This window comes from Fonticella tunisiensis (assembly GCF_004364155.1).
Taxonomy (GTDB): domain Bacteria; phylum Bacillota; class Clostridia; order Clostridiales; family Caloramatoraceae; genus Fonticella; species Fonticella tunisiensis.
This window is the reverse complement of record NZ_SOAZ01000004.1, coordinates 1-57,671: the sequence shown is the minus strand read 5'-3', so window position 1 is coordinate 57,671 and position 57,671 is coordinate 1. Positions and strand designations below refer to the sequence as shown.

Below are 57,671 nucleotides of genomic sequence, written 5' to 3'. Positions count from 1 at the left end.
TTGGCATGTTCTTTATATTATCAGGAATTTCAGCTTCTACAACTGATTTTACTATATCCATGTTTATTTTGTAGAATACCTTTGCCGAGCAGCCAACGATTATCTTTATATCCACTTCCTTCTGGGACACCTTATCATGGGATGCATGTTCTATATTGACATCAACCTCACTTATCATGTCTATTCTCGTCCCAGGAATTTCAACCGTTGACTTAAAGGGCAGCTCCTCCTCGAAACTTGTCATACCCCTATCATCGGTTACAGTATACATGAGGGAACAGTTTACAACTCCCTCAACAATTACCTTGTCCTCAACTATTTTTACATCGGTGATGATTGGATTTGTAACCATGTACTTTACGACATCTATAGGCTCCTGATCCTCTGGAAGCACTATTCTTTCCTTTATCGTCTGACTGTCTGAATTTTCTCCAAAGAGGCTTGTAACTTTGATGTTTTCCTTCTCAATCTCATACCTTGCCTGAGATGAATACGCATCTATTATGTTCTCCATCTCTCTTGTCATAAATACCTTTACACCTATACTCACTCCTGCCTCTATTTCTATTGCCCTCTTTTCCCCTGCTTCATTTTCTACTGGAGTGCATATAACGTCGTCTATTCTAAAATTTTCATCACATTTCATCCCCGGCTTTACTTCCGGCATTTCTATCTCATGTGTGAAGGCGACATCCTGCTCGCCATGTTTTATATCATTACTCCTGGTGTCGTATACAACTTCCATTAGGGCACAGGCATTAACAACAATCTTTCCTTCGTAGACGGAGACATCCTTTTTATGAATATGGACATTATATTTAAGTATGTCCTTAACCTCCTCCATATCCTCTGGTATTTCAATTTTTCCCTTTATTATTGTCTGCTGGCTGTTATCCCCAACATATTCATCAACCCGAACTTTGTCCTTCAATATCTGAACGTCCTCACCCTTAATGTCAACTATTGTCTCCGCAGCTTCCTTTTCATATACCATGCCCTTTATGTTTACCACTGCATTAACCTTTATCTTTTTGGTTGGTGCATTTATTGGCTCGTAATCCTTATGTTCTATATTTGTTGCTATTTTGCAGGACATTCTGGGAAGAGCTCCTGGAACCTGTATGTTATGCGTGAAGTTCGATGTGGCGCTTACCTTGTATATGCCCCTATTGTCATCTGAAGATGAATAGAGGATATCAAAGTCCATCTTACCCTCGATGATTATCCTGTCCTCGACTACTTCGCTGCTTAATATGGAAACCCTGGTATCCATATTAAGTACCTTTGCAATCTCGGGATTCCTCTCAGGAATTACTATATCGCCATTTACCATTGTTTGGCTTATGCCTTCTCCAATCAGTTTTTCATAGTTTATCATATCTCTTATAAGTTCTACAGACATTATATCCCTCCCACCCTAAATTACCTAATATAATATATAGTTCCTTCTATGAAATTATGCCTTTTGAAGGATTAATATGATAAAAACGTATAATTATTCGAATATTTTATCTTAACTTAATTTTGCTTCTTTTTTCTAACCAGTTGACACAATACGACATATGCTTTAATATATAGAATTGTTGATGACCATATAACCTCTCATAAATTCTCAATACCCTATAAAGATCTTAATCTTTTATCCCCCTATTTAAAAGATTAAGCTTAAGTTTAACTTTTAAAGTTAAGCTGCCAAACCCATAACCCCATACGAAAAACCGCCCAGGGCGGTTTTTCGTATTTTTTGCATAAAAAAAGATAAACCTAAAATCAGGTTTATCATATTGCTACATTGTTGTTTTTAAATACCAGCTGTACCGTTTGTGTCAATATGTCTGAATAGCTATAGGAAATCGTTCTCGATGTTCTGTCATTTCCTTCAACTCTTATAACGAATATGTTAGGGTATGTCTTTTCAAGGATGCCTTCTCTAACCATAACTTTTCTTCTTCCGCTGTTAGCCTTAAGAAGAACTTTTTCACCTACGTGCTCATCTATATCTTTTTTGATAGCACTTAAAATTTCCTTTCCCTTCATGTACAACACCCTCTTTCCACATTTAATATTTTACATCAAAAAAATATTTTCGTCAATAAAAATATAATATTTTATCAGCATTTTATTATCATGTCAACATAAAAACAATATATTCTTTCACTAACTGTTGATGTAGAAAATATTTATATGAGCTTAATTTTGTTTTTTCACTGATTAAAACTTTATTTGAGAGTTGATTTTATGCAAAATACAGTTTTCGACATCAATATAAAATATCCCCTAAGGATATCCTTAAGGGATAACACCATAATAAAGGCATATTGCATCAAAAATGGCCTGAGCTATCGCCTTATAATTTTCCTCCGTATATTTCATTATATCCCTGTTGCCGCTCATATACATGCACTCCAATATTATTCCACTTACCTTGCATTCTCTAAGCAAATAATAGTCTCCTACCCTGACACCTCTGTCTTTAACTTCTATTCTTTCACTGATCTTCCTGCAAATTAACTCTCCCAATTTTATAGCCTCATTATCCTTTTCATAGCAGTAAGACTCAACTCCGTTTACCCCGGAATGGAAAAAACTGTTTTGATGTATGCTTATGAAAAAATCCGGCCTCGTAGAGTTTATAAGCTCCACTCTTTCACCAAGGGTTTTGTATTCATCACAGGTTCTTGTCAAAACAACCGTTAAGCCAGTCTTTTCAAGGAGTTTCTGAAGGCTTAATGCTATATAAAGATTAACATCCTTTTCAACAACACCCTCCTTTACGTTTCCTGAATCCTTCCCACCATGTCCAGGGTCTATTACTATTCTCCTGTTAATAAGGGGTTTATCATTATATTCATTTGACACATTTTTAAACTCTATTCCCGTATAATAATGTTTAATTATATCCTTATATCCTACACCCTGGGATGCAAGGCTATTTGCTCCATCAATACATATTCCAAGTCCAAGCCCCTCACCTATTACCTTGAACCTTAAGCTGTCTTCCACAAAAAAAACCCTTGTGCTTTCCAGGTTGAAAAGATTAATAAATTCTTCCCCGGAAAGAATCCTTCCCATTACGTTAATTTCAATTATTCTTCCGGTCTCATCCCTTTTAATGTTTTTTAAAATATTGTCAATATCGTTTTTATACTCTGTGCCCTTTATACTCAATTTATCCTTTATTTCCTGAAGGCTTATAACTTTTTCTTTATACGAATTGCTGCAGTGTCTGCAAAGCACCCTTCTAAGATAGTTAACCCTATATCCCAGTATCTCCTCTGAATTTGACGTGCCTCCTCCACAACACTTGGTATAATAAAATTCAACCAGATTATCCCCGCTTATAGCGACAATCCCCTCCGTTTCATCCATAGCTCTTTTGATAATTTCTTTTTGTTCATATTCCAGGGAATTAAAAATGTCCTCCTGTATAACTATATAATTGTCACCAGGAAGATAATATTTTGAACCTTTAATATTCTTATACAAACTGCTTCTTAAAAGCACAACTATTGCCTTTATAACTTCAATATTGAGCTTATGAAATTCCATCTCAGCCAATTTACAGGCTATAACAAAGTTTATATCCTCTTTAACTATTCTCCCATCCTTTGAAAAAACCTCTACTAACACCTTTTCCATGAAATCACTCCTATTCGTAGGGAGATTTTGGTGTTCCCTCCCTGAACTTTCCCCTTGTTTGAAGGCCACCAATCCCCCTTGTTCCCGTTATGGTATTTTCAAGTATCTCCTGAGGAGTAAAAAATTTAGATATGCTCCCAAAGGCTATTTTTTCACATATGAATACGGGATCAAGGGCGTGAATGAGAATTCTATGGGGTGAACTGGCAAAATTGGCACCTGCATCGATAAGAGCCTCAAAATGGGATTGGCATGCTCCTGCAAATATTACAAGATCGTCATAGGATGGCTCAAATTCCCTTGCTATTTTCACTGCTTTTACAAAATATTTTGAATTTCTATAGCTGTCCAGACTTCTAAAGTTTACACTTCCCTTAAGCATGCCGTCATGCCCTGTAATTACCAGTATGTCAGGCCTGTATTCTTTAAGTAAGTCCATTATTACTTCTGGCTGCTGGAGTTCGGGGACTGGTCTTCCGATTGCTTCAACTCCGAGCTGCTTGTATCCCCGAAGACATACATTTAGATATTCTTCATCGCCATCTAAATGCATCACCTTTCCTGCCTTTCCAAAGGTTATACCATCTTCTGTCCTTTGTATTACTCCACCCCTGAATCTTGTGGTCTGGTTTCTCCTTGCAAGAAGTATTTTCTTCATAATGGTGTTTACCTTTTTGTTATATGTTTCATCGTTCAGGCTTATTCTGTTAAGTGAAGGCTTTTCAAGATCCTCCCCTGGAGCATCGGCCATTATCCTCAGGTTTGTACCCTTTAATATATAAAAATTCCTTCCGTCCTGCTTTTTAACAATCTGAACTATTTTAAAATATATATCGCCTCCATAGGATTTTCGAATAACGATATCTCCAACCTTTAGTTCATCCATGGAACCACTCTCCTTCAAAAGGTATATTATATAATATGAAATATCGACAATTTTTGTTAACGACAATTTGAGAGATGTGGAGAGTGGTTCTTATGATATATGTAATTATCCCCTGCTATAATGAAGGCAGGTTTATTAAAGAGATATTAAAGGAAGTAAGCAAAAGCGATGCTGATAAAATACTCGTTGTAGATAACGGGAGCACAGACAATACGCTTGATATTTTAAAAAGTTTTGAATCCCATAAAATAAATATACTATACTGCAATACACCCTTAGGTCACGACGTTCCAAGGGCTGTAGGGCTCTCCTATGCCCTTTCCGATGGAGGTGAATACTTTATATTTATAGATGGAGACATGCTTGGAATTACAAAGGATGATATAAATACCCTTATAAAATCATTAAAACTGGGAGTTGACCTATCCCTTACCGACTGCTATTACGATAATGAACTTCCATCGGGGCTTGCCTACTATGTCCTTGAATTTAGAAAGATGCTGAATATGGAGCTTAACCTTTTCGACAAGATAAAATACTCAACGCCCTCCCACGGGCCACATGGAATTTCAAAACGCCTTGCTGAATCCATCCCCATTCATTATATATCCATTCCTCCCCTGCTTTTGTGCTGGGCAGTTAAGATGGGATTTACGGTGGATGTTGGGCTAAACAAACTCCACAGATTTTTAAGCCTTATGTCCAGGACGGAAAAACATGCTTTAAAAATGGCGGAAACAATAATAGGCGACTGCATATGCGGAATCAACTACGTCAAAAACAATACCTTGAGCAGAGTATATGAAGATATTGAATATACGGGATACCATAAGGACAGGCGCTTTGATCTTCTTGATATAATGTTAAATGATGCTGCCCTAAAAGCTTAGAGCAGCATCATTTATTTAAAAATCTCATCCACATTTCCTATGAAATTCAAATATTTTTCCTTTTCTTCGATTATCTCCCTCATCTTTTTGATGAACACCCCTTCGCTCCAGCCTGATTCTCTATAATAGAACCTGTTTGCAAGCCTCCAGAACCTCTGGGGGAATATAAGGAGCGTTTTAAGCATATTTTCCTCCTCACTGCTAATTTGTCTTACCCTATTATATGCACCTACAATAGCCCTTGCATATTCAACGTTCCAGTCAAGCCTCTTGAGGGCTTTTATTATAAGCGTTGAAACATCATATATCTGAAGCTCTGATTTACAGTAATCAAAATCTACTATGTGAGCGTTTTCATCCTTATCGAACAGTATATTATGGTATGTGTAATCGTGATGGCATAGAACCCTGTCAAAATAGGACCTTTCACAAAGCCTTATATACCCCTCCATATCAAGTGTCTTAACTGCCTGCTTTGCAAGGTCCAGGTAGGAATCAACATTGGATAGGTACATAATATCAAACTCAGTTTTTCTCCTGTTCTTTCTTGCTATGTCCCTCATTTTATTAAGTGTTGACATCCTCTTTTCCATGGTCTGAGGGAGCTTTCCTATATCATCCCTGACTTTAACGCTCTCATCGGGAATAAAGCCCCGTGCACTTAAGTGAAATACTGCAAGGGTTTCCGATGCCTTCATCAATTCGTCAATTTTTTTAAAATCACATTCCCTCCCCTCAATCCAATCTGTTATAACGTATATGTCGTCATTTACAAGGGCATAGGGGGTTCCTTCAAGGGATAGATTATACCTGTCAATATTTTTAAAACCGTTTCTTATTATATGTTCCTTTGCTTGATATAAATACATCAACTTTTGAATTCCGTAATTTATCTTTTTTAAACATTTGTTTCCTTTATTAGTTTTTAGAAGATACACTCCTCTCATTGGTATAAATTCGTATATTTTAAATCCAAACTGTGTTGATATTTCAGTTTCTCTTACCATATAATCACCCCCTAACTATTTTTATGTCGTAGAAAGCATTTGTATGATAAATAAGAAACAATAAAGATTTGCCATTTCTGTTGTAGGGGAGAACATCGTTTCTTCGCACAGTAATGGCTATTTTGCCGGTAGCACTGTTCGCCTCTACAAGGTATCAGCAATTTTAAAGCAATAGATATTTTTCTTTCAACACATACTAATATTGCCGCAAGTTGAATTGTTCTGAAAATAGAGGTATTATTAAATAAAACCGTCAGGAGGGATAATATGGATAATATGAGATGGAGCCTTGATACTCTTTACACTTCCTTTGATTCGGAGGAATTCAGGGAGGATCTTAAAAGGTGCGATGAATACATTAAGAATATTAAAGAGTGGGTCAAGAACAATCTTTCAACAAAGGATGATCCTGTAGAAAAAATTGAAGAGTTTATAAAGATTCAAAACGAATTTTATTCACTTTTTTCAAAGCTCTCAGCATATACGGAGCTTACACTGAGCGTTGAGGCTAAAAATGAGAAGGCTCTTCGCACTTCAGACATACTCTATGGAAAAATACCTGAACTTACCGAACCGACATCCACATTTAAAAAGTGGGTTGGTTCACTTGAAGATATTGATAACATAATAGAAGCCTCTGAGCTTTTAAAGGAGCACAGGTTCTATTTAAAGGAAATAGTGAGAAGAAGCAAATACTTATTAAGCGATAAGGAAGAAGTCATAATAGCTAAAATGAAAAACACAGGCTCAAACGCATGGTCAAAGCTTCAAAATCTTCTATCCTCCACGCTTCTTGTTGATATAACTATAGACGGTGAAGAAAAACATCTGCCCCTGCCAGTTGTAAGGAATATGGCCTACGATAAAAACCCTGAAGTTAGAAAAAGCGCATACTATGCAGAGCTTAAGGCATATGAGAAAATCGAAGAGTCCTCTGCAGCATGCTTAAACGGAATTAAGGGGGAGGTTATTACAATATCAAAGCTTCGAGGATATAATTCAGTACTTGAGAAAACCCTTATGGATTCAAGAATGGATAAGGAAACCCTCGATGCAATGTTATCCGCTATGAGGGAAAGCCTTCCATATTTCCACAGGTACTACAGAAAAAAGGCTGAGATACTTGGACATAAAAACGGGCTTCCATTCTACGACCTCTTTGCCCCTGTTGGAGAGGCTGACATGAGATTTACATTTGAGGAGGCCAGGGATTTTATAGTTAATAGCTTCAAAGGCTTTAGCAAAAGGCTTTCCGATTATGTTAAAAATGCATTCGATAAGAGATGGATAGATGCAGAGCCAAGGGAAGGAAAAAGAGGAGGGGCTTTCTGCTATAATCTTCATCCAATAAAGGAAAGCAGAATACTTTCAAACTTTACAGGAAGCTTTAACGATGTCAGCACTTTAGCCCATGAACTTGGACATGGATATCACGGAGCCTGCCTTGTTAATGAAAGCTTTTTAAACAGCGATTATCCAATGCCCCTTGCAGAAACTGCATCGATATTTAATGAAACCATAATAAAAAACGCTGCCCTTAAGGAGGCAGGAAAGGAAGAGGCCCTTACAATCCTTGAGAGCGATATATCGTCCTCAGGTCAGGTTATAGTCGATATTTACAGCAGATTTCTATTTGAAAGCGAGCTCTTTAGAAGAAGGGAAGAGGGAGCTCTCTCTGTAAATGAACTTAAGGAAATGATGCTTAACGCCCAGAAGGAAGCCTATGGAGATGGGCTTGATCATAATTACCTCCATCCATATATGTGGATAAACAAACCCCATTACTACTATGCTGAAGCGAACTTCTACAACTTTCCCTATGCCTTTGGCCTTCTCTTTGCAAAGGGATTATATGCTGAGTACCTTAAGCGCGGAGAGGAGTTCGTAGAATCTTACGATAATCTCCTTGCAGCGACAGGGAAAAACAGCATAGCCGATGTGGCTGCAATGATGAACATAGACGTTCACTCAATAGATTTCTGGAGAAGTTCCCTTAAGGTTATTGAAGAGGATATAGAGAAGTTCATATCATTAACATAAGGTAACATATATAAAATATTTTACCTTATGTCTTCTTCACAATGTATTGGCTCTCACACAATCAAACCGCAATCCATATTATGGTATAGTAGAAATTAAATTGTGAGGTTGCCATGAATATAGGAATTGATGCACGGGCGGCAAGATGGTATAGGGGAACAGGAATTGGAACCTATACCTACCAGTTGATATACAATATAAATCTCATTGATAAACTAAACAGGTATCTTCTTTTTCTTCCTGATGAAAATATATCCGATCTTAACCCCGGGGATAATATAGATATCAGGCTGATATCCGAGGACAGAAGGGAAAATTTTTGGGAGGAAATAGATATTCCAAATATACTAACAAATACAGGAATGGATATATACCATGTCCCTCAAAACGGTATAGGCCTTCCCAGGGAGAAAACTTCCCCCTTTGTCATAACCCTTCATGATGTTATTCCCTTCAGAATGCCCGAGACTGTAGGGCCCCAGTATCTAAAAATATATACGAAGGAAATACCTGAAATCATACCCCTCTGCGACGGAATAATAACGGTGTCGGAATTTTCAAAACAGGATATAATAAAATCCATGGGCTTCCCTGAGGATAAAATCTTCGTTACCCATCTTGCAGCAGAGGATATATACTATCCTCAGAATAAAACGTTGTGCAAAAACTTTGTAAAGGAAAACTATAAAATTGAAGAAAATTTCATACTCTATGTAGGAGGCTTCAGTCCCAGGAAAAACATAACGGGACTCATTCAGGCCTTCAGCAAAATAAAGCCAAAGCTTAAGAAAAAATATAAACTCGTTATACTTGGCAAAAAGGGACGTTCCTACTATGACTACAGGGATCTTGCCTATGAACTCGGCCTTAAGGAAGATGTAATTTTTACAGGATATGTCCCCGTTGAAGAGCTTCCCGTATTCTATAATGCAGCAAGCGTGTTCTGCTACCCTTCATTCTACGAAGGCTTTGGACTTCCTCCCCTTGAGGCAATGGCCTGTGGAACTCCCACCATAGCTTCAAACGTCACCTCCATCCCTGAAATATTGGGAGATGACGCCCTTTATATAAAGCCTGAAAACATAGACGATATAGCGGAAAAGCTCCTTATGCTCATAGAAGATGAGAAGTTAAGAATTGAAATGTCCTTTAAGGGCCTTAGAAGAAGTGCAATGTACAACTGGAAGAAAACGGCTGTTGAAACTATAAATGCCTACAGGCAAATAGCAGGTAAATAAACCTGCTATTTTATGTTGTTCTCATACAAAAATTCATCATCTGAAATTATCCTGCCGTATTCGTCATCCCTTATTATTGTGTGCTCCTTTGAAAATACCACTGCCCTTTTAAAAACGCCATCGACATACTCAAAGTCATGGGTTGAACATATTATCGTTTTTCCGTGGGAGTTTAGCTTTATGAGAAGATCCCTGAGAAATCTCTTCGTTTTTGGATCAAGCCCATTCATAGGCTCATCAAGGACAAGCACATCGGGATTATGAGCAAGTACAGAGGCCACTGCAACCTTTCTCTTCTCTCCACCGCTAAGGTGGTATGGTACCCTGCACCTAAGCTCTTCTATTTGAAGAAGCTTTAAAAGGTCTGAAACTCTCCTCTCTATCTCTCCCTCGGAAAGCCCCATTTGCCTCGGTGCAAAGGCTATTTCATCATATACCGTTGGATTAAAAAGCTGTGAGTCTGAGCTTTGAAAAACAAACCCTATCCTTTTATGAAATTTTTTAGAAAATGCATTGTCCTCCAGCCTTTTAGCAGTAATGCTTGTTCCATCAAAAAAATATTCCCCTCTTTGAGGAAACAGGATTCCGTTTATAATCTTTAAAAGGGTTGATTTTCCACTTCCATTGGGGCCTATGAGGGCTATTGACTCCCCTTTTGCTATGTATAAGTTTATATCTTTAAGTGCCGGGGCATCTTTATAGCTAAAGGATATGTTTCTAATTTCAATCAAGGCTGCCTCACCCTCCAGTTAAAAATATGCTGCAGTTAAAGCTAGTACAATTATAGCATAAACTGCATCTATCCTCGATATGTTAAAGGCTAATACCCTTTTATATTCTCCTGTAAAACCCCTGCATTCCATGGCCGAGTAAAGCTCCTCCCCCATTTCCTTCGATTTTAAAAATAAATTCCCCATAAGGGCTGATATTGAGGAGTATTTGTTGTTGTTTTTGCCTATAGATCTAATTTTAAGGGCAGTAAGCATATTTAATGATATCTCTCCAAGAAGATAAATATATTTTAAAGTTATTTCAAGCACCAGTATGAAAATATCCGGTATTAGAAGAAGTTTAAGCGAGGCTGACACATCAAACCATCCAGTGGATACCGATAAAATATTGGCCATTGAGACGGTGAGTAAAACCTTGTATACGATAATTAAGCTGTTTATTATGTTTCCCGTTGCCATGGATGGTATAAGCATAACAGCACTAAAGGAAGACGCTGTAATTCCAAGGGCTAAAACTCTTTTTCTGTCGCTTTTTTCAAGCATAATAAGGTTTATTAAAACAAATAATCCTGCAGAGAGAAGAAAGGTTGCGTCCCGTGAAGTTGACACACATACAACAGTTAAAATGGTTGAAATAAGCTTTAATGGTGGAGTTACACCATAAAGGATCCCTCTCCTTTGCCCACCCAATCTATCGATCTTTGATAATATTTTCAGTATAGACATCAGACTTTTGTCTATAAATTTTAAGCTGTCACTTCCAGGTTCGTACCTATCCTCTCTAAAAAGCCAATCCACACTTCCACCTACTTATCAGTTATTTTAACTTCCCTTTTTATAAATAGAGCTGCTGAAATGGCCATGAAAAGAAACACTATTATCAAAACGCCTATAATACCGGACAATATATATCCCATATGTTCCGAAAAGCCTGGAACGGTATAGTCAGGAAGGCTCGATTTGAAGTTAAAGCCCTTTTCCATTCCCTGGGGGACAAATCCTACAATGCTCTTTATTTCATCAGCCCCCCACTCGCCCCATGCGGTGCCCGATGCTAAAAGCCCTAGAGGTGAGAGAATGATCATAACGATAAGGGCTACATAGAGGGGTCTTATCTTTAAACCTCTTCCTTCATTTAGCCCTTCCCCTGAAACTTTTCTTATATATCCATAAACCCCTGCCGTTACGATTCCCTCTACAACCCCGGCAACAAGCAGGTGTGGTATCATCATGGCAGGAACCGAAATGCTCAGCCCATAGGGGTTATAAAGGGGCATTCCCGATGCATCCTTGAAAAGAACAGGCTGTATTCCAAGCTCTACCGCTGTAAAAAGTGCAGCAGCATTTAAGGATACATATCCTGCTAAAAATGCAGCTATGTAATTTCTTCTGTTTCCACCTCTGCCCATCATTATTTTGTAAATATAGTGTGCCGTAAAGGGCATGATAAAGGCAAGGTTAAAGGCGTTTGCACCAAGGGCTAATATTCCGCCATCTCCAAAGAAAAGGGCCTGAACTGCGAGGGCTATTGTAACCGATATTGAGGCAGCGTAGGGACCTAAAAGTATTGAAATAAGTGCTGCCCCAACGGCATGGCCCGTTGTTCCCCCCGGAAGAGGAAGGTTAAACATCATGATTAAAAATGAAAATGCTGCTCCCACTCCAAGCAGGGGCATCTTCTTCTTTGAAAATTCCCTTTTAACGTTTGCTGAAGCTCTTTTCCATACTGGAACCATTGCAGCACCTAACACTGCACAGGTTGACGGGCTTAAATAGTTCTCTGGAATATGCATAAAACACCTCCTCAAAAAATAAAGGCAGCACAAATAGTGCTACCTTCGTGGTAAGCTTTTCATTTAATATACGCATTGGGGGCTTCTTAAAACATATCAACCGGTGAAGGCCTTCGTGACCTTTCTTTTATAATTATAATACATTTAGGGACGGTTAACAACATCTAACTGTTACCTTCCCTTAGAAAATGTCAGCCAGTGGTAAGTAAGGATTACAAAAAGATTTTTCGAAATTAATATATTTTATTAAATATAATATTCGTATTGTAACGAAATTTAATCTTTATTTTAACAAAAATATTGATTTATTTGCAGTAAAATGATAATATACAAATATAAAATTAATCCGTTGTGCTAGATAAATTTACAGACTGACGCTGCGATAAAAAATATGTTCCATTCACGAGTACGCTTAGCAAAGAAGTTCTAAGGCTCGGGATTTGAAAAATCAAGAACTTTCGTTAAACTCGCTTCTCTCAAACAAACGAAAGTTCTAGGATTTTTCTGCATCCCTTCGCCTAGAACTTCTAATTGCCCGCTTTATGTGAATTTCATATATTTTTTATCTCCGCTTAGTTCTTGAATTAGCACAACGGATAAAATTAATATTCATTTATCCATATAATTCTGGAAATATGGTTCAGAAGTTTCTACCGAAAGACCGTAAATCTTTCGACTATGGGTAAATTCAACGATTAGACATTCTCTATATGTCAAGACGTATAGTATTTTGTCTTTATTCACTCTGAATTTACCCACAGGGTGAATTTTGTTCTTTTTGTTCAAACATTAAATTTTCATATCAGGAGGTCTTGCTATGAAGGCAGCTATCATTTTCGGAAGCAAATCAGATGTTAACGTAATGAAGGGCGCTGCAGAGTGCTTAAAAGAGTTTGGAGTTGAGTACAGGGCCTTTATATTATCTGCCCACAGGGTTCCGGAAAAGCTGATTGAAACCATTGAGCATCTTGAAAGAGAAGGCTGTGAATGTATAATCGCAGGGGCAGGCCTTGCAGCACACCTTCCAGGAGTAATAGCATCCCATACAACTATTCCTGTCATTGGAGTTCCCATAAACGCATCCCTCATGGGACTTGATTCACTTCTCTCAATAGTTCAAATGCCAAAATCAATTCCTGTTGCTGCAGTTGGTATAAACAACAGCTACAATGCCGGCATGCTGGCCGTCCAAATACTATCCATAAAATATCCTAAGCTCGGTAAGAAGTTAAAAAGCTTCAGATTAAACATAAAGGATAAATTTATAAAAGAAAATGATGAAGGAGTTGAACTTTAATGGAAAAGAAGGAGTTTCTTTATGAAGGAAAGGCTAAGAAGGTGTATTCCACCGACCATGATGACAGGGTAATAATTTATTACAAGGACGATGCAACGGCCTTTAATGGTGAAAAAAGGGACCAGATTGAGGATAAAGGAATTTTCAATAACAGTATAACATCCATGATTTTTGAGCTCCTTGAAAAACACGGTGTTAAAACCCACTTTATAAAAAAACTGAATGAAAGGGAGCAGCTCTGCAGAAAAGTTGAAATAATACCCCTTGAGGTCATAGTTAGAAACACGGCTGCCGGAAGCATGGCTAAAAGGCTTGGCATCGAAGAGGGAATGGAGCTTAAAACAACCGTCTTTGAAATAAGCTACAAAAACGATGATCTTGGAGACCCCCTTATAAACGATTATCACGCAGTAGCCATAGGACTTACAACCTTTGAGGAGCTTGAAACCATATACAAAACAGCAGAAAGGGTTAACAGCATTCTAAAGGATTTCTTCTTAAAGCAAAACATAAAGCTCATAGATTTTAAGCTTGAATTTGGAAGATATAATGGAGAAATACTCCTTGCAGATGAAATATCACCTGATACATGCAGATTCTGGGACGCTGCAACAGGTGAAAAGCTGGATAAGGACAGATTTAGAAGGGACCTTGGGAACGTGCGTGAAGCATATGCCGAGATACTTAAGAGAATAGGAGGAGTAGTCAATGCTTAAGGCATATATAGATGTAACCTTAAAAAAAAGTATTCTGGATCCTCAGGGAACGGCAGTAAAGGAAGGGCTTTCAAAACTCGGATTTGAGGTAGAAACCGTTAGAATAGGAAAACATATAGAAGTTACGCTAAACGATATGAATAGGGAAAATGCAGAGAAATTGATTGATGAAATGTGTCTAAAGCTTTTGATAAACCCTGAAATTGAGGTATATTCATACAGAATCGAGGAGGAATAAAATGAAGGCTGGTGTTGTTGTATTCCCTGGTTCCAACTGCGATAGCGATGTATACAGTGTGTTAAAGGAACTTGGAGCTGACGTCAAATATATATGGCACGGCGAAGATAAGATAGATGTTGATCTTTTAGTTCTGCCGGGTGGCTTTTCCTATGGGGATTATTTAAGGTGCGGTGCAATTGCAAGGTTTTCAAAAATACTTGAGGGGATATATGACTATGTTGAAAATGGTGGATATGTTATTGGAATATGCAACGGATTTCAAATACTTACGGAACTTAAACTCCTTCCAGGAGCCCTCCTTAAAAATATGGATCTAAAGTTTATATGCTCAGACTGCATACTTGAAGTTTCAAACGATAATACCTTTTTTTCAAGGCTTTATAAAAAGGGGGAAAGGGTGAACTTCCCCATAGCCCACGGTGAAGGAAACTATTATGCCGACGATGAAACCCTAAAGGAGCTTGAGAGGAATAATCAGATAGTCTTTAGATATGTAAATAACCCCAACGGCTCAAGAAATGACATAGCAGGGATTATAAACAAAAAAGGCAACGTACTTGGAATGATGCCGCACCCTGAGAGAAGAGCCTCCTCCCTGCTTGGGGGAACAGATGGAATAAGACTTTTTAAGGGAATGATAGAAAGCTTTAAATAGGAGGATGAAGGATGAAACCCTATAAAATGGTAGGACTTTTAGAGGAAGAATATAATAAAATAGTTGAAATACTAGGACGTGAACCAAACGAAACGGAACTTGCCATGTATGGCGTCATGTGGTCCGAACACTGCAGCTATAAAAACTCAAGGGCACTTCTCAAATTATTTAACACAAAGGGTTTAAGGGTTCTCCAGGGCCCTGGCGAAAATGCAGGCATAGTGGATATTGGAGATGGATTTGCCATTGCAATGAAAATAGAAAGTCACAACCACCCTTCAGCCGTTGAACCCTATCAGGGGGCTGCAACAGGAGTTGGAGGGATTTTAAGGGATATATTTACTATGGGAGCAAGACCCATAGCAAATTTGAACTCCATAAGATTTGGAGAATTAAAGGATGAAAAGACTAAAAAGCTCTTAAGGGGTATTGTAAGGGGAATTGGGGATTATGGAAACTGCGTTGGAATTCCAACCATTTCAGGAGAAACTGTTTTTAACAAATGTTATAACGACAATCCCCTTGTCAATGCCATGAGCGTTGGAATACTTGAAAAGAAGGATATCAAAAAGGGTACTGCAAGGGGTGTTGGAAACTCCGTTATGCTCGTTGGGCACACCACCGGAAGGGACGGCATAGGCGGAGCAAGCTTTGCCTCATGCGACCTTACAAGGGAGTCGGAGGAAAACCGCTCAGCAGTTCAGGTGGGAGATCCCTTTATGGAAAAGCTTCTTATGGAGGCCTGCCTTGAATTAATCAAAACGGACTGCGTCGTTGGCATTCAGGATTTAGGTGCTGCAGGGCTCACCTCGGCAAGCTGCGAAACTGCATCAAGGGGTGGAAGCGGAATAGAGATAGATGTAGCCAGGGTTATAACCAGGGAAAAGGGGATGACTCCAAGGGAAATAATGATATCCGAATCACAGGAAAGAATGCTTGTAATTGTTGAAAAGGGCAAGGAGGATAAGGTCTTTGAAATATTTAACAAATGGGGGCTGCATGCAGTAGTTATCGGAAGGGTTACAGATGATGGAATGCTAAGGGTCTTAGAGAATGGAAAGGTTGTTGCCGAGGTTCCTGCTTCATCCCTTGCAGATGGAAGCCCTGTAAACTATAGAAGCTATAGAAGGCCAAAATACATGGATAAATTATCAAATATGGATATAGCAAACCTCCCCTGCCCTGAGAACTTAAGTGAAACTTTAATTACAATGTTAAAATCCCCTAACATAGCCTCAAAGGAATGGGTATACAGCCAGTACGACTACATGGTAGGAACCGATACAGTTGTAGTACCTGGAGGGGATGCAGGGGTACTTAGAATAAAGGGCACGAAAAAAGGAATTGCCCTTACGGTTGACTGCAACAGCAGGTACTGCTACTTAAACCCATATGAGGGGGCTAAATCCTCAGTCTGTGAAGCTGCAAGAAATATAACCGCCTCAGGTGGAAGGCCCATTGCAATAACTGACTGCCTAAACTTCGCAAGCCCTGAGGATGAAGGGGTTTACTATCAGTTTAGAAATTCAATACTTGGCATTAACGAGGCATCCAGGATACTTGATACTCCGGTTATTAGCGGTAATGTAAGCTTTTATAACCAATCAGAAAAGATGGCAATCTACCCTACTCCAACCATAGGCATGGTTGGCATCGTTGAAAACATCGAAAATTCAATGGATATACACTTTAAGGATAAGGGAGATTCCATTATCCTGGTTGGAGAGACAAAGGCTGAAATAGGAGGAAGCGAATATCTTTCCGCTATTTACGGAATAGAAGCAGGAAGGGTTCCTGAGGTCCATGTGGAGATAGAGAAAAATACAAACGAAGGCGTTTTAAGTGCAATTGAAAAGGGACTTATAAAAAGCGCCCATGATATTTCAGATGGAGGCTTCATAGTTGCCCTTTCTGAATGCTGCTTCAAAAACGAATTGGGCGTTAACGTAAACATTGACACTGAATTAAGGGAAGATATATTCCTGTTTTCAGAGAGTCAGGGAAGATATATATTGACAGCTTCAAAGGACAATATAAAGGACATAATTGAAATATTTACAAAGCTTGGTGTTCAAGCAGAGGTTGTTGGAGAGGTTATAGACTCAGATTTTAAAGTCAATATAAACGGCCGGAATGTAATTAACCTGAATATAAAGGAAATGAAGTCTGCATGGAAAGGAAGTCTGCCATGTATTATGAATCAATAGATAAGTTCAAAGAAGAATGCGGCATTTTTGGAATATTTTCAAATAAGGAAATGGATGTAGCTTCAATAACCTATTATGGGCTCTATGCCCTTCAGCACAGGGGGCAGGAAAGCGCAGGAATAGTTGTCTCAAACGGTAAGGACATAATTTGCCATAAGGATGTTGGGCTTGTAAGCGATGTATTCAGTGAAAATATTTTAATGAATATGAAGGGCTTTTCAGCCATAGGCCATGTTAGATATTCAACGGCGGGGCTAAACACAAGGACAAACGCCCAGCCCCTCCTTGGCAAATATAAGCTTGGCTCAATGGCAATCGCCCACAATGGAAACCTTGTAAATGCAGACGTCATAAGGGAGCTCTTGGAGGATGGCGGAGTCATATTCCAAACATCCATAGATTCCGAAGTGATATTAAACCTTATTGCAAGGGGCGCAGGGAAAGGCATAGAAAGGGCTGTTGCTGATGCTATACAGGCAGTTAAAGGCTCCTATGCAATAGTAATATTAACTGAGGATAAGCTTATCGGAGTCAGGGACCCAAATGGAATAAGGCCCCTATGTATAGGTAAAATAGGGGAAAGCTATATACTGTGTTCTGAAAGCTGCGCCCTTGATGCGGTTGGTGCAGAATTTATAAGGGATGTAAAGCCTGGAGAAATAGTGATAATCGATAAAGATGGTATAAGATCAATAGACTTCGCAGAGAAAATAAAACCTGCAACCTGTGCCTTTGAATATATATACTTTGCCCGTCCTGACAGCACAATAGATGGTATAAACGTGTATTTAGCAAGGGAGCGCTCAGGTGAGATGCTCTACAGAGAATGCCCTGCCGATGCGGATATAGTAATTGGAGTGCCGGACTCTGGAATAGCGGCGGCTTCGGGGTATTCAATGGCCTCGGGGATACCATATGGAATTGGCCTTATAAAAAACAAATATGTTGGAAGGACCTTCATTTCACCATCCCAGGAGCTTAGAGAAAGGGCCGTTTCCGTTAAGCTAAACGCCCTTAGGGTAAACGTTAAGGGTAAAAGGGTAGTTCTTATAGATGACTCGATAGTGAGGGGAACCACAAGCAGGCGCCTTGTGGAAATTTTAAGAAGGGCCGGTGCAGCTGAGGTCCACTTCAGGGCAGCATCCCCCGTTGTAAAGTATCCCTGCTACTTCGGGATAGACACTCCCCACAGAAGGGAGCTTATAGGCTCAAAGCTTGATGTGGAAAGCATAAGGAAGGAAATTGGTGCCGACAGCCTGGGGTATTTAGGCATAGAGGGGCTTTTAAAGTCTCTGGGAGAAAACAGGGATTTTTGCCTTGGATGTTTTAACGGAATATATCCTGTTTCTGCCCCAATTGAGATGGACAAACTTCATCTGGAAAGGAAGTAATACTATGATAAGCTATAAAGACTCAGGAGTTAATATTGAAGAGGGATATAAGACAGTAAATCTTATAAAAAAGCACAGCAAAAAAACCTTCATTCCTGGAGTGATAAATGACATCGGAAGCTTTGCCGGAATGTTCGAACTTTCCGGCTATAAAAACCCAGTACTCGTTTCAGGCACCGACGGAGTTGGAACAAAGCTTGAAATAGCCTATAAAATGAAAAGATATGATACAGTTGGAATAGATTGCACTGCCATGTGCGTAAACGATATACTGTGCCATGGAGCAAAACCTCTTTTTTTCCTTGATTATATAGCCTGCGGAAAGCTGGATGCACAAATTGCAGAAAGCCTTGTAAGGGGTGTATCTGTGGGATGCCTTCAGGCAGGATGCGCCTTAATTGGTGGGGAAACCGCAGAGATGCCTGGATTTTACAGGGATGGAGAATACGATATAGCAGGTTTTGCAGTTGGCATAGTTGAAAAGGACAGTATTGTTGACGGAAGCACCATACAGGATGGGGATATTTTAATTGGAATAGAATCCTCAGGAATTCACAGCAACGGTTACTCTTTAGTTAGAAAGCTAATAAAAAACCTTGACATGGATTTTAACGGCAAAAAAATGGGCGATGTACTCCTAGAGCCTACTAAAATATATGTAAAAACTATTCTTTCACTCATGAAAAGGTTCAATATAAAGGGAATGGCCCATATAACCGGCGGAGGCTTTATTGAAAATATACCAAGAATGTTTAGGGATGAGTTTACCGCTATAATTCACAGGGACAGCTTCAAAGTACACGATATATTTAAATATATCATGTCCCTCGGCGTTAATGAGGATGAGATGTATAATACCTTCAATATGGGAATAGGCTTTGTGATATGTGTCGATCCCAAAATGGCCGATGAAATAGTTAACGAAATTGAAAGAATGGGTGACCGGGCATACAAAATAGGCTATGTGCAGGCTGGAGGTGCTGGAGTTTGCATAAAATAGCAGTTCTCATCTCCGGTGGAGGAAGCAACCTTCAGTCCATTATTGATAACATTGAAACAGGATACTTAAAATGCAGTATAGAAGCTGTAATAAGCGACAGGGAAGGTGCCTACGGCATTGAGCGTGCAAAGGCCTTCGGGATAAAAACATATGTACTTGATAGAAAATTATATGGAGAAAAGCTTTCAGATGAAATATATAAAATACTTAAGGATAAGGTTGATTTAATTGTCCTGGCAGGTTTTCTATCAATACTGAAGGGAGCACTCCTGAGGGAGTTTAAAAACAGAATAATAAATATACACCCTTCCCTTATTCCATCCTTTTGCGGCAAAGGAATGTATGGGATGAAAGTACACGAAAAGGCAATTGAGTATGGGGTTAAATTTTCAGGCTGCACAGTCCATTTCGTAGATGATGATACCGATACTGGTCCTATTATACTTCAAAGAGTTGTTCCTGTATACAGCTTTGATACTCCAAAGAGCCTTCAGGAAAGAGTGCTAAGGGAGGAGCACAGGGCTCTGCCGGATGCCATAAGGTACATTATTAAAGGTGCTGTAACGGTTAAGGGAAGAAATGTAATTATTAATGATATGCAGCCGGGTAAGGACACTGGAATATAAATTTTAATCAGGAGGGATTTTAATGATTAAAAGGGCCCTTATTAGTGTATATAACAAGGACAAGGTGTTGGATTTAGCCAAGTTTCTTTTAGACATGGAAGTTGAAATAATATCGACGGGGGGAACCTACAAGTATCTCAGGGAAAATGGTATAGATGTAATTGAGGTTTCAGAAGTTACAGGTTTTGAAGAGATACTTGACGGAAGGGTTAAAACCCTTCATCCATCCATTCATGCAGGAATCCTTGCAATAAGGGATAAGGAAGATCATATGGAAGTTATAAAAGGCAAGGGAATAAGACCAATTGATATGGTTGTTGTAAACCTGTATCCCTTCTTTGATAAGGTTAATGAAAAAATATCCTTTGAGGAAAAGGTTGAGTTTATAGATATTGGCGGTCCCACAATGATAAGGGCTGCTGCAAAGAACTTCAAGGATGTTGTGGTTTTAACAGATGTAAATGATTACGACAGAATAATTAGTGAGCTTAAAAAATCAGGGGATGTTGACTACAATACAAGAAAATATCTCGCTGGAAAGGTTTTTAATCTTATGTCAGCATACGATGCTGCCATAAGCAGCTTCCTTCTTGGAGGTGAATACCCTGATTATTTCACCATTTCATATAAGAAGATGATGGATTTAAGGTATGGTGAAAATCCTCACCAAAGGGCAGCCTATTATGTGTCCACATCAGAAAAGGGCTCTGTGAAGGATTTTGTTCAGCTAAATGGAAAGGAGCTTTCCTATAACAACATAAGGGATATGGACATTGCATGGAAGGTTGTAAATGAGTTTGAAGAAACCGCCTGCTGTGCCCTTAAGCACAATTCTCCCTGTGGTGCTGCCATAGGAGAAACTGTATATGAGGCATATGTAAAATCCTATGAATGTGACCCAATATCAATATTTGGTGGCATAGTTGCCTTTAACAGAAAAGTCGATAGGAAAACAGCGGAGGAAATGGTTAAGGTATTCCTGGAGATAGTAATAGCCCCTGAATTTGACGATGATGCACTTGAAGTGCTAAAGGCCAAGAAAAATTTAAGGATCATTAAATGCAGCGTAAAACCACAGGATAAGGTTGAGCTATTAACCGTTGACGGCGGCCTTCTAGTGCAGGATGCTGATAGAAAACTTCTTGACACTCTGAACGTTGTAACAAAATTACATCCAACGGAAAAGGAAATGAGGGACATGATATTTGGTATGAAGATTGTAAAATATGTAAAATCAAATGCCATAGTTGTTGTAAAAGATGGCCAGGCAAAGGGAATTGGAGGAGGACAGGTAAACAGAATATGGGCAGCATGCCAGGCCCTTGATAGAGCCGGGGACGGTTCAGTCCTTGTTTCTGATGCCTTTTTCCCATTTAGCGACGTTGTAGAAGAGGCTGCGAAATATAACATTAAGGCTATAATGCAGCCGGGAGGATCAATAAGGGATAAGGAATCAATAGAGGCCTGCGACAAGTATGGAATATCCATGGTTTTAACCGGGATGAGACATTTTAAACACTGATGGTGGTGATAATATGAAAATACTTATAATTGGAAACGGAGGCAGAGAGCATGCCATTGCCTGGAAGGTATCTCAAAGCCCCCTCGTTGAAAGTATATACTGTGCTCCAGGAAACGGCGGCACAAAGGATGAATACAAGTGCGTAAACCTAAATATAAAGGAAATAGATGATCTCGTCAGGTTTGCAAAGGATGAAAAAATAGACCTCACGATAGTTGGTCCTGAAGGGCCCCTGGTTGATGGCATAGTTGACAGATTCAAGCTTGAGGGCCTTAAGATATTTGGACCTTCAAGGCATGCTGCAAAGCTTGAGGGAAGCAAGATTTTTGCAAAGGAGTTCATGAAGAAATACGGCGTCAAAACTGCAGAATATGAAAGTTTTGGGGATTTGGAAGATGCTATAAATTATATAAATAAATGCAGCTACCCGGTTGTAATAAAGGCTGATGGCCTTGCAGCAGGAAAAGGTGTGGTAATATGCCAAAATCATAATGAGGCTAAAGATGTGTTAACGGCATTTATGGAGAAGGATATTTTTAACGGATCGGGTAAAAGAGTTGTTATAGAGGAATATCTTGAAGGGGTTGAGGCTTCCATTCTTTCCATAACCGACGGATTAACAATACTCCCCTTCATATCCTCAAAGGATTATAAAAACATATATGATGGAAATAGGGGACCAAACACCGGGGGAATGGGAGCCATTGCCCCAAATCCATACTTCAATGAAGAGGTTTCCATGCAATTTATAAGGAACATACTTGAACCCACCCTTAAGGGAATAAAATCAGAGGGCATGGATTATACGGGAATCATTTTCTTTGGAATAATGATAACTCAAAAAGGGGTATATCTACTTGAATACAACGTCAGGATGGGCGATCCGGAAACCCAGGCGGTTCTTCCCCTTATGAAAAGCGATTTTGTTGAGCTAATCCTAAGGGCCCTTGATAAGCGATTATCATGCTTTAATATTGAATGGAGGGATGAATTTTCCTGCTGTGTAGTTGGAGCTTCAAAGGGTTATCCTGGAAAATACGAAACGGGGTTTGAAATTAAAGGAATATGCAAGGCAGAAAATAAAATATTTATAGCAGGAGCATCCTATGAAAACAATAATTTGATAACAACCGGCGGACGGGTGCTCTGCTCTACGGCCACAGGTGAAACCTTAAAGGAAGCAACTTCCAGGGCATATGAAGATATAAACAAAATACATTTTGAAGGAATGTATTTCAGAAGGGACATAGGGACGGTTAATTAACTAACCGCCCCTCAATACCATAAACCATAAACAGGTGTTTGTGGATAAATATGTTAATAATGTGGATAAAATTAACAATAAAAACATTACGTATATAAAAAGGACTGGCCCCTTGATTACAGGGGCCAGCATCTAAAGTTTACACATATCTTTTGAGATCTCCATTTTAGACCAGATGTTAATCCACCCATTTCCTCTTAAATTCCTTTAAGAACCTCTCCCTGTCCTCCTTATACCCAGCCTTTCTCTTAAGTTTATCCACAAACTCATCCTCATCCCAGCTTCTTGTTCTCATGTAGTAGAAGGACGATATATCGTAGAAATCCTGGGGAAAGAGAAGGTATCCATATAGGACGCTTATTTCTTCCTTTGAAAGCCTCTTCTCAGACATGTATGCCTCCATTATTGAATCAGAAATTTCTATATTCCACCCATTATGCTTTATAGCCTTGGTGATAATGTTGGAAAGGTCGTGATACGGAAGATCTATCACTGAGTAGTCAAAGTCTATGAAGTAGACGTTGTCATCGTTTCCTATTAAGATATTATGGTGTGCAAGGTCGTGATGGCATAGAGTATGTGATGTCATGCAGAGCTCCCTGTAGGGCGATCTTTCAAGATGCTTTGAAGCATCCTTTATGCATCCTATATAATAGTCCGCATATTCAAGGTACAATCTGTCAAACTCGCTCTTGTTTATATGGATATTGGCAATATCCCTATATACCTCCATGGATTTTGCCTTTTCCCTGAACTTATCTATCATCTTGCCCAGTTGATTCCTTTTGCCGTTATATACCTCTATATTCTCCCCTGCAATATGAAGCTTTGCCAGGGCCTTTGATACCTTTAAAAGGTCTATGGGATTTTCAAATATACACTCCCTTCCCTCTATTATGTCAATTACAGTATAAATTCCTCCTTCATATTCCACATAGGGCTTTCCGAATATGGTTTCCTTGAAGTTTACCACATATGGGTATTTCCTTCTTATCTTATTCAGGGAATTGTATAAAAACATAACTTCCTCTGTTCCATAATCGACCTTCTTTAATATCTTCATACCCTTATCGGTTTTAAGAATATATATTGTACGTATTGGAGTTGCATCCTCGACTAAAAAATCGTAATTGTCAAAAAGATCCGTATCAAGAAAATATTTGGATAGATATGCCTTATCCCTGTATCTATATTCCACTGTTACACCTCCAATATATCCGTCTTATACTCGTTTTTCATATATTTTTTAAACTTATTAAGCAGTTCCTCCCCCCTATCCATATGATCCATATACTTTGAAATAGTTTTTATTGAATCAAAGGGGAAGGAAACGAGGGCCCTTATTATTCTCCTTGAATTTTCATCCACATTCCTTATCCTACAGTATGTGGATAATACATAATCATACACACCCTTATCCCCTGTTTCTTCAATAAGCTTTTTAATAAGCGCTGCAACGTCCTCTTCAACCATGTTGTATGCGATATCGAAAACCTTTGTTATTGTTAACCGTCCCCCTGAGAGTTTGGCGGTGTTGTTTGAAATTGCATTGATACACACTTCTTTCCTCTTCATGCTGCTTTCAAGGCCCTTTATATAGTCCATGGATTTTAGAATCTTCATGGAAGCCTTCGCCCTTCTTAAAAGTTCCTGAGCATATGGCTTTGCGTATGCTTCAAACTCACTTAAGTTTTTTTTATCACTGATATAATCAACAAACTTTTCAATCCTCATCGTCAAATTTCTGCACTTTTCCATTTTCTTTCCCCATCGTACCTTCATTTTTACTCCAGGGGGAGGAGTGAATCCCTCTGCAGCGTTATGAAAATGAGCAAGAACCTCCGCCATAGCAGTTCCATTTTCCCTGCTGTTCAGCTTAAACCTCAATTCCTCTGCATTATCGGTCAATATATAAAGGGTGTTTGACTCATTTATAAAGGGCTTACCTTCTCTATTTCTTCTTATAATGATTATGTTTGTAAATCCCTTTGAAACAAGACGATTTATAATCTCAGAAGCACATTGAATTTCCCACTCCTTATAGCTAACATGGCTCAGCACAAGCTTTACCTTTGAAAGCTGAAGAAGATATCCGTCATTAACTTTGATAATTCTTTTAGGATTCAAATTATATGATTCCTTTATATTCATTTCTATCCCCCCATCAGTGCCTTTTCTTCTTTTTTTCCCTTTTCTCTCTGTGCCTTACTTCCCTCAATCTGTTTTCATTTATTTCCCTTACAATTTCCTCCCTCTTCTCCTCCAGCTTTTCAAGCCTCTTCTGCTGCCTTTTTATTCTTTTAAGATTTTTTATATCGTTTTTAAGCCTCTCGATTTTTTCATCATATATATCGCAACTATCATTCGGTTCCCTGCCATTACCCTCTTCTTTATTATTTACATCATCCGTTTCTGCTTTTATATCATCTACACCAGCTTCAACATCCCCAAGTTTCTCTTTAAGCATTGCTACCCTCCATTAAACTTGCTCTAAATTTCTCAATAAAATCAATCCTATCCCTGCTGTCACCTACGATTCTATTAAGCTTTTTAATGAAGAAATCCTCTCCCCAGGGTTGTTTTTCAATGTAGTACTGGAGTCCCACCTGCCAGAAGTCCTGGGGAAACTCCATAAAGCAGAATATCAAATACTGCTCTTCGATGTTTACCGGAATAAACTCACTGTAGATATCAAGAATAAACTGAAGCCTTTCAAAGTCCCAGTTTCCATATTTTAAATTTCTGATTATTATACTTGAAAGGTCATGCAGGTGAGAATCGAATATGCAGTAGTCGAAGTCTATCATAAATGCTATAAAATCATCTGTAATTAAGAAATTGTGGTTTGCGGTATCATGGTGGCAGAATCCCCCCAGGGCTTGATGCCCCTTCATAATCTCAAGATAATTTGATTCCTCGAGGTCTTTAATTGCCTTAAGGGCCTGTTTATAATGGACATCGAAATATTTTAAATATATGTTGTCAAACTGAGACAGGCTATCCTTTGACTTTATAAGGGCCTTAAAATATAAAAGTTCATCACATCTTTTTTTAAACTTCCTTATCCATCTCCCGTAATAATTTCTCCCCTTTGCCCCCTCTGGAAAATCAAATCCCCTCGATGAAAGATGAAATTCTGCGAGGGTCTTTACACAAAGTTTAAGTTCTGCAGAATTTTTAAAATTTGCCTCCCTTGATTCTATCCAATCGGTTAAAAATCCATATCCTCCATCAAGCTTTATATATTTATCACCCTTTTGAGTTGAATAAGGGGGAAGAATATTTTTAAATCCCCTTCTTAAAAGATGATCTATGGCAGAAATAATAAAATTAAACTGGTTTATATCATACTTTGAAAACTTAAGGCATTTGTACCCATCCTCCGTTTTTATTTTGTAAACGTTCTTAATCTTTTCTATGCTCAGGATCTCTATGTTATAGCTGCTTTCCAGAAGCTTCTTAAGTTCTTCCATTTGATCATCTCCAAATATCGCTGCAAATTTTAAATTCTATTTTATAATATGAATGCACCCACTAAATGTGATAAACATTAGGGATATTATGCACAAAGAGTAAGTATAAATAATATTAATAATATATAGATTGAAAATTATGGGGTGTGAATAGATGAAGGTTGGAATAGACGCAAGAGGTGCTAACTGGTATTCAGGTACAGGTATTGGAACATATACTCAACAGATTTTGAAATATATATTAAAATATGACACTTCAAACGAGTATTTTATATACTGGTGGGGAACCAACTACAGGGAAATATCTAAAAATGGAAATATAAAGATAAGCATAGCCTCAAAAAAGCACCACAAATTTTTTGAGGAATATTTTATTCCCGAAAACCTGAAAAACAGGGGTATTGATATATATCATGTACCTCAAAACGGCATTGGCCTTTCGTCCCAGAAAAGCTGCATATACATTTCAACGATACATGACCTTATACCATATATCATGCCCGAGACCGTTGGAAGGGGATATTTAAAAAGGTTCATAGCTCAGATGCCCCAGATTATACAAAATTCGGATATGATAATAACGGTATCGGAATACTCGAAGAAGGATATTATGAGGATATTCGATGTGGAGGAGGAGAAAATAAAGGTTACTCCCCTTGCTGCAGATGATTATTTCAGGCCAATGGATAGGTCCAATGCAAAGGAATTTTTGAAGAAAAACTATAATATCGAAGATGACTTTATATTATACCTTGGAGGTTTCAGCCCTAGAAAGAACGTTAAATCAATACTTGTTGCCTTCTCTAGAATACACAAAAAACTTTCAACGAATTACAAGGTTGTAATAATAGGACCATCAAAGGATGATCATTCATACCTAATGGGACTCTGTGAAACCCTTGGAATTGATGATAAGGTGATTTTCACAGGGTATATTCCATATGAGCATCTACCCTATTTTTATAACAGCTGCACAGTCTTCGTTTATCCTTCACTTTATGAAGGCTTTGGCCTTCCACCCCTTGAGGCCATGTCCTGTAAAACCCCCGTTATATCCTCAAACGTTTCCTCAATACCTGAGGTAGTTGGTAACGGGGCAATCCTCATAAATCCCTTTGATACTGAGGAGCTTATAGATGCTCTTGAAAGGGTCCTTGAAGACGAAACCTTAAGAAACGATATAGCTGAAAGGGGATATGAAAGATCAAAGGATTTTGGATGGGATAAAACTGCTGCACAAACTTTAAACGTATATGAAGAAGCATATGCGAAATATAAATGAAGCAATTTAAAAGGGCAATAGTGATGGTCGGGCTAAAAGCCCGACCATCATATTTCATGACACAAACTTATAAACATTTCATTCGCCTTGTTTTCGACTTCACAATCATATTCCTTCACTATGCTGTAAGCCTCTCTGCATCTGCATTACGACAAGAAGTATTTTTAAAGGCATCGTTATAAATCTAGCCTATCATGTCCATCGCTCTGCCCATTTTTGAATTTCATCCATTGCTTTTTCAAGATCCTTACCCTTCTCCGTAAGCTCGTATTCTATACGTACGGGAATTTCGGGGTAAACTTTGCGAACTATAATACCATGCTCTTCCAATTCCTTAAACCTTTCTGCAAGCATACGTGCACTTAAATTAGGTATAATCTCCTGTATATCCGAAAATCTCTTGGCACCGGTCAGCAAAGACCTTATAATAAGTCCCGTCCATCTTTTACCCAATAGTTCAAAGGCCGCTTCAAACTTTGGACACATTTGAAACTTTTCCATATCAAATCAACCCCCAAAGTTATTTTATCATATTTACTTGACAAAGGTAAGTAGGTTGTTATATTATACTTACATAAAGTAACTACATAATATTTTTTAATAAAATAATTTATTAATATATAATATAGTATTTTTATTCAATTCAAATTTTATTCTTAATAAAAGAGCAGACGATAAAAATGATTTCATATTTAAAAACAAAAACAAAGGAGAGGATATAAAAATGTCAAAGGTACTATATGTCACAGCAAACCCAAAGTCTATAGAGGAATCCTATAGTTTATCAGTGGGAAATGCTTTTATAGAAAAATATAAAAGGGTTCATCCAGAGGATGAAGTAATAACCCTGGACCTTTATAAAATGGATATTCCCCTTATTGATGAGATTGTATTCAGCGCATGGGGAAAGCTGGCACAGGGGGCGTCCTTTGAAAGTCTCACTTCAGAAGAGCAGAAAAAGTTATCTACGATGAACAGCCTGCTTGAACAGTTTATGTCAGCTGACAAATATGTCTTCGTTACTCCACTTTGGAACTTCACAATACCTCCAAAGATGAAGGCTTATCTGGATGTTATGTGTGTCGCTGGCAAGACATTTAAGTATACAGAAGAAGGTCCCGTTGGACTTCTAAATGGAAAGAAAGCCCTCCACATCCAGGCAAGAGGAGGAGTATACTCCACCGGTCCCGCTGCTGACCTTGAGATGGGTGACAGATATATAAGTACAATTTTAAACTTTATCGGCGTTACAGATAAACAATCAATTATTGTGGAAGGTATGAACGCAACGCCTGATAAAGCTAATGAGATCAAGGCTGCTGCAGTTGAAAAGGCTGTAAGGTTGGCTGAAACCTTCTAACTATAAAATTAATACAGTTACAATTCGCCAGGTTAAAAATAAAGCTTCTTCACCGCAGCTATAATTACGGGACACTAAGCCAAATTTGCCTTGAGTTTTAAAATAGGTCTATAGTAGTTAATAATCATATTTCAAAATCAAAATGGTACTATCAAATTCAAACGCTTTGATAGTACCATTTTGATTTTCTAAACTGATTGCATTGTCCTATAAGCATCAATATAAGTTTTTGCTGAAATACCTGTCTCCTCTATCGGGAAAAATAACCACAATATTTCCTTTCTCAATCTTTTCAGCCAGCTTCAAAGCCCCAGCAAGGGCCGCGCCTGAGGAAGAGCCAACTATGAGTCCCTCCCTTTTGGCAAGCTCCTTTACAAGTGCAAAGGCCTCATCATCCCTTACCTTTATAAATCCATCCACCAGGCCCATATCAAGGGTCTTTGGAATAAAGTTATTTCCTATTCCCTCAATTGCATAGCAGCCTTCACACCCTCCGCCCATGGTAGAGCCTTCAGGGTCAGCTATTATAGCCTTCACATCCGGTTTTCTTTCCTTAAGATACTTGGCAACTCCTGTAAAAGTACCTCCGCTTCCTGCTCCCGCAACGAAGTAATCTATTTTACCATCAAGGGAGTCAAATATTTCCGGCCCTGTTGTTTCATAATGTGCAAGGGAGTTTGCAGGGTTTTCAAATTGCTTCAGGGATATGGAATTGTCTATTGTTCTTAAAAATTCCTCTGCCTTTTCAATGGCCCCCTGCATTCCAAGCTCCCTTGGGGTATTTATAATTTCAGCGCCCAGGGCTTTCATAAGAAGCTGCTTTTCAATTGAAAATTTTTCAGGGACAACAAATATAACTCTATATCCTTTATTTATTGCAGCAAGGGCAATTCCAAGCCCTGTATTTCCTGCAGTTGCCTCGACTATTGTTGAGCCCTTCCTTAAAATCCCCTGCCTTTCTGCCTCCCGGATCATATATACTCCAATCCTGTCCTTAACACTTCCTCCGGGATTCAAATACTCGAGCTTTGCAAATAGGTTTATTCCCTCTTTAATTCCCATATTGTTAAGCTTTAGAAGTGGAGTTTTTCCTATATACTCCCTTATATCGTTGATATAGTTCATGCTACTTCAGTCCTTCCAGTACCAGCTTTGCATATTCAATTGCAGAAAACAGTGAGTGATCCCTGTAGTTTCCGCACTGAACCTCATTTGCTGCAGGAACTTCCTTTGTGCTTGTTATTTTTTCAAGGGCAGATATAAGTGCAGGCCTTACTTCCTCCACTGTTCTATCACCCCATGCAATCATATAGAAACCTGTACGGCAGCCCATAGGTGAAATGTCAATTATTCCATCCATTTCTTCACGCATGTAGCCTGCAAGAAGGTGTTCAATTGTGTGTACTGCAGCAGTTGGCATTGCACCCTTATTTGGCTGCATGAACCTTAAATCAAACTTGGTGATTATATCTCCCTTTTCACCTCTATAAGCGCCAACCTTTCTTATATATGGTGCCTTTACCTTTCTATGATCCAATTCAAAGCTTTCAACCTTAACCATTTTTATTCCTCCCTTAATGCATTTTCAATATCCTTTATTAAATCCTGAGCATTTTCAATTCCAACAGAAAGCCTAACCAGATTATCAACTATTCCAACAGCCTGCCTTACCTCATATGGAATGGATGCATGTGTCATAGTAGCAGGATGGCATATGAGGGATTCAACCCCTCCAAGGCTTTCACCAAGGGTTATGAGCTTTAAACCTTTGAAGAATTTATTAATATCATATCCCTTTTTAATCACAAAGGATATCATTGCACCTGGACCCTTTGCCTGTTTATTGTGTATTTCATAACCGGGATGATCCTTAAAACCAGGAAAATAAACCTTTTCAACCAACTTGTGACCTCTAAGATATTCTGCTACCTTTATAGCGTTTTCCATATGCCTGTCGAGCCTTACAGATAAGGTCTTTATTCCTCTGATAAGAAGGAATGAATCAAAGGGAGATAAAACTCCACCGGTGGAATTTTGAATAAAGTGAAGCCTTTCTGCAAGCTCACTGCCGTTTACAACTGCAAGCCCTGCAACGAGGTCACTGTGGCCGCCGAGATATTTGGTGGCGCTGTGAACCACAATATCTGCCCCAAGCTCAATTGGCCTTTGAAGGTATGGCGTCATAAAGGTATTATCCACGATAGCCATTATTCCATGCTTTTTAGCAATATTAGTAATTTCAGCTATATCCGTGATTGTCATCAATGGATTGGTTGGTGTCTCTATAAATATCGCTTTAACCCTTTCAGAGATCCTCTCCTCTACAAGATTTCCACTGCTCGTATCTACAATTTCATACTCAAGGCCAAAGTTTTTAAACACCTTGTCAAGTACCCTGTAGCTTCCACCATAAAGGTTGTTTGAAATTAAGATTTTATCTCCGCTCTTAAACAACATTAAAACTGCCGATATCGCAGCCATTCCCGATGCAAAGGCAAACCCTGCATATCCACCCTCGAGCTCTGCGATAAGCTTTTCAAGGGCATGTCTTGTTGGGTTTCCTGTTCTTGAATATTCATATCCCTTGTGAACTCCAAGGGCCGACTGTCTGTAGGTTGAAGTTTGGTATATCGGGACGTTTACGGCACCTGTGTGCTCATCTCCATCAATTCCCCCGTGTATTAACAAAGATTCAAAATTCATATTATTCCTCCCTCTTTATTCCTGATGCAATAAAAATTCCTGTTTCAGTATATTCTCCTTTGCTTGAATATCCCTTGCATTTTAATCCTGTACTTTTAACCTCTATATCGCTAAAACCTGCTTCCCTCATCCAATCCATTATCTGTGAATGGGAAAAACCAAGCCATACATCGAACATTTCTTCCCTTGCCCACTCTCCATTATGCTCTTCAACGTCTGTAATTACAACTGTTCCTCCGTTTTTTAGAGCCCTGTACATTTCATTAATGGCTTTTTTGGCGTCAGGCACATGGTGCAATGCCATATTGGTGTATATTGCATCTATTGAATTATCAAATAGAGGTAAGTCCTCCATTGACCCCTTTATAGGATAGATGTTGTTCATTTCCCTGGCCCTTGCAGTGTTATGCAGCTCCCTTAACATGTTTTTAGCGCTATCTATTGAGAAAACGATTTTAGCCTCCAGGGATAATGCCTGTGATATAAACCCTGTACCACATCCAAGATCTGCGCATATTTTATCCTTTATATCAAATTTCGAAAGGGCAATATATTTTAACTTCTCTTCGAAATATTCACTCCTTATAACATTCCATTTTGGTGCTATTGAATCAAAGTAGCTTACTGAGTTCATATTCAAACCTCCCTTTTAATTATTTTTCAGCTCCGGATTCTGAAAAATAAAAAAGCTTCTGCCTCCATTACAGAGGCAGAAGCTGTCACTTCCGCGGTTCCACTCTGCTTATCATGCAAAAAACATGATATCTCATCAATATTGGTACCAACATACCTCAATGCTGTAACGGGCATACCCGCTGAAGTCTACTAAACTTCGATTCAGTGCTCAAGGATGCACTTCAGTTATATTCAGCTTAAAATCCCTTTCAGCCTATGGGGATTTCTCTCTGAAAGCTTCCTATAACCTACTCTTCCTGTCATTGCATTTCAAACTATTTCGAACGATTAATTGCATTATAACCCTGCATTATGGATTTGTCAATAAGGCAACTTTTGTAATACATAATATGCTGAAAACTATCATCTTGTGCAGCGGCATATCTATATAATAATCAGGCCGTTGATTAAATCAACAGCCTGATTATTATATTATTACTTTGTTATGCCGGCTTCCCTTATATCGGATAGTGAATTTTCTTCCTTAAACTTCTGGTTATCATATATTCTAAAGAATGGATAATAAAGTGCTGCTGACACTATAATGCTAACTATCTGCATTACAGCTCCTGATATCTTACCACCTGTAGCAAGGAATCCACTTATAATAGCTGGAGTTGTCCATGGAACCATGATACCCGCAGTCTTTGCAACAAGTCCCGTAGCCATTGCAAAGTATGTTATAGAAACTATAACTACAGGAACAAGTACAAATGGAATCATCATTATTGGGTTCATAATCATTGGAAGTCCAAAGGTAATTGGTTCGTTTATGTTAAACAGACCTGGAGCTATCGCAAGTTTTCCTATTTGCTTTAACTGCTTACTCTTTGATCTTGTTAACAGAAGTATTGCAAGTCCAAGGGTTACACCTGAACCACCTATTGAATAGAATATATCCATAAACTGCTGTGTTACAACGTTTGGTATTGGCTGCCCTGCTGTAAATGCCAATCTGTTCTGGTCAACAAGTGTAAGCCATACCGGTCCCATTATACCCCAAACAAGTGCCTGTCCGTGTATACCTGTTACCCATAGAAGCTGAGCTATGATTACAGCAATTATTGCACCAGCAAGTGATCCTCCAAGTAGTGATAATGGCTTTCCAAGGATAACTCCAACAACGTTATGGAGGTTACCAAATGGCGTTACTTGAAGTATAAGTCTTAAAACCCAGAGAGTTATAATTACTAAAAATCCAGGTATAAGGGATGCAAAGGACTTTGATACTGCTGGTGGAACACCGTCGGGCATCCTTATAACGAAGTTCTTCTTAACAGAAAATCTGAATATCTCTGTTGAAATTATTGCAACTAAAATAGCAACGAACATTCCCTTACTTCCCGTAAGTGCCAGAGGAATTCCTGTTACGTCAAAGGTCTTATTTATACCCTCCGGAGTGAAGGATATTTTATAAGGAGTTACAAGCATAAAGCCCGCAAGGGACATTGCTGCTGCTGATATCGGGTCTATCTTATATCTTTCAGCAAGCCTGTAGGCTACGCCTATTGCAACAAATACCGCAAGCAGGTCAAATGTAACGCCTACAGGGAATGTTAAATTATCCCTCCACGCTGCCCCAAAAGTATTTGCCATAAATGCGTCATAGCCTGGTATTGGCAGGTAAGCTAATATTAGGAATAATGAACCTATAATGGTTAATGGAGTAGTTAAGATGATACCGTCTCTTATCGCTTGAAGGTGTCTCTGCTCTCCAACCTTCGCTGCAACTGGCATGAACTTTTCTTCTAAGAATTGAGTAAATTTGTTCATTACTAAACCTCCCTTTTATAATTTTATTATATTTTTATCAGCAGTAGAAGGTTTTAATCTTCCACCGCCGGTATTAACATTGATTATTTTTTCCCAGTGAATCAATTCTAAATGATATTAGTGCATCATTACTACCTTTCATATAATGCAATCATCTCTTCAATTAGGTCCCTTGCTAAAATTGCTATCATTAGATGATCCTGGGCATGGGATATTAAAACACTGGACTTTACTTCTTCCCCCTCGGCTTCCCTTATCATAAGCTGTGTTTGAAATTCATGTGCCTTAATCAATTTTTCGCTGGACTCTTTAAGTTTCATCTTTGCTTCTTCAAAATTTCCTTCCCTTGCAGCCTGTAGAGCTTCAAAGGATAGGCTTCTGCTGTCCCCTGCATTTGCTATGATTCCCATTGCTATCCTATCAACGTTTGTTTCTTTAATCTTCCTTATATTATTGCTTTGCACCTTGACCTCCTCCTAGATGTTTAAATTGTGCTTTTATTTTATAAAATTTGATTATTCATTACAAATTTCTAAAAAAATAGACTTTTTTCGTCTGCTATTATATAATTTATTTAGGTATTAGATGCCTTTTTTATAAAAAATCATCCCTTTTTCGTTTATCTTATTTAGAAAAATCTAATTCTATTTTTTTTATAAATTTTTAGGGGGTGTTTTTCTTGAGTTTATACAGCGAATCAAGCCCAGTCAATTTTGAAAACAGCAAACTCACACTAACATTTGAACACCCGCTTCTGAAAAAGGAAAGATTTTTAATATCCTATCTTTTAGAACTTTATAAAAAAGAAAGAAATGGAGAACTAAAGCTCGATAGACAGATGCTTATGGGCCTTCTTGATATGGACATGGACGAGCTAAAGAGCTTCATTAAAAAACTATCCAAAAAGAAGCTTGAATATTGCGTAGAAACAAACGAATCCCTTCGCTTTGAGGGCTATTTCTCTGTTATCGACTCGTTTTTAATAGACGAAAAAAGTGTAATATTTTTATTATCAAGGGAAGTCATGCTTTCCTTTAAGAAGGGAAACATATTTAATACACTTCATATAGATCACATTTTGAGCTTTAAGGAAAAGCAGTCATATTTATTATATCTGTACCTTTTAAATCACTGGAAGGAAAAGGCTGAACTTGAAATTACCCTTGATAATTTGAAAACCATTCTCGGCGTTGGAGATAATTATACGAGATTTTATGATTTTGAAACTAAAATACTTCTTCCTATAGTGGAGGACATCAATTCCAATGGAAAATATATATTAAGCTATGAAAAGATAAAATCAGGACTTAGCTCTAATAATAAAGTTATAGGTATCAAATTTTCTCTGATAGACAGGCTTGCAGAAAAGCTCAAAAACGACGTCAACATCCTTATAACAATAATTAAGAAATATATCGATGACTATGATTTTGTGTATAATCTCCTTCTGGACAGTTTAAAGAAGTACGAATATGAATACGTATATAAAAATTTAAACTATGCCAGGTTAAACAGTAAAAACACCAACCTGAAATTTGACATGTTCTTAAAGGAATGTATAGAAAACAATGTTGCTGAATCTAAAAAGAGCCACCTGGAGCCTGTTATAAAAATTAAAAAGCATATACCAAACATTTTCAGGCTGCAGGCTGAGGTGTTTAAACAGATAAACAGGTTTGAATCCTATAAGCTTCTCGATGCAAACTTCTTTTCACCGCTGTTTCTGAGAAAGCTGTATAGCTTAAAGAGCGGAGAGACCATGGAGGTTGAAACGGATCTGTTTAAAATATCCATATATTATAATGAAGATGATTTCTCTGAGATAAACATTTATAAATTTGAGACAGATGAAAATGTATTATAAAAAGACCGGATTCCGGTCTTTTTATAATACTTCACTATTCTAATTCTGCTCCATTTGAAGCGATTACCTTCTTAAACCAGAAGAAGCTCTTCTTCTTATATCTCTTTAAGTCCCTTAAATCCCTTTCATCACGATTTACGAAGATGACTCCATAGCGCTTTTTCATCTCTCCCTGGGAGCTTAATATGTCAGTTGAGCCCCACATGAGGTATCCGATAACCTCAACTCCCTCTTCCATAGCAAGCTTCATCTGCTCTATATGGCTTCTATGGTAATCAATACGGTAATCGTCCTCTACAGTGTTGTTTTCATTTAATTCTTCCCTTACTCCTATACCGTTTTCTGTTATGAAAATAGGCATTTTATAACGTGCATAGGTCTCCTTTAAAGCTATTCTTAGGCCTATTGGGTCTATAGACCAGCCCCATTCATTTGCCTCTAAGTATGGGTTTGCCACTACCCCTGTAACAGCAGGTTCCTCACCATCATCTGTTGCCTTAACAATACGGCTCTGATAATAGCTAAATGCTAAATTGTCCACTGTGTTTTCCTTCAAAAGCTCTGCGTCTCCTTCTTCCCACTTTATCCTTATGCCCTTCTTTTCCAATCTGCTTGTTACATATGATGGATACTCACCTCGTGCAAATACATCAAAGAAGAAGTCAACAAGAAGCTCCTTTGCCTTAACATTTGCCAGGGCATCCTCCGGCTTGCATGTTGCCGGATATGTTGTCATATATGTAATCATACCGCTCATTTTACCATCTGGAACCATCTCGTGCAGTGCCTTTGTAGCCTTGGCATGGGCAATAAATACATTATGGCATACCTGGTATGCAAATGCCTCCGGATCAACACCTTCAGGCACCTTTGCTCCCCAATGATTTATATGCTGTAGTACTAAATTTTGTTCGTTAAATGTAATCCAGTACTTAACCCTGTCGCCAAATCTTTCGAAACAAGTTCTTGCATATCTTTCAAACAAATCAACAACTTTTCTTGAAGCAAAACCATTGTATTTTTCAGCTAATGCAAGTGGTAAGTCAAAGTGATAAAGGGTGATAACGGGCTGCATGCCATTTGCTATAAGCTCATCAAATAAATCGTTATAGAACTTTACTCCCTCTTCATTAACTTCCCCTTCACCATCCGGGAAAATTCTTGACCATGAAATGCTTGTACGATATGCATTAAAGCCTAACTCTTTAAAGAGTGCTATATCTTCTTTATAACGATGATAAAAATCTATGGCCACCTTCCAATCTGAATGGTTTTCCGGTACGGGTCTAACGTCTACTATGGAGAGCCCTTTTCCACCTTCGTTCCATGCTCCTTCAGTCTGGAATGAAGTTACTGCGCCTCCCCACAGGAATCCCTCTGGAATTACATTTGTGCTTTTCTTTTCCATAACGTTACCTCCCTTGTATAAGTGATTTTATTTAGTACATGAAAATATTATTTATAGCCATAAAGCTGGCTGTAAAATGCTATCATAAAATCAAAGAAATACATTAAAGAAAACCTCTCCGATGAAAAACCAGTTTCGTCGTAGGTACTTCCATTCAGATAATAAACAATGTCTGCCTGTTCCAGAAAAGGAACTTCCTTATTGTGGGTAATTATAACCAGTTTACATCCGGTTTTCTTAATGGCTTCAAGCAGTGGAATATTGCCGTTAATAAACCTTCCAGATGGGCTTATAACTATGGCAGCGGAGTCCTCATCCAAATCCTCCACATCTTCAAACTGTTCCTGTATATCTGAAAAGGCGCTGACAAATTTGTTATGCTTAACCAGCCTTAGCTGGAAATCCTGGGCTATTGCCTGTGATAATTGAGTGCCAAAGAAGGATACTTTTTTACAGTAATGTATTAGTTCAATGATTTTGAAAGCCTTATGAAAATCAATCATATTTTTGGATGATACCAGCCAGTTTACAATTTTATTATATAAAGCTTCCTGCAGCTCCTGTGCAATTACCTCTTTATCTGAAGAATCAGTAATTCGTATTGTAACATCGTCCTCAACCGACGTTTTGGCATAGTCTTTAAATTCCTGAAAACTTTTATATCCTATTTTTTTACAAAATCTAGTAATAGCAGCCGGTGAAGTGTAGCACCTGTCAGCCAGGGTAGTGATGTTCATATTTGGAATGTTTTTTACATCGTGCAGCAGCGTTAATGCAATGAAATAGTTGGTATCTTTATTTTTGCTGTTGTTTATAAAATCTAACAACCTGAATATTATATCGTTCATATTATCACCACTTGCTGTAAGTATATCACAGTATAAAAGGATGAACAATCAATCTATCCCTAATTTTCAAAAAATGAAAATCTTCCGTAGAAATTTCTACTATTGATTTAATCTGTAAAATTATCCAGCACAACGGATTAAGTTAATTTAACGCGTTGTGCTACTCTACTCTGAAAAGCCCATTGGAATAAAAGCAGAAAATATCTATAGATCGATGCTGCAATAAAAAATATATTTCATTCACCAGTACGCTTGCACACAAACAGACATTTGACTCTTATACTTGACAACGATTCTGCTTATAACTATTATGATTACATCAAGAGGTGATAATCAAATGAAAAAATTGAGCAGCCGCCTTTCCATTGCTGTGCATATTTTAACTTTAACTGCAATGAGCAGTAAAAATTGTACATCTGAGTTTATTGCTTCAAGTGTAAATACCAACCCTGCTTTAATACGCAGAATTATAGGATATCTAAAAAATGCCGGGCTTGTTGCCGTTCAAGCCGGTACTGGCGGAACATCAATTCAAAAAGACATTTCTGAAATAACATTGCTTGATGTATATAATGCTGTTGAAGTTACTGAAGGAAATGGACTTTTCAATTTTCATAAGGGTAATCGACAATGTAAAGTAGGTGCCAATATTGAATCCATATTAGGCGCAGCCCTTAAAAAGGCTCAGACTGCAATGGAAAACGAACTACGCAGGATAACTATTAAGGATATTGTTGACGGAATAAATAAACTCCCATAAGTCATCATTCTAAAAAAAACTATTATGGTTTAAAAAACCCTAAACCATAATAGTTTTTTGCTTTATATTAAACTTTATTTTTCATTCACCGACTTCGCCATAATATGTAAAGCCGCTTAGAACTTAATTACTTCAAATGGTTCGTATCCCTTATTAATCTTAATTTCTCCACTGTCGATGTAGAAGATCTCTAAAACCGGATTGGATGCACTTTTATATAATTGTTTTACTCCTTCAGAAAGCCTGGAGAAAAACTGCTCTTTTTTAGCAGCATCCGTTACAAAGGTTGCCTTACCTGAAATTCTAACATTATATCCATTGCTTACACCGGCAAAGGCTACCTGTGGATTAGCCTGTATTTGCTTATAAACATCCTTTGTGTTTGCTGTAGCAAAATAGAACCTGTTTCCTTCTGCAAACTGATACTGCCATCCTCTAACTTCAAGCTGTTCTCCATTAGTTGTTGCAAAGTATCCTATCGTTCCATCCGCTAAAATTTCTTTAACTTGTTCAACAGTCATTTCTATACCTCCCAAAAAACTAATATGGCAGAAAAAATTTTCGTACGCTTCTTACAGCATTTTATTTCTTCTGTTGTAACCATTATAGTTTCAGCTAAAACATTTGTCAAGTTTCTATCATTTATATTTAATAAAAGGCTCATGCACAACCCCCTGGGTCATACATAAGCCTTTTATTCATGTTATACAAACCTTTCAAATTCATCATTATTAGATAACTTCTTTACAACTTCCTTTATTTCCTGAGCCCTGTCCTTAGGGCATATGAGAACAACATCCTTTGTGTCCACAATCAACATATCCTTAACTCCTATGGCCACTATAAGCCTTTTATCCCCAAGTATTGTTGTGTTTTGAACTTCTGTGAGAAAGACTTCCCCACCTGCCACTATGTTGTTGCTCTCATCGCTGTTTAAAAACCTTTCAAGGGCGGTAAAACTTCCTATATCATCCCAAACAAAGCTTGTATCAAGTACAACTGCCCTGTTGGTTCTCTGCATAACTCCAAAGTCTATGGATATACCATCGATTTTTGAATACTCCTCCTCAATAACCCTTTCTTCATCAAAAGTTCCAATGGCTTCATATATTTTCATAAGGCTCCTGTAGAGATCGGGAAGATATTTTTTGATTTCCCTGAGGAGACGGTCTGCCCGCCATACAAACATTCCGCTGTTCCACAGGTAATTTCCCTTTTCAAGAAAACTCTTTGCAACATCGACGTTTGGCTTTTCAACAAACCTCTTTACCCTGTAAACCCCGTCCTCCAGCCTCTCTCCCTTTTCAATATATCCATATCCAGACTCAGGCCTTGTAGGATTTATTCCCATGGTTACAAGACAGTCGCCATCCCTTGCAACATCAATGGCATGTTTGAGTGTCTTTTCAAACTCCTCCCTGCCGATTATTACGTGATCTGATGGAAGGACAACCATAACAGCATCAAAATCCTTTTTAAGCAGCTTTACTGCTGCAAGGCCTATACAGGATGCGGTCTCCTTATTATCCGGCTCTTTAAATATATTTTCACTCTTTAAATCCAATAGACTTTGGATAATCGACACGTAGTTTTTGTTTGTTACCACGCATATTTTATCCATAGGGATTATGTTTTTTATCCTATCAACGGTACATTCTATCATCGTCTTGTCTTCAACTATTTTTAGAAACTGCTTTGGAAGGCTCTTCCTTGATTTTGGCCAGAACCTTGAGCCAAGCCCTCCCGACATTATCACTGCATATGCCATATAAAATCACCCCGCATATATTCATAGTATGCGGGGTGACTGTTTTGGTGACAGCCCATACCAGCTGACTATAATTCCTTTTATCTAATCAGCATCCCCATGGACTATCAAACCCTTTCCTTGCTCTAATTCTCTGCCATTTCTGTAGCTTCTGCATAATACTTTTCTATTAAGCCATCCTTTTTAAGCCTATCTATGGTTTTATTTATAGAGTCAACCAAATCTTGATTTCCTTTCTTCACTGCCACAGCTGTACCATTGTAGTCATACTCTATTTTTATATCTGTCATCGCAAGATCCTTGTTTTTATTAGCATAGGCCTTTCCTACCGCAGCACCAACGAGTACTGCATCCACCTTTTTGGACTTCAATTGTAAAACCAAATCTGATACAGAACCAACCGGCTTAATTTCCGACTCCTTAAACTGTTCCTGAGCTATCTTCTCCTGTAAAGCTCCCTTCTGAACTCCAACCTTCTTTCCCTTAAAATCCCCAATGCTCTTATATTTGCCATTATCCTCCGCCCTAACCAATATTCCCTGTTCTCCTGTGTAATATACATTTGAGAAGTCAACACTCTTTTTCCTCTCCTCCGTAGGTACCATGCCTGCAAGTACTATATCTATGTTACCTGCATTTAAAGCAGCCAGCAGCCCATCAAATTTCATATCCTTGATTTGAAGTTCTACTCCAAGATCCTTCGCTATTTCCTTTGCTATTGAAATATCAAATCCAACGATTTCGTCCTTGCCATTTATTTCTTTATGGAACTCGCTTGGAGGATAATCTGCACTTGTTCCTACAACAAGCTTACCGGATTTTTTTATCTCATCAAGCTTTGACATTTGCTTATTTCCATCGGTATTTGATGCATCAGATACTGCATTTCCCCTGGCACAACCGGAAAATACAGCAAAACTGCAAACTATAAGCAGTATAGAAGTCCATTTCTTAAATTTTTCTATGAACATTATTAATCCCCCTTTATAGTTTAATATATACATGGTTATTCATTTATCTTTTTAAATTCATCCCATATTCTTTGCTGAAGTTCTGGGGACACTATTACATCATATCCCGTCATAGCCATGGCACATGCCCCTTTAAACAGCGCCTCCTTTCCCTTCTCGCTTTGGGTTGCAGCAGCAAATTCCCTTGAGTGGCCAACAAGCTCCTTATCTCCAAGGCCTATGTAAGGATGTATTGAAGGCGCTGCATAACTTACATTTCCCATATCCGTAGAGCCCGATGGCCCTTCACTTTTTTCAATTTCAACCTCGCCAAGGGCGCGGAGATTTTCACTGAAGGTCTCCGATAAAACGCTATTTGTTCTTAAATCATCATTTGAAAGTTCAAAGTTGCTTACCTTCAGCTTTGCTCCTGCAGCAAGTGCACCTGCCTCGGCACACTTAATAACCCTGTCTGATATCTCCTTAAGCTGCTTCTTTGTAGCTGCACGGACATAAAACTTTGCTGCTGCATAGTCCGGAATGATGTTTGGAGCCTCTCCTCCTTTAGAAATGATGCCATGAATTCTTGCATCCTTTCCTATATATTGTCTGAGGGCGTTTATATTGTTGAAAGTAGCTATAACTGCATCCAGTGCATTTATCCCCTTTTCTGGACAGCCTGATGCATGGGCCGTTTTTCCGAAGAATTCAAATTGATAGGCATTTATAGCCAGGGAACTTCCACTTTCCTTTGTTACTGCAGATGGATGGACAAGCATTGCAGCGGTAATACCATTAAAGGCGCCCTCAGCCGCCATCTTTACCTTAGCACCGTTTGTTTCCTCCGCAGGTGTACCAAACACTACTATGCTTCCCCCTATTTCATCTATTATCGATTGTAAGCCCACAGCCGCTCCAACTCCCATGGCGGCAATAAGGTTATGACCGCATCCATGACCTATCTCAGGAAGTGCATCATATTCACAAAGAAAAGCGATTTTAGCTCCATCCTTGTTGCTGTCATAGGTTGCCTTGAAAGCAGTCTCAATTCCATATACCCCATGCTCTATGTTAAATCCATATCTCCTTAAAAATCCCTCCAGCTTTTCTGCTGCCTTAAATTCCTGATTTCCAAGCTCGGGATTTTCATAAAGAAACCTGCTGATCTCCTCAAGTTCCCCCATTATTTCAGATACCTTAGCTTTAATTTTTTCCTTCATTTTAAACCTCCTTGACTAAATCTTTTTCATTTATAGTATAATTATGCACTTTATTTTATAAATATTCAATACTTTGAATGATATTTTATAATAAATTTTTTGTGAACATAAAAATCCCCATATACTTTCACAGTATATGGGGACATTCATCATGATTAAAATTTTTATACATATATCATCTTTCTTGTCATACCGCCGTCTACAACGAAGTTTGCACCTGTTATAAAGGAATTTTTAGAATCTATAAGAAACAATATCATGGATGCAATGTCCTCAGGCCTTCCAACCCTTCCTGCCGGGTGCTGCTTATGATCCATTTCGCTTAGCACAGGAACCTGTTTTTTACTCTCCTTCTTCCATTCGCCAACTTCAATCCATCCGGGGCTTATGCAGTTAACCCTGATATCCGGCCCAAGGCTTATTGCCAGGGCGTGGGTTAGTGCAAAAATCCCTCCCTTTGATGCTGAGTAAGCCTCTGTGTTTGCTTCTGACATAAATGCCCTCGTGGAAGCCATGTTTATAATAGAGCCCTTTCTCTCCTTAAGATGTGGAGCACAATACTTCGAGCATAGGAACACCCCTGTTAAATTTACACCCAATACACTATTCCATTCCTCAAGGGAAATTTCCGTTATTGGCTTATTTACAGATATTGCTGCATTGTTAATTAAAACATCGATCCCCCCAAAACATTTAACGGTTTCACTAACCATGGCCTTCACTTCTTCCTCATTTGAAACATCACAGGGAATGAACTTAACCCTTCCATATTGGCTTAACTCCTTCTCAGCCTCAAAACCCGCCTCCCTGTCTATTTCCGCAATAACTACATTAAAGCCTTCCATAAGGAGCCTCATGGCGGTGCCTTTTCCTATACCCTGTCCTCCTCCGGTTATAATTACAGTTCTGTTGTTATTTTTCATAAACATCACTCCTTTACTTATGTAGGTGGGGCCTTTTATATCCCTTTTATATGTTACCAATCCTTTCCTCAAAAATAAACTGTCCCTTCGATATCATCATCAAAGGGGCAGCTTATTAAATGTATCTAAAGGGGCTGGCAGTTTATATGTTTTTAAGTCTATCATTTATCATGCTTTTTACATAATTCTCATCAAATTTCTGGTCGTATAAGTAGCTAATAAACATCCTGTCTATATTTCCTTCAATATCTATAATCCCGTGCTTTGAAAGTTCCAGTATATATCGCCTTACGTTTTCGGGATAGGAATCTAAATTCATAATATAACCTCCTTTTACTCCCAGCCCTCAATCCCATGAAGCTTATCTATTGCCCACTTAATGGCATTCCTTCCGTCGTTAAACTTTTCATCATTCCTGCCTGCTATATAGGAATACCCCTCTTTATCGTCTATGACTGTAATCGATATTCCATCCCCTTTATTAAAAAGAGTAACTCCTCCATATACCTCAAGGTCGTTGTATATTTCCTCTATTTTGTTTTCCATATTGTCCATGGCATATATCCCTCCTCTGCTAAATATATTATTGCAACAACTGGCTGTATATTATTCTATAAAGTTTAATTAATAACACCGGATTCTCACCAGTGAATGAAATATATTTTTTATCGCAGCATCGGTCTGCAGGCATTTCCTGCTTTTATTCCAATGGACTTTTCAGATTAACACAGCGGATTAAAGCATTATTTAAGAAAACCCTATCAGTTTAAAAACTGATAGGGTTTTCTTTACCAATTTATAGTTTGAGCAACCTCTGCCTTTGGCCCAAGGTTTACGTCTTTAAGAGCCCACTTTTTAAACTCCTGATATCCAGTTCTGTCAACTATATATCCAATATGCTCCTTTCCCTGGTAAGCCTCTTTGTCTATATATTCTTCAATATACTCATAGGTGTTGAGTATTATCTTTATAACGCTCTCTTCGTCAGCCCACTTAATAAAGTCCTGGGCAATTCTGGGGTTCTTCTTTCCTGTCCTGCCCATTATAACTAGCTTATAATATTTTTCTTCACTTCTTGTCCATGCTCCTGTTGGACACTTTATAACACATTCTCCGCAGCCTATGCATTTGCTGTGATCCCTTACAACCTTGAAGTTTTCAAACTTAAGGGCACCGGTTGCTCTCTTTTTGCAGTTTTTAACGCAGGCCTGACATCCAACGCATCTGTATGGATCGTACTGCGGCTCTGTCATACCAATTATTCCAAAGTCCTGCATTCTTGCCTTTATACAGTCGTTAGGGCATCCTGTTACAGCTATTTTAACATGTCTGTCATGTGGGAATACAGCCTTTTCTATCTTCTTTGCAAGTTCACCCGTATTGTAGTTGCCATAGGGACAGTATGCATTTCCAACGCAGGCCGAGATGTTTCTTGTTCCAGATGCCGGGTATCCGCAGCCTGGAGCCTCCTGGTTTATTTCAAGGCCATCAATAATTGGCTGAAGCATCTTATTAATGTCAGGCATGTTTTTCATATCTATTCCAGGTATTTCAAATCCCTGTCTTGTAGTTATGTGAACTGTTCCATTTCCGTACTTCTCAGCAATTTCCTGAATTACTGAGAAGAACTTTACGTGCATATTTCCTCCGGGAACCCTTATCCTTACTGCGGTTTTTCCCCTTTCCTTTGTAATTCTAAAAGCATTTTTTTTAAGCTGTTTAGTATTTATATCTAACATGACCCTACCCCCTTAATCCACAAGGTGTTTTGCCTGAGTGAAGTTAAATACCGGTCCATCGAGGCAAATATATGTGTCATCTATCTTACAGTGTCCGCACTTTCCAACTCCGCAGCACATCTTTCTTTCATATGAAACCCAGATGTTCTCTTCCTTAATTCCTCTGTTTATAAACTCCTGAACTGTAAACTTCATCATAATTGGAGGTCCAACAACTATAACCTGCGCCTCATCAGCGTTTTCAATCTCAACTGTCTTAACGTAGTTGGTTATAAGCCCTGTGTTTCCTGTATAGCCCTCATCCGCCCTATCTACTGTTAAGGTAGTCTGTATTGTCTTTGACCAGTTTTCAATGCTTTCTCTAAAGAGAATGTCCTTTGGAGACTTAAATCCCATAAGAACGTTGAAACTCTTTGCCTCTTCAGGATGAGACGCAAAGTAGTCCACAATTCCCTTAACCGGTGCAAGGCCTGTACCACCTGCTGCAACTATTATTTCTTTTCCTTTATATATATCGATATCAAATCCATTTCCGTAGGGTCCCCTCATAAAGAGCCTGTCCCCAACCTTCATGTTATGGATTTCGTTTGTTACAACCCCAACCCTTCTGATGGTCAGGGCAACATATCCATCTCCTATTTCGCAAACAGATATTGGGGCTTCGCCGTACTTTGGAATTGAAACTTCAAAGAACTGTCCCGGCTTTACCTCACCCCTGTATTCCATTTTAAAGGTGTAATCTATATCGGTATGCTGCTTTATTTCAAGTATTCTAGATGAAAATGGTATATATACGTTTTCCATTATTCCACCTCTTTCATAGCATCGTTAAGCTTGTTTACTGCATTTGCAAAGGAAATGTATTCCGGACAGATATCATCACATCTTCCACATCCCACGCACATATGATATCCAAATCTCTTGTTAAAGTCATATACCTTGTGCATAACCTTAAATCTCATTCTTTCGCCGTACTTCTTTCTGAAGCTGTGTCCACCTGCCATATCTGTAAATCCATCAACCATGCAGGAAGCCCAAACCCTTCTTCTCTCCCCTGCATTAGGATTATCCTTGTAGAATATATCCTGCATTGTAAAGCATGCACAGGTTCCGCATACGAAGTTGCATCTTCCGCAGGCTATGCATCTTTCATCGTACTCATCCCACATCTTTGACTTAAATACCCTCTGATCGAGGTTTTCAGGAATTTTTACAACGGTTTCGTTCTCCAAAACAAACTTTGGTGAAACCTCAGCATTTTCTTCATCCTTGAAAAGCCCATCAAAGGTTTCATTTTTACTTTCTACATAAACCTTTCCGTCCTCCAGCCTTACAAACAGGTCATATTCGTCTGTTCTATTGCTTCCCATGCTTACGCAGAAGCAGTTTTCAAAGCTCTTTTCACATTCCATGAGGACGAACTTTACCTTTGTCCTTAGGGCTGCATAATATGAGTCTGCAAATCTGTTTCTAAGATATATTTCATCTAATCTTTTAACTGCATGTATATCGCAGCTTCTTAAAAATATTAAAATGTTTTTTTCATCAACCTTAGGCTCTATTACGTTATCCTCTGTAAAGTAGAAAAGCGTCTGTGTAATTGGAAGAATTACTTCCTTTGGTGAAAATACTGACTTTTTATCAAACACAACATCCTTTATACTGTTTATTTCTGCATACCTTATTGTATCCGTCTCAGAATACCTTCCTTTTCCCTTTAAAAGCACAGGGGCATAAATCCTGTAATTTTTTTGAAGCTCAGTAAGAAGCTCATCAAACCTTTCAACATCCATTCTAAAGCCCATGTTTTTGCCTCCTTTATATTAACTATAAATGCTGCATAATTTTTCGCTTTAATTCTCGCTTTTTAAAATTCACTCATCTTTTCCTTTGATATGAACCAGTACCCAAATCCCATAAACACTGCTCCGCCGACAATGTTTCCAAGGGTTACTGCAGCCAGATTATAGACAAAGCCAGCCACCGATACGGCTGATGTATGGGGAACCAATAAAGCTATTGATAAAAGCGTCATGTTTGCTACGCTGTGTTCAAATCCTGCCGTTATAAATGCAAACAGACACCAGAATATCATTATAAGCTTTGCAGTTTCTTCCTTCAGCTTAAAGAAGCACCATACTGCAAGACAAACAAGTATGTTACAGAGTATTCCTCTTATGAAAAGCTCAAAAAATGGTGCTGACATCTTTGCAGCCGCAGCTGAAAGAACAAAGTTTGCTGTGGTTCCCTCAGCAAGGCCTGAACCTGTAAATAGAGCCGCCACAACAAATGAACCTATTAAATTCCCTATGAAGCTATAAATCCAAATTTTAATCGTGTCCATCCATGTTACTTTTTTCTCAAGGGCTCCAATCGTCATTATCATATTGTTTCCTGTAAAAAGCTCCGAGCCTGCCATAAGAACAAGGCTAAGTGCAATTCCAAATGACACTCCCATGACTATCCTTGTAGATGGAACCTTAGCAGGAGATAATAACCCTCCTATTGTGAATATAAGTATAATTCCAAATCCTACAAACATTCCCGCCAGTGCAGATGATGCAATGTATCTGGATACACTGGCCCTAAGGATACTAGCTTTTTTTACTGCAGCTTCTGCAACATTCATAATCTCCTGTTTAAACACCTTCAATTTCCCCCCATATATTTTTTATGTTAAAATTTTATCATTCAAACAAAAAAAAGTATGTGATAGCCATCACACACCTCTAAAATAAATCGACAATTTTTCGCTGCTAACAACATATATTTTTTTATTCTTTACTTTTATAAGCCCCTCATTCTCAAGTACCCTGAGGCATCTCGATATTGTCTCCCTTGAGCTTCCAAGCATATCCGCAAGATATGTTACAGTTATGTTTAAGTTGATGAGGATACCTTCATCTGCAGGAATTCCATAATCCCTTGAAAGCTTCCAAAGCTTTGCAGCAAGCCTTTTATCTATCCTTATTGGAACTGTGTTTTTAAGCTGCCTGTAGAGCCTTCTTATTTTCTTACTCATAGAGTTTATTATAAATTCTGTGAGCTTAAAATCCATAGACATGGCTTTCATTAAGTCATCCTTAAGAAAGCACAAAAGCTCACTGTCTTCAAAGGCTTCACAATTTGCCGAAGATACCTTTTCATCGAAAATGACTTCGTTTATTATTTCTCCCTCATTTAATATGAATATAACCCTTTTTTGACCTTCCTCAGAATTTCTATAGAGGGTCATTTTCCCCTTCAGCACTATGTATATTGTTTTTACAATTTCCTTCTGATCGAAAAGCTGCTTTCCCTTCTTTATTTTTATCTTATATGTCCTGTCCTTTAGAAATTCAAGTGTACTATTGCTAACAACTTTAAAAATAGGCAGGTTTATATATTCCTCAGGCTCAACCTTAAGCATATGTTCCATCCTTTCGGATTTAAATCACTATTTTATCCGGCAGTTTCCCAAATCTCCACCATATAGTCTCATCCATGTTCTACTTTACTTCTATTCTGTCAATAATATTATAATACAATTCAGAGATATGATAAAATAATTGTGGAATAATTATCATGTGATAATTATTTTCTTTTATTTGATTTTCAGTTATAATAGATATAGATGCCCTTGGAAACATTCCAAAAAGCACCCGCTTCGTAATGGGCTATAATGTATTTGATTATGTTGTATAGCTCCATGAAGTTACTTGGTTTTCGGAGTGTTCCAAGGCACTTGAGAAGAGAAAATATTACTATAGAAATTGGGGATTGGTGATACAGATGGAACAGAACTTGAATCAGGAAATTTTAGATAAGATAACAAAGGTGTGCCTATGTAAGGCAATACCAAAAGCAAAGATAAAGCAGGCAATAAGAAAAGGCGCCAGAAGTGTAAAGGAAGTTCAGGAAGCTACAGGTGCCGGCTCTGGCGGCTGCGGTGGAAGGAGATGCACACCAAAAATTGAAGAGCTTCTTAAGCAGTATGGCGAAACATGGAAATAAGTTATTAATAGGGGCATTCCGTAAGGAGTGCCCTTTATTTATTGCACCTGCAGTATCTGTTTTGTCCTATCTCCTGTCTTTGTAGAATCGAGATACACAATTTCAACGGGGGAAATCTTTATTATTTTAACGTCCTCATTATCCAGCAAATGCTTATCGTTTATGTATTCCCTCGCTTCGTTATAAACCTGCTCTCCTTTATAGCCTGTTTTTGCCCTTCCAAATATCTGCACGCCCTTTATTCTTCTGTAATCGAGATATTCCGTAGTAACTAAAAGACATACGTTTGGATTCTGTTCTATGGCTTTAAACTTTTCTCCCCCGGCAGAAATTATATAAACATCTAAATCCTTTCCAAGGAAGAACATTACAGGGCTTGAGCGAGGAATATTATTTATTGTGGTTGCAAGGGACCCCTGGTTATGCTCCATTAAAAATGATCTTATCGTCGAGTGAAGCTGGGAATTTGACAGCTTTACGTTTTCCATTTAATCACCTCCTAAATTATTTTGTGTAGTTTTAATATAAATATGAGTAGATAAAAAACTCATATTTTTTATCTACCCTTGTTTACATAAGTACAACCACAGCTATGTTAAAAAAATATATTATATTAAACCCCAACCTAGTTTTTAAAAAAATCATGGAAAACAAAATATATGGACTTAAAAAATAAATTTAAAAATAGTTTAACAATATAGGCAAACCCTAAAAATATAAGGGGCATTCCATAAACAAAGGGACGTACATAATTTCTCTTCATAAATACACCCCCTCCAAAGGACATCTTAATATATAATATTGCATTTTGCGACAAATGTTTACAGCAATTAGGCATGCAATAAAATATTTTGCATGCCTTGAGTTTCTATCTATTTGTTGGCTGCATGAACATCTGTGTCCAGTATGGTGTGCCATTTTTATTCCTTGCAAGCCCAACGCCTATTTCTGTATAGCTTCTGCTCAGTATATTTGCCCTGTGTCCCGGTGAGTTCATCCATGCTCTTACAACTTCCTCGGGAGTTCTTTGTCCATAGGCTATATTTTCGCCTGCAGATGAAAATCTAAGGCCAAAGCTCTGCATCATCTGGAATGGGGAACCATAGGTTGGTGACTGGTGAGAGAAGTATCCCTTATTTGCCATATCCTGTGATTTAAGCCTTGCAACCTTTGAAAGCTGGGCGTTTTCCTTTAGAGCAGGAAGCCCTGCCTTTGACCTTTCAATATTGGTAAGCCTTATAACCTCTTTTTCATAGGCATTTGCAGTGTCTGACGGACTCGGAACCGATACATTCTGTCCAGGCTTTACAAGTCTTGGATTTGTCATTTGGGGATTTAATTTTATAATATCCCCGGGACGACATCCATACTTATCTGCTATATCCCATATGCAGTCTCCAGGTTTTATTGTATAGTTAAAGGGCTGTGCAAATACTGTTGCAGACACCATCATAAAAGAAAATGCAATGACTAATATCTTCTTTTTCATATTGTTGATCACCTCACTAATATATAGTGTTCATAAAAGAAGATATTTTATAATCATATATTTTTAGCATATAGTTAAAGTTTTTTCAGAGAAGTTAATATATTAATGATTATGAAGTGAGTGGAAAATAAATAAGCCCCCTTTATGGAGGCCCATTACTATCTCGAAGGTCTAATAAACATCTGTGTCCAATAAAGCGTTCCATTGCTCTTCTTTGCAACACCTACACCTATTTCAGTATAGCTTCTGCTCAGTATATTTGCCCTGTGTCCCGGTGAATTCATCCAGGCCCTTACAACTTCCTCAGGGCTTCTCTGTCCATAGGCAATGTTTTCCCCCGCGGCTGTGAACCTTATTCCAAAGTTCTCCATCATCTGGAACGGTGAACCATAGGTTGGAGATTGGTGGGAGAAGTAATTTTTATTAACCATGTCCTGAGACTTATACCTTGCAACCCTTGAAAGCTCCCAGTTTGCCTTAAGTGCAGGAAGACCTGCCTTTGCTCTTTCTATGTTTGTAAGCCTTATCACTTCATTTTCAAGGGCTTTTACGTCATCGATGCTTGGGATATTGATCTTCTGTCCAGGATATATGAGGTTTGGGTTTTTTATCTGAGGGTTTGCCTGAATTAATTCGCTAACTCCTATCTGATACCTTACGGCTATTTTCCACATTGTGTCCCCTCGCTGAACAGTATATGTGCCTGACTGGGCAAATACCGTTGAGGATATCATCATAAAAAGTATAGCTAAAATTGATATCTTCTTTTTCAATGAAAACACCTCCAGTAATAGTTTCTATATAGGTTAATTTTTTATGTAGGATATAATTGGTAAATAAATTTGTTAAAATATAACATATTTTTGATTTTTGTTTATGATGTTCTCATGAAAGGATATATGATTATCTTGCAAACACAACCAAAAAGGAGGTATCAAAATGACTTTAGATTATATAGAGGTAACATCTGTTAATGTAATTGATTGATGACATTATAACAAAGATCTCTTCCCTTCATATGAAAAATATGGTAAACTATATAAGGATATGGAAAAATTAGACATTGAGAGGAAAGACAGTACAGATTCGTGTAAGGAGATGAACCTCATGATTAAAGTAAGTTGTGTTTCAAAAACCTATAAAGTACCTAAAAAAACTTATAAAAGGAGTTTAAAAAATATAATTATCAAACCGTATACAGAAGTATATGCAGTAAATAATATTAGTTTTAACATTGAAGAGGGAGAAATTGTTGGATTTGTAGGCTTAAATGGGGCAGGTAAGACTACAACAATAAAGATGCTTTCAGGTATATTAACCCCTACAAATGGAGAAATAACAGTTTTGGGATATATACCATATAAGGAAAGGCGAGAGTATACAAAAAAAATAAGTGTTTTAATGGGACAAAGATCCATATTATTTTATGATATTCCTGTTATTGAATCACTAAAATTTTATAAAGATGTATACGAACTGGATAATAATGAATTTAAAGATAGATTAGATTATTTAAGCGGAAAATTAAATTTAAGTTCTCTTCTTCACATTCCAGTAAGGAAACTGTCTTTAGGACAGCGAATGAAGTGCGAAATAGTTGCATCTATTTTGCATAATCCAAAAGTGATATTTTTAGATGAACCAACTTTGGGATTAGATATAATATCAAAGCAGGAAATATTAGAATTTTTTAGGTATCTAAACCAAAATTTCAAAACTACTATATTTCTTACAACTCATGATATATCTGATATTGATAGATTTTGTAAGAGGATCATAATAATAGACAAAGGAAAAATAATATATGACGGAGATATAAATACAATAAAAGAAAGGGATAAGTTTAAGATTGTTGAAATAACTCATACAAATAGTTTTGATGCAAACAATCTAATAACTTGTAATGAGTATAATCTTATAAGCAAAGAGGAATACAAATCAAAGATAAGAGTAAAAAAAGATAAGTTAAATGAATTTATTGACTTTGTATTACATGAAAATGATATACTTGATATCAATATCAATACAATTAGTTTAGAAGATATATTAAATGGTATTTATGAAAGGAGCGAACATGATTAAAAAATATATAAGACTGTTTAAAAGGTTTATTGTTATTTCATTTAATCAAGTATATGTATTTAGATTTGAATTTGCAATGCTTTTGGTACATTTACTTTTTAATTTTAGTTTTATTTTCATATTTTGGTATACATTACTTAGTATAATTCCTATTTTTAATGGATGGCAATTTTCAGAGTTAGCATTATATACTTCAATAATATTTTTAGGAGAAGGTTTGGGGGGGATATTCTTCGGATTCAGAGATTTACCAAGCAAAATTATCGAGGGTCAGTTAGATAAATATTTGTGTCGTCCTATTAATACTTTAATAGCAGTTTTATTTGAACAAGTTTCAATAATATATTTCTTAGAGCAGATTATAATGAGTATATTACTAATTATATTAATATTACTGAAATATAAAATTAGTGTATCATTTCTTTCCATACTTATCAGTTTAACTGTTTTAGTAATTGGGGTTTTAATCACAAATTTTATATATGGAATTTTAACTTTTCTATGTTTCTGGGTGGGAAGACTAGAAGTTGTTAGGGAATTAATAATGCAGCTAACAGGGTTTAAACAATATCCACTAACTATATTTCCACAAAAAATACAATTATTACTTACGTATGTCATACCGGTAGCATTTGTTTCTTATTACCCTACTGTTTTTTTGCTTGAAAAACAAGAGATGACGTTAGTATTTGTATTTAAATTATTAATATACTTAGTGATTGTTTTCTCAGTGTTTGTAAGTGTTTGGAGATATGGTATTAAAAGGTATGAATCGAATGGGGGATAAGATTGTGATAATAAAATATTTAAGGATCGCTAAGGTTGAATTTGAAAAAACCAAGGAATACTTTTTAAATTTCATTGGACAAATAATATATTTGCCAATGCAATTCCTACTAATCTACTTTTTATGGAAATTTGTATACTCATACAATTCACAAATAGGTAATTATTCATTCAATGATATGATAGAATATTATTTGATACTTACAATTGTGCAGTCTGCAATTATGCCAGTAGGTATCATAACATATGAAGAGTGGAATGATATTAACCAAGGAAATTTAAATTTATATTTATCTAAGCCACTATTTTATCCATTTTATTTATGCTACAGGAAGATAGTTCTTTTTCTTTGGAATATTATATTTGGAATATTATTTCTAATTTTTGCAAATATTACAATATTACCTTGGCTAAAAATAACATTATATATATATAATATATCATTGTTTATATTATCTTCATTTTTGGGATTTATGATAATGTTTAATTTATTTTTTATTGTTGGAACATTAACTTTTTGGGTAGAAAATGTTTTAACGCTTCGAGATAATGTTTGGAATATGATAAAAATATTTTCAGGAGAAATTCTTCCAATAGCTATATTCCCCTCATTTATAAAAAAGATAAGTGTTATATTACCGTTCCAATATATTTATTATACACCAATATCGGTTCTTCAAGGTAAATTAACAAATGAACAGTTACTAGATAGTATAGGGTTTCAAATATTTTGGGTAATTTTTATGAGTATAATTAGCTTAATAATGTGGAAAAAAGGTAGTGTTAATTATACTTCCCAGGGAGGTTAATTGAATACTCGAATATGAAAAAGTGTTTTCGGAAGTTATGCTTTCAAGCATTGCGGAACTTAAAAATTTCCAGTTTAGCGTAGCAAATCATTTACAATGAGTAGTGAGTATGATAGCCTTTCAGGGGCGATGTCACAGGATTTCTGGGGCATCCCCCTGACATCAAATCATGCTCACAGAGGCTCATTGTCAATGATAAACTGGAAATTTTGCGGAAGCTAACTGCTTGAAATTGTAGTTGCCAAAAACATGAAAAGATCTATTTATTCCGTAAATCTTAGAGTTTTACTGTATAAAATAAAAGGTTCTTCTGTAGATGGTTCTTTTTTATTAATCATTTCTTTCAGTGAGCTTTTCTCGGTAAATTGGACACTCTAGAATTAGCTTTTCTCGTTTTTAAGCCAAAATTCCTTCGTACCACTATTTTCACAGAATTGTTTTACAAACCAGTATTGGAAAAATATTGACAATAGAGACTGACGCATATAAAATAATATTGTAATTCATATCAGAATACTAGGAATTGAGTGTTTTTTCATTAGTAATAAGTTATTATATATTTTGTCATGCTTTTGGACTCACTATTGTTCAATGGAATAATATTTTAGTGATATGAAAATAGTCGGGTAAATCCGACTTTTGTTTAAATATAAACCCGGTAAATCGAAGATATAATAAAATCATTGGAGGGGGCTAAATGAAAGGAAAAATTAGTACTAAGATATTTTTGCCCTTGATGGCAATTACTATAACTGTTATAATCAGCAAACTGGTGCCGGATAAGTCGGCAGCATACAGGACTGTATTCTGGATTCCGTTATTTGGCGTAATTTCATTACTTTACGTATTAGCGATTGTACTTTCATTAAAATTCGAAACCTTAAATCAGTGGCTTAGGGAGAAAGCTCCACTGCTAACAGCTGCAATATTATTCTTATCACTATGGGAAATTGTTACTTCAAAGCTTTCACTACTGCCTCTCCCTTATTTTCCTCCTCCAGGGCAGGTTGTTGATGTTATAATAACCGATCGAAAAATGCTGTTAATAAGTACCTTTTATTCACTGCGAATGCTAGTGGCAGGCTATTTATTAGGAGCTTTTTCAGGATTAATAACCGGTACCATGATAGGGTGGAACAAAAGGCTTAACTACTGGATTGGACCACTTCAAAAGATTATTGGCCCTATACCTGCAACTGCATGGATTCCAATTGCCATGACCATTTTCCCCACAAGCTTTTCCGCCAGCGTGTTTATACTTGGGCTATCTGTATGGTTCCCAGTAACGGTTATGACAAGCTCAGGTATAGCTAATGTTCAAAAGTCATATTTTGAAGTGGCCCAAACCCTTGGAGCAGGTAAGCCATATTTGATATTTAGAGTGGCACTTCCTGCTGCCCTGCCGAATATATTTATAGGCTTGTTCATGGGACTTGGCACGTCCTTTGTAACTTTAATTGTAGCAGAAATGCTTGGAGTTAAGGCTGGTCTTGGCTGGTATATCAACTGGGCCCAAGGATGGGCAGAATACAAAAAGGTATATGCAAGCCTTGGAGTTATGTCCTTATTATTCTCTACTATCATAACCCTACTGTTTAAAGTTAGGGACAGGATACTAATATGGCAAAGGGGTCTTATAAAATGGTAAAAAACGAAGGCAGGATAGTTCTTAATGAAATAAGCTGTGAGTTTATAGATCATGAAAACAATAAAATTCTTGCACTTGATAATATTAACCTGCAAATTGAGCCAGGAGAATTTATATCCATTGTAGGACCCAGCGGATGTGGTAAATCCACACTGCTGAGAATAATTGCGGGGCTTCAAAAACCCACCAGTGGAATTGCTGCCCTCGATGGTACCAGGATAGAGGGACCGGGATATGAGCGTGGACTTGTATTCCAGGACCCGACTCTTTTTCCATGGTTAAACGTTTATGATAATGTCGCTTCAGGACTTGTAGCAAGAAAGGTATATAAGGAAAGAAAGCATGAAATAGATAGTTACATCGAACTGGTAGGTTTAAAGGGATTTGAAAAAGCCTATCCCCATCAGCTGTCAGGAGGTATGGCACAACGTGCCTCCATCGCAAGGGCCCTTGTAAACCATCCCAAGGTATTGCTTCTAGACGAGCCTCTCGGAGCCCTGGATGCATTTACACGAATGTGCATGCAGGATGAGCTGCTAAGAATATGGCAGGAGAGAAAAAACACCATGATATTGATCACCCATGATGTTGAAGAGGCTGTTTATTTAAGCGACAGGATTGTAGTTATGTCCCCAAGACCGGGACGTATTGTAGACGTTATCGATATTAACCTGAAGCACAGGAGGAGGCGAAACGAGGCTGAATTTATGTCTCTAAGGAATAAAATCCTCGAGCTGCTAAATTTCGTTAAGGAGACAAAATAAAGCTTTTAATAAAAAACTAATAACTATTAATAAAAATATAAATAGGCAATTGCAAAACTCATTAAAATTTTAGCTGAAAAATTAGCCTTCTTTAAAAAAACAGGAATTTAGACAGTGAGTTTTAAACAAAGAAAGAATTCTAAATTCGGATTTTTGTAGGTGAAGCAAAAAAGGGCACACCAAAAAAGCCTAACAATTTAAAAATTTTAAA

At 37.6% G+C, this 57,671-nt stretch carries 60 protein-coding genes, 1 riboswitch and 1 other annotated feature (1 of these 62 running past the window's edge); of the genes, 23 read left to right on the top strand and 37 right to left on the bottom strand.

Annotated features, from left to right (window positions below; translation table 11 throughout):
• The 4 genes from EDD71_RS03415 to yabG all read right to left on the bottom strand — a co-directional run.
• A protein-coding gene (locus EDD71_RS03415; protein ID WP_133627342.1) for a DUF3794 and LysM peptidoglycan-binding domain-containing protein crosses the window boundary here: on the bottom strand, positions 1-1,402 show its 5' portion. 164 nt of this gene lie to the left of the window's left edge; 1,402 of the gene's 1,566 nt are visible here — the first part of the coding sequence; it begins with the start codon at positions 1,400-1,402; its stop codon lies off the left edge, out of view.
• A gap of 377 nt (positions 1,403-1,779) precedes the next feature.
• Entirely contained in the window at positions 1,780-2,037 is a 258-nt protein-coding gene (locus tag EDD71_RS03410; RefSeq protein WP_133627341.1) for a Veg family protein, read from the bottom strand.
• Positions 2,038-2,289: 252 nt separating this feature from the next.
• Positions 2,290-3,639 carry an N-acetylmuramoyl-L-alanine amidase gene (locus EDD71_RS03405; protein WP_133627340.1) on the bottom strand — a complete coding sequence of 450 codons (1,350 nt, stop codon included), beginning with the start codon at positions 3,637-3,639 and terminating at the stop codon, positions 2,290-2,292.
• Between the two features lie 10 nt (positions 3,640-3,649).
• Entirely contained in the window at positions 3,650-4,525 is an 876-nt protein-coding gene (gene yabG, locus EDD71_RS03400; RefSeq protein ID WP_133627339.1) for a sporulation peptidase YabG, read from the bottom strand.
• 92 nt (positions 4,526-4,617) lie between these two features.
• On the opposite strand from yabG, the gene EDD71_RS03395 reads away from it, so the two are divergent.
• A complete protein-coding gene (locus EDD71_RS03395; protein WP_166636322.1) occupies positions 4,618-5,415 on the top strand; it encodes a glycosyltransferase family 2 protein in 798 nt (265 codons plus the stop codon).
• Between the two features lie 11 nt (positions 5,416-5,426).
• Here the strand turns inward: EDD71_RS03395 and EDD71_RS03390 are convergent, their stop codons facing one another.
• Complete coding sequence (locus EDD71_RS03390) at positions 5,427-6,422, bottom strand: CotS family spore coat protein (RefSeq protein ID WP_133627337.1); 996 nt, start codon at positions 6,420-6,422, stop codon at positions 5,427-5,429.
• 276 nt (positions 6,423-6,698) lie between these two features.
• On the opposite strand from EDD71_RS03390, the gene EDD71_RS03385 reads away from it, so the two are divergent.
• Positions 6,699-8,462 carry a M3 family oligoendopeptidase gene (locus EDD71_RS03385; RefSeq protein WP_207669274.1) on the top strand — a complete coding sequence of 588 codons (1,764 nt, stop codon included), beginning with the start codon at positions 6,699-6,701 and terminating at the stop codon, positions 8,460-8,462.
• A gap of 113 nt (positions 8,463-8,575) precedes the next feature.
• Complete coding sequence (locus EDD71_RS03380; RefSeq protein WP_133627335.1) at positions 8,576-9,700, top strand: glycosyltransferase family 4 protein; 1,125 nt, start codon at positions 8,576-8,578, stop codon at positions 9,698-9,700.
• Positions 9,701-9,705: 5 nt separating this feature from the next.
• On the opposite strand, the gene EDD71_RS03375 is transcribed toward EDD71_RS03380, so the two are convergent.
• The 3 genes from EDD71_RS03375 to cbiM are packed head-to-tail and all read right to left on the bottom strand — an operon-like array spanning position 9,706 to position 12,224.
• On the bottom strand, positions 9,706-10,431 hold the full coding sequence (locus EDD71_RS03375) for an energy-coupling factor ABC transporter ATP-binding protein (RefSeq protein ID WP_133627334.1): 726 nt from the start codon (positions 10,429-10,431) through the stop codon (positions 9,706-9,708).
• Positions 10,432-10,449: 18 nt separating this feature from the next.
• Entirely contained in the window at positions 10,450-11,229 is a 780-nt protein-coding gene (locus EDD71_RS03370) for an energy-coupling factor transporter transmembrane component T family protein (protein ID WP_243116389.1), read from the bottom strand.
• 8 nt (positions 11,230-11,237) lie between these two features.
• The gene (cbiM, locus tag EDD71_RS03365; RefSeq protein ID WP_133627333.1) at positions 11,238-12,224 is read right to left on the bottom strand and encodes a cobalt transporter CbiM; all 987 of its coding nucleotides are present in this window, start codon (positions 12,222-12,224) and stop codon (positions 11,238-11,240) included.
• A 597-nt stretch (positions 12,225-12,821) separates the two neighbouring features.
• A riboswitch (purine riboswitch) is annotated at positions 12,822-12,923 on the top strand.
• Positions 12,924-13,041: 118 nt separating this feature from the next.
• Here cbiM and purE point away from each other — a divergent pair.
• From purE to purD, 10 genes are read left to right on the top strand one after another with little or no spacing between them, the layout of a single operon-like run.
• Positions 13,042-13,521, top strand: coding sequence for a 5-(carboxyamino)imidazole ribonucleotide mutase (gene purE / locus EDD71_RS03360; protein WP_133627332.1), 480 nt, complete (start codon positions 13,042-13,044; stop codon positions 13,519-13,521).
• Positions 13,521-14,237 (top strand): phosphoribosylaminoimidazolesuccinocarboxamide synthase, encoded by a 717-nt coding sequence (purC, locus tag EDD71_RS03355; RefSeq protein ID WP_133627331.1) that lies wholly within the window; start codon positions 13,521-13,523, stop codon positions 14,235-14,237. Before purE ends, purC begins: the two co-directional genes overlap by 1 nt.
• Entirely contained in the window at positions 14,230-14,475 is a 246-nt protein-coding gene (gene purS / locus EDD71_RS03350) for a phosphoribosylformylglycinamidine synthase subunit PurS (RefSeq protein ID WP_133627330.1), read from the top strand. The genes purC and purS overlap by 8 nt, the downstream gene beginning before the upstream one ends.
• A gap of 1 nt (position 14,476) precedes the next feature.
• A complete protein-coding gene (purQ, locus tag EDD71_RS03345; RefSeq protein WP_133627329.1) occupies positions 14,477-15,133 on the top strand; it encodes a phosphoribosylformylglycinamidine synthase subunit PurQ in 657 nt (218 codons plus the stop codon).
• 11 nt (positions 15,134-15,144) lie between these two features.
• The gene (gene purL / locus EDD71_RS03340) at positions 15,145-17,340 is read left to right on the top strand and encodes a phosphoribosylformylglycinamidine synthase subunit PurL (RefSeq protein ID WP_133627328.1); all 2,196 of its coding nucleotides are present in this window, start codon (positions 15,145-15,147) and stop codon (positions 17,338-17,340) included.
• Positions 17,304-18,731, top strand: coding sequence for an amidophosphoribosyltransferase (gene purF, locus EDD71_RS03335; RefSeq protein WP_133627327.1), 1,428 nt, complete (start codon positions 17,304-17,306; stop codon positions 18,729-18,731). The genes purL and purF overlap by 37 nt, the downstream gene beginning before the upstream one ends.
• A 4-nt stretch (positions 18,732-18,735) precedes the next feature.
• Positions 18,736-19,731, top strand: coding sequence for a phosphoribosylformylglycinamidine cyclo-ligase (purM, locus tag EDD71_RS03330; protein WP_133627326.1), 996 nt, complete (start codon positions 18,736-18,738; stop codon positions 19,729-19,731).
• Entirely contained in the window at positions 19,719-20,357 is a 639-nt protein-coding gene (purN, locus tag EDD71_RS03325) for a phosphoribosylglycinamide formyltransferase (protein WP_133627325.1), read from the top strand. The genes purM and purN overlap by 13 nt, the downstream gene beginning before the upstream one ends.
• Before the next feature lie 22 nt (positions 20,358-20,379).
• Complete coding sequence (purH, locus tag EDD71_RS03320; protein WP_133627324.1) at positions 20,380-21,879, top strand: bifunctional phosphoribosylaminoimidazolecarboxamide formyltransferase/IMP cyclohydrolase; 1,500 nt, start codon at positions 20,380-20,382, stop codon at positions 21,877-21,879.
• 13 nt (positions 21,880-21,892) lie between these two features.
• A complete protein-coding gene (purD, locus tag EDD71_RS03315; RefSeq protein ID WP_133627323.1) occupies positions 21,893-23,143 on the top strand; it encodes a phosphoribosylamine--glycine ligase in 1,251 nt (416 codons plus the stop codon).
• A 178-nt stretch (positions 23,144-23,321) separates the two neighbouring features.
• Here purD and EDD71_RS03310 read toward each other — a convergent pair whose 3' ends face one another.
• From EDD71_RS03310 to EDD71_RS03295, 4 genes are read right to left on the bottom strand one after another with little or no spacing between them, the layout of a single operon-like run.
• Positions 23,322-24,341: a CotS family spore coat protein gene (locus tag EDD71_RS03310; RefSeq protein ID WP_166636321.1), complete on the bottom strand. Its 1,020-nt coding sequence runs from the start codon at positions 24,339-24,341 to the stop codon at positions 23,322-23,324.
• 2 nt (positions 24,342-24,343) lie between these two features.
• Positions 24,344-25,294 carry a protein kinase family protein gene (locus EDD71_RS03305; protein ID WP_133627321.1) on the bottom strand — a complete coding sequence of 317 codons (951 nt, stop codon included), beginning with the start codon at positions 25,292-25,294 and terminating at the stop codon, positions 24,344-24,346.
• 13 nt (positions 25,295-25,307) lie between these two features.
• Complete coding sequence (locus EDD71_RS03300; protein WP_133627320.1) at positions 25,308-25,610, bottom strand: hypothetical protein; 303 nt, start codon at positions 25,608-25,610, stop codon at positions 25,308-25,310.
• A complete protein-coding gene (locus EDD71_RS03295) occupies positions 25,603-26,616 on the bottom strand; it encodes a CotS family spore coat protein (RefSeq protein WP_133627319.1) in 1,014 nt (337 codons plus the stop codon). Before EDD71_RS03295 ends, EDD71_RS03300 begins: the two co-directional genes overlap by 8 nt.
• A gap of 154 nt (positions 26,617-26,770) precedes the next feature.
• On the opposite strand from EDD71_RS03295, the gene EDD71_RS03290 reads away from it, so the two are divergent.
• The gene (locus EDD71_RS03290) at positions 26,771-27,898 is read left to right on the top strand and encodes a glycosyltransferase family 4 protein (protein ID WP_133627318.1); all 1,128 of its coding nucleotides are present in this window, start codon (positions 26,771-26,773) and stop codon (positions 27,896-27,898) included.
• A gap of 192 nt (positions 27,899-28,090) precedes the next feature.
• Here EDD71_RS03290 and EDD71_RS03285 read toward each other — a convergent pair whose 3' ends face one another.
• Complete coding sequence (locus EDD71_RS03285) at positions 28,091-28,399, bottom strand: winged helix-turn-helix transcriptional regulator (RefSeq protein ID WP_133627317.1); 309 nt, start codon at positions 28,397-28,399, stop codon at positions 28,091-28,093.
• Positions 28,400-28,622: 223 nt separating this feature from the next.
• On the opposite strand from EDD71_RS03285, the gene EDD71_RS03280 reads away from it, so the two are divergent.
• A complete protein-coding gene (locus EDD71_RS03280) occupies positions 28,623-29,258 on the top strand; it encodes an FMN-dependent NADH-azoreductase (protein WP_133627316.1) in 636 nt (211 codons plus the stop codon).
• Between the two features lie 216 nt (positions 29,259-29,474).
• On the opposite strand, the gene EDD71_RS03275 is transcribed toward EDD71_RS03280, so the two are convergent.
• The 6 genes from EDD71_RS03275 to EDD71_RS03250 all read right to left on the bottom strand — a co-directional run bounded on the left by EDD71_RS03275 (position 29,475) and on the right by EDD71_RS03250 (position 34,873).
• Positions 29,475-30,383, bottom strand: a complete 909-nt coding sequence (locus EDD71_RS03275; RefSeq protein ID WP_133627315.1) for a PLP-dependent cysteine synthase family protein — start codon at positions 30,381-30,383, stop codon at positions 29,475-29,477.
• A 1-nt stretch (position 30,384) separates the two neighbouring features.
• Positions 30,385-30,819, bottom strand: coding sequence for an S-ribosylhomocysteine lyase (locus EDD71_RS03270; RefSeq protein ID WP_133627314.1), 435 nt, complete (start codon positions 30,817-30,819; stop codon positions 30,385-30,387).
• Positions 30,820-30,821: 2 nt separating this feature from the next.
• Entirely contained in the window at positions 30,822-31,961 is a 1,140-nt protein-coding gene (locus tag EDD71_RS03265) for a trans-sulfuration enzyme family protein (protein WP_133627313.1), read from the bottom strand.
• 1 nt (position 31,962) lies between these two features.
• Positions 31,963-32,595, bottom strand: coding sequence for a class I SAM-dependent methyltransferase (locus EDD71_RS03260; protein ID WP_133627312.1), 633 nt, complete (start codon positions 32,593-32,595; stop codon positions 31,963-31,965).
• A 68-nt stretch (positions 32,596-32,663) separates the two neighbouring features.
• Positions 32,664-32,909, bottom strand: a binding site (T-box leader).
• Positions 32,910-33,071: 162 nt separating this feature from the next.
• Positions 33,072-34,409 (bottom strand): PTS cellobiose transporter subunit IIC, encoded by a 1,338-nt coding sequence (celB, locus tag EDD71_RS03255; protein WP_133627311.1) that lies wholly within the window; start codon positions 34,407-34,409, stop codon positions 33,072-33,074.
• Between the two features lie 131 nt (positions 34,410-34,540).
• Positions 34,541-34,873 (bottom strand): PTS sugar transporter subunit IIA, encoded by a 333-nt coding sequence (locus EDD71_RS03250; RefSeq protein WP_243116388.1) that lies wholly within the window; start codon positions 34,871-34,873, stop codon positions 34,541-34,543.
• A gap of 215 nt (positions 34,874-35,088) precedes the next feature.
• On the opposite strand from EDD71_RS03250, the gene EDD71_RS03245 reads away from it, so the two are divergent.
• A complete protein-coding gene (locus EDD71_RS03245) occupies positions 35,089-36,273 on the top strand; it encodes a replication initiation protein (RefSeq protein ID WP_166636320.1) in 1,185 nt (394 codons plus the stop codon).
• 34 nt (positions 36,274-36,307) lie between these two features.
• Here EDD71_RS03245 and EDD71_RS03240 read toward each other — a convergent pair whose 3' ends face one another.
• Positions 36,308-37,681, bottom strand: a complete 1,374-nt coding sequence (locus tag EDD71_RS03240) for a glycoside hydrolase family 1 protein (RefSeq protein WP_133627309.1) — start codon at positions 37,679-37,681, stop codon at positions 36,308-36,310.
• A gap of 47 nt (positions 37,682-37,728) precedes the next feature.
• Positions 37,729-38,529, bottom strand: coding sequence for a MurR/RpiR family transcriptional regulator (locus EDD71_RS03235; protein ID WP_133627308.1), 801 nt, complete (start codon positions 38,527-38,529; stop codon positions 37,729-37,731).
• A gap of 337 nt (positions 38,530-38,866) precedes the next feature.
• Here EDD71_RS03235 and EDD71_RS03230 point away from each other — a divergent pair, with 337 nt between their 5' ends.
• Positions 38,867-39,289 (top strand): Rrf2 family transcriptional regulator, encoded by a 423-nt coding sequence (locus EDD71_RS03230; RefSeq protein WP_133627307.1) that lies wholly within the window; start codon positions 38,867-38,869, stop codon positions 39,287-39,289.
• A gap of 116 nt (positions 39,290-39,405) precedes the next feature.
• Here the strand turns inward: EDD71_RS03230 and EDD71_RS03225 are convergent, their stop codons facing one another.
• From EDD71_RS03225 to EDD71_RS03175, 12 genes are all read right to left on the bottom strand, one after another.
• Positions 39,406-39,810: a pyridoxamine 5'-phosphate oxidase family protein gene (locus EDD71_RS03225; RefSeq protein ID WP_133627306.1), complete on the bottom strand. Its 405-nt coding sequence runs from the start codon at positions 39,808-39,810 to the stop codon at positions 39,406-39,408.
• Positions 39,811-39,992: 182 nt separating this feature from the next.
• Positions 39,993-41,057 carry a mannose-1-phosphate guanylyltransferase gene (locus EDD71_RS03220; RefSeq protein WP_133627305.1) on the bottom strand — a complete coding sequence of 355 codons (1,065 nt, stop codon included), beginning with the start codon at positions 41,055-41,057 and terminating at the stop codon, positions 39,993-39,995.
• 125 nt (positions 41,058-41,182) lie between these two features.
• The gene (locus EDD71_RS03215) at positions 41,183-42,028 is read right to left on the bottom strand and encodes a transporter substrate-binding domain-containing protein (RefSeq protein WP_133627304.1); all 846 of its coding nucleotides are present in this window, start codon (positions 42,026-42,028) and stop codon (positions 41,183-41,185) included.
• 35 nt (positions 42,029-42,063) lie between these two features.
• A complete protein-coding gene (locus EDD71_RS03210; RefSeq protein WP_133627303.1) occupies positions 42,064-43,227 on the bottom strand; it encodes a M20 family metallopeptidase in 1,164 nt (387 codons plus the stop codon).
• Between the two features lie 164 nt (positions 43,228-43,391).
• Positions 43,392-44,150: an SDR family oxidoreductase gene (locus EDD71_RS03205; protein ID WP_133627302.1), complete on the bottom strand. Its 759-nt coding sequence runs from the start codon at positions 44,148-44,150 to the stop codon at positions 43,392-43,394.
• Between the two features lie 142 nt (positions 44,151-44,292).
• On the bottom strand, positions 44,293-44,469 hold the full coding sequence (locus EDD71_RS15225; protein WP_166636319.1) for a hypothetical protein: 177 nt from the start codon (positions 44,467-44,469) through the stop codon (positions 44,293-44,295).
• A gap of 14 nt (positions 44,470-44,483) precedes the next feature.
• On the bottom strand, positions 44,484-44,705 hold the full coding sequence (locus tag EDD71_RS03200; RefSeq protein WP_133627301.1) for a hypothetical protein: 222 nt from the start codon (positions 44,703-44,705) through the stop codon (positions 44,484-44,486).
• A 233-nt stretch (positions 44,706-44,938) separates the two neighbouring features.
• Positions 44,939-45,889 carry a sulfite reductase subunit C gene (gene asrC / locus EDD71_RS03195; RefSeq protein ID WP_133627300.1) on the bottom strand — a complete coding sequence of 317 codons (951 nt, stop codon included), beginning with the start codon at positions 45,887-45,889 and terminating at the stop codon, positions 44,939-44,941.
• A 12-nt stretch (positions 45,890-45,901) separates the two neighbouring features.
• On the bottom strand, positions 45,902-46,693 hold the full coding sequence (gene asrB / locus EDD71_RS03190) for an anaerobic sulfite reductase subunit AsrB (RefSeq protein ID WP_133627299.1): 792 nt from the start codon (positions 46,691-46,693) through the stop codon (positions 45,902-45,904).
• A complete protein-coding gene (gene asrA / locus EDD71_RS03185; protein WP_133627298.1) occupies positions 46,693-47,694 on the bottom strand; it encodes an anaerobic sulfite reductase subunit AsrA in 1,002 nt (333 codons plus the stop codon). The genes asrB and asrA overlap by 1 nt, the downstream gene beginning before the upstream one ends.
• Before the next feature lie 62 nt (positions 47,695-47,756).
• Positions 47,757-48,536, bottom strand: coding sequence for a formate/nitrite transporter family protein (locus EDD71_RS03180; protein WP_133627297.1), 780 nt, complete (start codon positions 48,534-48,536; stop codon positions 47,757-47,759).
• A gap of 72 nt (positions 48,537-48,608) precedes the next feature.
• A complete protein-coding gene (locus EDD71_RS03175) occupies positions 48,609-49,298 on the bottom strand; it encodes a Crp/Fnr family transcriptional regulator (RefSeq protein ID WP_133627296.1) in 690 nt (229 codons plus the stop codon).
• A gap of 362 nt (positions 49,299-49,660) precedes the next feature.
• On the opposite strand from EDD71_RS03175, the gene EDD71_RS03170 reads away from it, so the two are divergent.
• A complete protein-coding gene (locus EDD71_RS03170; RefSeq protein ID WP_133627454.1) occupies positions 49,661-49,882 on the top strand; it encodes a (2Fe-2S)-binding protein in 222 nt (73 codons plus the stop codon).
• Positions 49,883-49,920: 38 nt separating this feature from the next.
• Here the strand turns inward: EDD71_RS03170 and EDD71_RS03165 are convergent, their stop codons facing one another.
• From EDD71_RS03165 to safA, 4 genes are all read right to left on the bottom strand, one after another.
• The gene (locus tag EDD71_RS03165; protein WP_133627295.1) at positions 49,921-50,370 is read right to left on the bottom strand and encodes a pyridoxamine 5'-phosphate oxidase family protein; all 450 of its coding nucleotides are present in this window, start codon (positions 50,368-50,370) and stop codon (positions 49,921-49,923) included.
• A 137-nt stretch (positions 50,371-50,507) separates the two neighbouring features.
• Complete coding sequence (locus tag EDD71_RS15220; RefSeq protein ID WP_166636318.1) at positions 50,508-50,645, bottom strand: hypothetical protein; 138 nt, start codon at positions 50,643-50,645, stop codon at positions 50,508-50,510.
• 105 nt (positions 50,646-50,750) lie between these two features.
• A complete protein-coding gene (locus EDD71_RS03160; RefSeq protein WP_133627294.1) occupies positions 50,751-51,371 on the bottom strand; it encodes a CAP domain-containing protein in 621 nt (206 codons plus the stop codon).
• A 158-nt stretch (positions 51,372-51,529) separates the two neighbouring features.
• Complete coding sequence (gene safA, locus EDD71_RS03155) at positions 51,530-52,108, bottom strand: SafA/ExsA family spore coat assembly protein (protein ID WP_207669273.1); 579 nt, start codon at positions 52,106-52,108, stop codon at positions 51,530-51,532.
• Between the two features lie 310 nt (positions 52,109-52,418).
• Here safA and EDD71_RS03150 point away from each other — a divergent pair, with 310 nt between their 5' ends.
• The 5 genes from EDD71_RS03150 to EDD71_RS03130 all read left to right on the top strand — a co-directional run bounded on the left by EDD71_RS03150 (position 52,419) and on the right by EDD71_RS03130 (position 57,460).
• The gene (locus EDD71_RS03150) at positions 52,419-53,453 is read left to right on the top strand and encodes an ABC transporter ATP-binding protein (RefSeq protein ID WP_207669269.1); all 1,035 of its coding nucleotides are present in this window, start codon (positions 52,419-52,421) and stop codon (positions 53,451-53,453) included.
• Positions 53,446-54,240, top strand: a complete 795-nt coding sequence (locus EDD71_RS03145; RefSeq protein WP_166636317.1) for an ABC transporter permease — start codon at positions 53,446-53,448, stop codon at positions 54,238-54,240. Before EDD71_RS03150 ends, EDD71_RS03145 begins: the two co-directional genes overlap by 8 nt.
• Before the next feature lie 4 nt (positions 54,241-54,244).
• Positions 54,245-55,048 (top strand): ABC transporter permease, encoded by an 804-nt coding sequence (locus tag EDD71_RS03140; RefSeq protein ID WP_166636316.1) that lies wholly within the window; start codon positions 54,245-54,247, stop codon positions 55,046-55,048.
• A 697-nt stretch (positions 55,049-55,745) separates the two neighbouring features.
• Positions 55,746-56,696: an ABC transporter permease gene (locus tag EDD71_RS03135; protein WP_133627290.1), complete on the top strand. Its 951-nt coding sequence runs from the start codon at positions 55,746-55,748 to the stop codon at positions 56,694-56,696.
• Entirely contained in the window at positions 56,690-57,460 is a 771-nt protein-coding gene (locus EDD71_RS03130) for an ABC transporter ATP-binding protein (RefSeq protein ID WP_243116387.1), read from the top strand. The genes EDD71_RS03135 and EDD71_RS03130 overlap by 7 nt, the downstream gene beginning before the upstream one ends.
• Positions 57,461-57,671: the final 211 nt, after the last annotated feature.

Excerpts from the sequence above, each read along its gene's own strand:
- EDD71_RS03410 (WP_133627341.1), bottom strand. The coding sequence starts at position 2,037 with ATGAAGGGAAAGGAAATTTTAAGTGCTATCAAAAAAGATATAGATGAG.
- EDD71_RS03405 (WP_133627340.1), bottom strand. The coding sequence starts at position 3,639 with ATGGAAAAGGTGTTAGTAGAGGTTTTTTCAAAGGATGGGAGAATAGTT.
- yabG (WP_133627339.1), bottom strand. The coding sequence starts at position 4,525 with ATGGATGAACTAAAGGTTGGAGATATCGTTATTCGAAAATCCTATGGA.
- EDD71_RS03395 (WP_166636322.1), top strand. The coding sequence starts at position 4,618 with ATGATATATGTAATTATCCCCTGCTATAATGAAGGCAGGTTTATTAAA.
- EDD71_RS03390 (WP_133627337.1), bottom strand. The coding sequence starts at position 6,422 with ATGGTAAGAGAAACTGAAATATCAACACAGTTTGGATTTAAAATATAC.
- EDD71_RS03385 (WP_207669274.1), top strand. The coding sequence starts at position 6,699 with ATGAGATGGAGCCTTGATACTCTTTACACTTCCTTTGATTCGGAGGAA.
- EDD71_RS03380 (WP_133627335.1), top strand. The coding sequence starts at position 8,576 with ATGAATATAGGAATTGATGCACGGGCGGCAAGATGGTATAGGGGAACA.
- cbiM (WP_133627333.1), bottom strand. The coding sequence starts at position 12,224 with ATGCATATTCCAGAGAACTATTTAAGCCCGTCAACCTGTGCAGTGTTA.
- purE (WP_133627332.1), top strand. The coding sequence starts at position 13,042 with ATGAAGGCAGCTATCATTTTCGGAAGCAAATCAGATGTTAACGTAATG.
- purC (WP_133627331.1), top strand. The coding sequence starts at position 13,521 with ATGGAAAAGAAGGAGTTTCTTTATGAAGGAAAGGCTAAGAAGGTGTAT.
- purS (WP_133627330.1), top strand. The coding sequence starts at position 14,230 with ATGCTTAAGGCATATATAGATGTAACCTTAAAAAAAAGTATTCTGGAT.
- purQ (WP_133627329.1), top strand. The coding sequence starts at position 14,477 with ATGAAGGCTGGTGTTGTTGTATTCCCTGGTTCCAACTGCGATAGCGAT.
- purL (WP_133627328.1), top strand. The coding sequence starts at position 15,145 with ATGAAACCCTATAAAATGGTAGGACTTTTAGAGGAAGAATATAATAAA.
- purF (WP_133627327.1), top strand. The coding sequence starts at position 17,304 with ATGGAAAGGAAGTCTGCCATGTATTATGAATCAATAGATAAGTTCAAA.
- purM (WP_133627326.1), top strand. The coding sequence starts at position 18,736 with ATGATAAGCTATAAAGACTCAGGAGTTAATATTGAAGAGGGATATAAG.
- purH (WP_133627324.1), top strand. The coding sequence starts at position 20,380 with ATGATTAAAAGGGCCCTTATTAGTGTATATAACAAGGACAAGGTGTTG.
- purD (WP_133627323.1), top strand. The coding sequence starts at position 21,893 with ATGAAAATACTTATAATTGGAAACGGAGGCAGAGAGCATGCCATTGCC.
- EDD71_RS03305 (WP_133627321.1), bottom strand. The coding sequence starts at position 25,294 with ATGAATATAAAGGAATCATATAATTTGAATCCTAAAAGAATTATCAAA.
- EDD71_RS03300 (WP_133627320.1), bottom strand. The coding sequence starts at position 25,610 with ATGCTTAAAGAGAAACTTGGGGATGTTGAAGCTGGTGTAGATGATATA.
- EDD71_RS03295 (WP_133627319.1), bottom strand. The coding sequence starts at position 26,616 with ATGGAAGAACTTAAGAAGCTTCTGGAAAGCAGCTATAACATAGAGATC.
- EDD71_RS03290 (WP_133627318.1), top strand. The coding sequence starts at position 26,771 with ATGAAGGTTGGAATAGACGCAAGAGGTGCTAACTGGTATTCAGGTACA.
- EDD71_RS03285 (WP_133627317.1), bottom strand. The coding sequence starts at position 28,399 with ATGGAAAAGTTTCAAATGTGTCCAAAGTTTGAAGCGGCCTTTGAACTA.
- EDD71_RS03280 (WP_133627316.1), top strand. The coding sequence starts at position 28,623 with ATGTCAAAGGTACTATATGTCACAGCAAACCCAAAGTCTATAGAGGAA.
- EDD71_RS03275 (WP_133627315.1), bottom strand. The coding sequence starts at position 30,383 with ATGAACTATATCAACGATATAAGGGAGTATATAGGAAAAACTCCACTT.
- EDD71_RS03270 (WP_133627314.1), bottom strand. The coding sequence starts at position 30,819 with ATGGTTAAGGTTGAAAGCTTTGAATTGGATCATAGAAAGGTAAAGGCA.
- EDD71_RS03265 (WP_133627313.1), bottom strand. The coding sequence starts at position 31,961 with ATGAATTTTGAATCTTTGTTAATACACGGGGGAATTGATGGAGATGAG.
- EDD71_RS03260 (WP_133627312.1), bottom strand. The coding sequence starts at position 32,595 with ATGAACTCAGTAAGCTACTTTGATTCAATAGCACCAAAATGGAATGTT.
- celB (WP_133627311.1), bottom strand. The coding sequence starts at position 34,409 with ATGAACAAATTTACTCAATTCTTAGAAGAAAAGTTCATGCCAGTTGCA.
- EDD71_RS03240 (WP_133627309.1), bottom strand. The coding sequence starts at position 37,681 with ATGGAAAAGAAAAGCACAAATGTAATTCCAGAGGGATTCCTGTGGGGA.
- EDD71_RS03235 (WP_133627308.1), bottom strand. The coding sequence starts at position 38,529 with ATGAACGATATAATATTCAGGTTGTTAGATTTTATAAACAACAGCAAA.
- EDD71_RS03230 (WP_133627307.1), top strand. The coding sequence starts at position 38,867 with ATGAAAAAATTGAGCAGCCGCCTTTCCATTGCTGTGCATATTTTAACT.
- EDD71_RS03225 (WP_133627306.1), bottom strand. The coding sequence starts at position 39,810 with ATGACTGTTGAACAAGTTAAAGAAATTTTAGCGGATGGAACGATAGGA.
- EDD71_RS03220 (WP_133627305.1), bottom strand. The coding sequence starts at position 41,057 with ATGGCATATGCAGTGATAATGTCGGGAGGGCTTGGCTCAAGGTTCTGG.
- EDD71_RS03215 (WP_133627304.1), bottom strand. The coding sequence starts at position 42,028 with ATGTTCATAGAAAAATTTAAGAAATGGACTTCTATACTGCTTATAGTT.
- EDD71_RS03210 (WP_133627303.1), bottom strand. The coding sequence starts at position 43,227 with ATGAAGGAAAAAATTAAAGCTAAGGTATCTGAAATAATGGGGGAACTT.
- EDD71_RS03205 (WP_133627302.1), bottom strand. The coding sequence starts at position 44,150 with ATGAAAAATAACAACAGAACTGTAATTATAACCGGAGGAGGACAGGGT.
- EDD71_RS15225 (WP_166636319.1), bottom strand. The coding sequence starts at position 44,469 with ATGAATTTAGATTCCTATCCCGAAAACGTAAGGCGATATATACTGGAA.
- EDD71_RS03200 (WP_133627301.1), bottom strand. The coding sequence starts at position 44,705 with ATGGACAATATGGAAAACAAAATAGAGGAAATATACAACGACCTTGAG.
- asrC (WP_133627300.1), bottom strand. The coding sequence starts at position 45,889 with ATGTTAGATATAAATACTAAACAGCTTAAAAAAAATGCTTTTAGAATT.
- asrB (WP_133627299.1), bottom strand. The coding sequence starts at position 46,693 with ATGGAAAACGTATATATACCATTTTCATCTAGAATACTTGAAATAAAG.
- asrA (WP_133627298.1), bottom strand. The coding sequence starts at position 47,694 with ATGGGCTTTAGAATGGATGTTGAAAGGTTTGATGAGCTTCTTACTGAG.
- EDD71_RS03175 (WP_133627296.1), bottom strand. The coding sequence starts at position 49,298 with ATGCTTAAGGTTGAGCCTGAGGAATATATAAACCTGCCTATTTTTAAA.
- EDD71_RS03170 (WP_133627454.1), top strand. The coding sequence starts at position 49,661 with ATGGAACAGAACTTGAATCAGGAAATTTTAGATAAGATAACAAAGGTG.
- EDD71_RS03165 (WP_133627295.1), bottom strand. The coding sequence starts at position 50,370 with ATGGAAAACGTAAAGCTGTCAAATTCCCAGCTTCACTCGACGATAAGA.
- EDD71_RS15220 (WP_166636318.1), bottom strand. The coding sequence starts at position 50,645 with ATGAAGAGAAATTATGTACGTCCCTTTGTTTATGGAATGCCCCTTATA.
- EDD71_RS03160 (WP_133627294.1), bottom strand. The coding sequence starts at position 51,371 with ATGAAAAAGAAGATATTAGTCATTGCATTTTCTTTTATGATGGTGTCT.
- safA (WP_207669273.1), bottom strand. The coding sequence starts at position 52,108 with ATGATGATATCCTCAACGGTATTTGCCCAGTCAGGCACATATACTGTT.
- EDD71_RS03150 (WP_207669269.1), top strand. The coding sequence starts at position 52,419 with ATGGAAAAATTAGACATTGAGAGGAAAGACAGTACAGATTCGTGTAAG.
- EDD71_RS03145 (WP_166636317.1), top strand. The coding sequence starts at position 53,446 with ATGATTAAAAAATATATAAGACTGTTTAAAAGGTTTATTGTTATTTCA.
- EDD71_RS03135 (WP_133627290.1), top strand. The coding sequence starts at position 55,746 with ATGAAAGGAAAAATTAGTACTAAGATATTTTTGCCCTTGATGGCAATT.
- EDD71_RS03130 (WP_243116387.1), top strand. The coding sequence starts at position 56,690 with ATGGTAAAAAACGAAGGCAGGATAGTTCTTAATGAAATAAGCTGTGAG.